The following is a 43,870-nucleotide window of genomic DNA, read 5'->3' as shown; positions in this document are numbered from 1 at the left end:
ACCATCGAGCAGTTCATTGAAATGGTCGACTCGTACATCCGCTGGTACAACGAGAAGCGGATCAAGATCTCCCTGGGGGCCCTCAGCCCGATCGAATACAGGGTGAGTCTTGGACTTGCGGCATAAAACCAGTCCAAGTTTTTATCCGCACCCCCGGTGGGTCAAGTTGAGATCGGCGCCGACAATCCAATTCCACGCAACTCAGCATCGACCGCTCAAACCGGTCACGTTGCCGAAATCGTCGGTCACCTTCGCCGAAATACGCAGCTGCACAAGAACGCCCGCACGACACCAGCCATTCGCGCTGAGATTGCCGCGAGCGGCAATCTCAGCGCGCACCAGTTGCGCCTGCGCTACGGCGTGAGCGAGGCCACGATCTACAAGTGGAAGTTGCGTGAGTCGGTGCAAGACCGCTCGCACACCGCCCACCGCTTGCAAACCACCCTCACACCGGCCCAGGAGCGCATCGCTGTAGAACTGCGCCGCACCTTGCTGCTGCGGGCCTTGCGGCGGACCGCGTCGACTTGACTGCCGAGCCTTGAAATGTCGCGCGTGAACGCGCCCAGCTTGTCAGTATCGAATCCGGTGGCGTGCTCGATGGCACAGCCCAGAGCGGGCTCCAGGATCGAACCGATCACTCCTTCCTTGCCATGCTGGGTCAGAAGTGCCATTTGCTGGTCTGCGTAGATCGATTTCATGAGGGTTCGTAAGGCAACGGTTGCCAGCCGCCGCACTGAAAGCTGGCCAGGCGCGCCTGATCGAAGCGCCAAAGATGCAGCCAGCCGTTGTAAACGAGATGCCGGACCACCGCATGTTTTTGCACAACCCGCTCGATCGCCTGCGCCGGCGCGTCGATGATCACCGTCAGCCGCAGCGGTTCATGCATCCAGCGAGTGCCATCATGCAGGGATTGTTTTGACAGGCCGATCCGCAGATCCCCTCCGTTGCCTTCGAATACACCGAGGTTTCCTCCGACCACGTTGTGCAGCACCTTGTTGCCGCTGCCCAAACGCTCAGAGTCGCAAGTGGACGCGTGGTATTGCCAGTTGATCCAGTGCGTGACGAGCATCGGCGCTGTCATCAGCAACTCCAGGACGCTGCCATCCGCATCATTGGCAGCGTCGTAGTCGTGCAGGAAACTGCGGCCATCGAGCGCGGCACCCAAGGTGCGCCAGCGCGGAGCGATCACAAACGACGCATTGTTTGCCAAACCCCACTCGGGCCGCGTCTGGGCGCCGTCGTTGGCGCGCCGGCGCAACGCAGTCAGCAGCTCGTAGTGAGGCATGCGAGGGTTCAGTCCAAGGCCGGTGGCCCGCTCGCGCCTGACTTGGTCACCCGCATGTGCAAATATTTTCTGCAACCGATGCCAACCATCTTCGGCTGACGCGGGCAGCAGGTCGAGATCAAAACCTTCGAACTCGTCGGTGGTGGTGTTGTGCAGAGCGGCCACGAACACGGTCTGCACCGGCACCGCGATGCCGCTGCTTTGGAGTCCCGCGCGGACGGCGAGGTCGTTAAGTAATTGCGCCAGTGCGCGTGCGTTGACCTCACCGGTCTGGCCGCAGCACGCGCCGCAGTCGAGTCCTGCTGTATGCGCGTTGTTGGTGGTGTGGCTGCCATGACCCACCAGCAGCACCAAGGGCGCCAGGTCGTGGTCGAGGCCCATGGCATGGAGCACGCCTGCGGCCAGCGCCACCCGGGCATCGACATCCAGTCCGGTCAGGCCAGGACGGCACATCGGCCGATACCTATTCGGAAGGCCCGCCAGGTCATCGCGCGGTCGCGCCTGCGTCGAAGGACTGAGCCAGCCGAACAGCTTGCCGACATACCCTAAACCCGCTGCCTCGACATAGCTGAACGCCGCACCCGGCCAGCGACTCGCGGCGAGCCACTGCCCGGTCCGGGCAAACCAGCGTTCACGCGCAGCGCGCGCGGCTATGGTCAACTTGCGCTCGTGCTCGTCCTCGTCGGGACGCGCACCTGATCCGGGAATGATGCTGTCCACCACTTCGACGGTAGGCTCCAGAAGGCCGGGCAATTGCGGCCGGCGCGCGTGCGTCGCCAGCGGGGTGTATGCGGCAGGCAGCCCAAAAAACCCCGCGAAGCCGATCGTTTGGATCGCAGGCCAGACCGCCTCGAGCGATCGCCGCATCGGTTCGCTGCGCACGTCGATGCAAAAGGCTGCCTGCACTTCGACTTTGACCGCCTGTGAACTTTGGGCTTCGGCCGCTGGGGGCCCGACACTGAGGAGCTTGCGCGACAGTTGCCGCTGATAACCGGCCTCCAAGGCGATCTGCCAGACCTCGTCGATCAGCAGCGCGTCATGGGCACTCTCCAGCATGGCTGACGCCTGACGCCACGCTGCCTGCAGCGTAGCAAATGCCTGATGTGCAGCAGCATCGTCCTTGCAGTCCAGCAGGATCGCCCCCCACGCCAGCCGGATCGCCAGCAGATCGCGCAGGTTCGGATCCGTCTTGCCATCTTGCAGGCGGGCCTGCCAGCCGAGATAGGCGCACCACGACGCCCATCCGTTGACAGTGAGAAGCACCGCCTCAAGGTAGTCCGCCCACACTGCTTCGGGCAAGCCGAGGCGCTGCAGCACCCATTGCTCTGCTTCGGCCCGAGTCGCGGGCAAGGCGCCGATCGACCGCCCCAGGTTGGGCAGGCCCATCAGTATGCCGATGCCGTGGTCGTGAGTCAGCGTGTCGCACCAAAAAGCGTAGAGGCCCTTCTTCCGAGAAGGCTGCCAGTCCGCCTGATGCTCGTCGAAAAAGGCGGCACAAGTCTGGCTGACCTGATGGGTGATGGCCTGCCGCCACGACAGACGCTTGTGGCTCAAGGGGTCGTTGTCCAGAAGATCGATGAGCAGCGGAAGCGGAGACACGGCTGCCTTCTCCGCCAGCGCCTGCTTGCACGCTTGGGGCGTCAGTCCAGCGGCCTGCGCCGAGGGCGAGGTCGCCAGAGCAAATGCCAAGTCGGCGGTGCCGATACGGCCCTCGCCCAACGCCTGCTCGATGTATTGACGAGTGGGCAGTACCTGAATACTTCCCAGCACGGCCATGCGGGCTGCAACACGTCGCACGGGTTGGCTCACGCGCTCCCAATGCGGGTTGACGGCGATGGCGCGATCCAGCGGCCATGCGGGAGCAATGGCCTTGCAGGCATGCTCGCAAGCTGCCTCGATGGAATGGTGATTGGCTTCGACGGACCTGCAGGAGGGACTGGTCCGGTCATAGAGGGGGTGCGAATTCGAGTTCATGGGGTGTTCCGGTTTCGGGGACTGCTGACGGGTCATGGGGTGCCGCTTTTGAACACATGTTCAGTTCGGTTAGATCCCGGGCTGCCACGCGGAGGGGTCCAGCGTGGCGGCCACAGTTGGAGGGCCAGCCGGGTGTAGAGCTCGTCCAGGTAAAAGCCTGCGTAGCTCCAGCGCCGAGCCAATGCCATTCCTTCGGGGCGCACCTGCAGCGCAACGAGGCACAGGTACATCGCTGCTAATCCTGCCAAAGCGAAAGTTCCGCCGGTGCCGTTCGGGACGTCGGTCGCACCCAGCGGAAGCCGGTGAGACATCAGCGCCAGCGCGGTGAGGCCTGCAACTATGCCGGCGCCCGCGAGAGTGTTGAGCATGGCCTGCCATGGCCGACTGGATGCGCCGGCGTGCGCGAGAGGTGACCACAGCACGGGCGCCCAGGCGAAGGCCATCACACCGGTCCACCACCATGGCCAGCCCCGGCCAGCAGCGACATGGATACTTGCCAGCTCCAACAGTCCCACCAAGGCCAAGGTCCCCAAGGGAGCTAGGAGCAAGCTCATGGAAGATGGCGCAGTATGTCCGCGCAGCATCTGCTGCTTGGCGCTATGCACCGCCGACGAAGCGGACAGGAACGCCTGGGCCTTGTAAAGAGAGTGACCGATGAGATGGAGTGCCGCGAAGGAGTAGAGACCGACGCCGCACTCCACCACCATGAAGCCCATTTGCGCCACGGTGGACCATGCCAGCCGAACCTTGATACTGACCCGAGTCAGCATCACCAGGCCTGCCAGCACGGCCGAACTCAAGCCTAAGACCACCAGAATCCAACGAGCCGCAGGTGCGGCTTCCAGCAGCGGTGCGAAGCTGATGAGCACATAACCGCCCAAATTCACGACTCCGGCGTGCAGCAGCGCGGAGACTGGGGTGGGGGCCTCCATGACCTGGATCAGCCAGCCGTGCACCGGCAGCAGCGCCGTGCGCAGGATGACCGCCAGCACCAGCGCCATTGCGCTGCACTGAAGCGCCGGTGAGGCGCCGGTGTGTGCCAGGTGCTGCCATAACGCAGGCAACGACCCACTCCCTACCTCCCACCATGCCAATGCCGCAGCCACGAGCAGCAGGCCGTCAGCCAAACGGTCAGCCAGACGTTTCTTGTGGGAGGCCAGCAGGGCAAAAGGGCGATCCGGGTAAAAACACAGCAGCCGTTCCAAGGCCACGCCAATGGCGGCCCAGGCTGCGATGAGCACCAGCCAGTGTTGCGCCAAGAGCAACAGATGGACGCACGCCAGCACGACGGCCAGCGCACTGACATAGCGTCGCTGCGCGGGCTCGCCCTGCAGGTAGCGTGCCGAGAAGGCGCCGATCACAGTTCCCAGACCTTGCACCAGCACTGCCACCCAGAGGCCCAGCGCGTTGGTGCCGATCCAGCCTTGAAAGGGATCTGACGCGATGCCGTGGCTGATCGAAGGCGTCAATGATGCCGGCAGGGCCCGAATGATCAAGCCCACCGCAAGGGTTGTCACGGCAGCGATCGACCCCGCCGTGGCCAGAGCGATGAATTGCCGCCAGTGATTCGCCACCGAACGATTGGGTGATCGCGCCAATAGCGCCGCGAAGGTCATCAACCCCAAGGGCGCCAAGCCAGTGGCAGTGAAGAAGAAGGAAAGCGGTGGCATGCGCGGCATTCATTGGAATAAGTGCCGTGGATAGTCGGTGCGCCGTGTCATTCTGTAAATTACAGTTATAAGAACGAATCAACAATCAAAACAGAACGATGAATCTGCTCCAACTCAACTTTCACCACCTTCACTATTTCTGGTGCGTGGCCAAACGTGGCCATCTCACCCGTGCAGCCGAGGATCTACATGTCTCGCAGTCGGCGTTGTCGGCGCAAATACGGCAGCTGGAAGAACGCCTTGGGGAGGCCCTATTCATTCGCGAGGCCCGGCGAATGAAGTTGACTGACGCCGGCCAGCTGGTACTTTCTTACGCCGACACGATCTTCGGCCTGGGGCGCGAAATGCTCGGGCGTTTGCAAGGACGGAATGAAGGGGTAACTCGGCTGCGCGTGGGCAGCGTGGCCACCATGTCGCGCAACTATCAGGAGAACTGGATTCGTCCGGTGCTCGATGATCCGCTCGTGGTGTTGACCCTGGAGTCTGGGGTGCTCGAGGGATTGCTCGAGCGGCTCGCGCAACATCAACTGGACGTGGTGCTCGCCAACGAGCCCGTGCTTGTGAGCATCGATCGGCCCTTGCATTGCCGCTTCCTCGGCTACCAGGCGATTTCGCTGGTCGGGCCGGCAAGCGGCTGGGCCCCAAACAGCCTGCGCATTCCACACGATCTCGACGGGCTGGACATCGCCTTGCCAGGTCCGCGCCATGCCTTGCGCGCGCAGTTCGATGCGCTCTGCGCTGCAGCGAACGTCACGCCCCGGTTACGCGCCGAAGTCGACGACATGGCAATGCTGCGCCTGATCGCGCGCGACAGCGGCTGGCTGGCATTGCTTCCCGAAGTTGTGGTGCAGGACGAGTTGCGCGCAGGCGAACTCGTCACCGTCGGGCAGTCAAGCGAATTGCGTGAAAACTTCTACGCCATCACGACACCGCATCGCCACCGCATAGACGTCCTTGAGCGGCTTCTTTCAGGTGGACGGCCCGATGACAAAATTTCGTCGAGCTTGGCTGAGTCTGGCGCCCCGGCATAGGCCATGGCAAAGCATTTTTCTCAAGGCACCCATAGATAACTGTACTTATTTATGGAATGTTTTTCGCGGAATTTTGCTGCTGCCAAAACCCCCGCATCGCCTTCATCCTCTCCTCACGCTCCATGCCCAGATACATCGACGTCGTCCCGATAGACACGTGCCCCAGATTGTTCTGCACTACCTGCAACGGCACTGCTTGATGCCCTTCCCTGCCCTGCAGCGCATGCGAGGCATGCGCATATCTCAACCAGTGCGAGCTGGCGTTCAACAGCTGTTTTGCATCTGCCTCAGCCAGACCTTTGCTCGCCGATGCCAAGAAAGTCTTGATCGCCCTGTAGAGCCCGGAGGCCGACCAAGAGGCCGGTTGTCTCGCATTGCTGTTGAAACGCGCGAGAACATGGATTCCTCTGTTGCTCGCGGCGCCGATCTGGCGCTCGAACCCATGCTTTGCCAGTTCGTCACCCAGCACCTTGACCAGCTTCGCTGGCACAGGCACCTGCCGGCTGCGCCCGCCCTTGCCAGTCACTGAGAGCAGCCAACCAGAGGCCGTCGCGCCGTCGTCGGTCCGGTATTCAACCTGCTCCAGGTCCTCGCACTTTGCGGCAGTGATCTCGGCCAGGCGCAAGCCGGTCGCGTACAGCCAGCGCATGCCGCGCCGAAGTCGCCGGTCGACATCGGTGTCGACATGCGTATGGAGCAACGCGTCGATGTGGTCTCACTGCGCAAACGTCAAAGTCCTTCTCGAGCCCAGCGGCCGCTGCGGCTCGGAAGGCAACGCCACAGCAGCAAACGGATTGCCGACGACATAGCCCTGGCTCACCCAAAAGCCGAACAGGCTTTTGAGAATGATCAGCGACTGCCGCAACGCCACCGTACCCAGTGGCCCTTAGAGCGGTCGCCACAGGGGCGACCAGCGCTGGCGATACCGCGGCCCGCACCAGCTCACCGGCGGTGCTGAAAGGAAGGACCGGTAAGCCGTCACATCTTCCACAGACAGCGAAGAGAGTGCAGTCTTGCGCTCGAGGATGGCCCACAGCAGCTGTTGAAGTCAGCAAACTTGGCTAGCCAGGTCAACAAACCTTGCTAGCCGCTCACCGAACCACGCTAGCGCAGGTGCGCTATTTCCCGTAGCGCAACTCACGTTCGTTACGACTGACCAGTTGCAACAGCTGCGTGAGGTTCCCGCACGCACGGATCCGGCTGCACGGCAATGTGGTGAAATCGTCCTTGCGCACCGGACATGCCGACAGCGTTTCGTCCAACCACTCCCACCGCCAGATCGGCGCGGCGACATCCGACGGGTTCAGAAACACACACCGCGCGCAATAGCAAAAGCGGGTTCGCTTGCTCGTCGATGGCAACGGTGCGTGGATCAACATGATCTGCTCCCTGCTGATGCGAGCGAGAGCGGCGAGCGCATCAGCTGCTTGATCCCCAAGAGCCGGCATGGTTAGCCACCCTCCCCGATCTTCAATGTTCAGATCAAGGCCGTGACGCTCGGCAAACTCCTTCACCGTCATCCGGTAACGGGCTGCCAAGCGCCCGATCCAGCCACCCAGTACCTCGGCCTCGAACGGCCGTGGTGCGACCGGCAAAGGACGACGCTCAGCCGTCAGCGTTGGCGACATGCTTCAAATGCTCCAGCGTGATGTGCTCGGTGCCGTCCGTGATCGCCAATGCGGCCGCTTCGTTGAGCAACCGCGAGATCTCCCCAGTCAGGCCGTCGCTCGCAGAGAGCACGAACTGAGCGATCGAGCGTTGCATTAGGTCCGAGGGCTTGCGCAGCGGCAGCACCGGCTCGAACGCTCCCAGCAGTCGCCGGAGGTCATCGCTCTCGCGCCACCGCGGGACCTCGAACGGCGTAAAACGGCTGATTATTTGAGGGTCGGTGGCCAGCGCCAGCGGCGCATCGGCGGTGCCGACCAGCACGATGCTGAACTTCAGGTCATTGGCGAGGAACTTCAGCAGGTTCAGGGAGGCACGCTGCTCTCGGTAGTTGCCGGCCAGCAGGTGATGCACTTCGTCGACAACCAGCATGCGCGGCGCCATCCGGCGCAGCAATTCGCGCGCCAAGCGTTCGAGCACCGACAGACTGGCGCTCGCGCTGTGCGGGGCCCCGAGTACAAACAGCAAGGCCGTATAAAAGCGGTGTTGATCGGGAGTGGCCGGCATCTGCATCACCACCACGTCACGGTGTTCAACGCCCTTGACGTCATCGAAGTGATCCGGATGCTCCCGTTGGAACTTGGCAACGATCAGCGTCTTGCCGATGTTCGAATCGCCATGCAGCACCATGCAGGGCATACGCTCCTTCGGCGGCGTTTCAAGCAGGTGCTCTAGTTTGAGCAGCGCCTTGCTTGCTCGAGAGTAGTCAATCCACCGGTCACGCCCGAGTGAATCGCCCCGGATTTGAACTGACCCCCAGAAGTTGGACGAACTTCAAAGGGTCTTATGGAGAAGTACAAAACGGATTTCAAGCTCCAGGTCGTCAATAGCTTTTTGGGCGGTGAAGGCGGCGCAAAGCTGTTGGCGCGGCGGTGGAACGTGCCCGAGGAGAAAATCCGTACCTGGGTGAGCCGTTGCCGACTGCATGGCATCGACGGCTTGCACCCTAAACGCAGCGCGTACAGTTCGGAATTCAAGCTGCAGGTTCTGTCACATCAGGACCGTGAACGACTGTCCAGCCGTCGGGTCGCCGCCATCTATGACATCCGCACTCCGAACCAGGTTGTGGTGTGGCGACGCGATATTGCTGAGGGCGACGCGCAAGCTCTGGGGAACACCATGCCAAAGCCAGATACGAAGCCAGAACGACGCTGCTCAGAGACACCGCCCGAGGCCATCCCCGATTCGGCGGACACCCTGCGCGAAGAGAACGAGCGACTGCGCGCCGAGGTCGCGTACTTAAAAAAAGTGCACGCCTTGATCCGGGCGAAGAGATCACTTGCGCCGACAAAGCGCGCTTGATCCTCGGATTGAGGCATCACCACAAATTGGCGGACCTGCTGCGGGCAGCAGGGCTTGCGCGCAGCACTTTCTACTACCAGTGCAACGCGATCCAGCGTATCGAGCCAAGCGGCTTGGAGGCAAAGGTTCGCGCCGTTTACGGTGAACATAAAGGCCGCTACGGCTACCGAAGAATCACGGCAGCGCTGCGCAATTCGCTGGGGGTGTCCGTCAACCACAAGTGCGTCCAGCGCCTCATGCAGGAGATGGGATTGCGCGCGCTGATTCGGGCGAGGAAGCGCTCTCGGTACGTCCCTGGGATCACCGACGTGCACGTGCCAAACGTCCTGAAACGAAATTTCTGCGCGAAGACTCCCAATGAGAAATGGGCAACCGACATCACCGAGTTCAACGTGAACGGGCAGAAGCTCTATCTATCGGCCTGCATGGACTTGTACAACGGCGAGATCATTGCGCACCGCATGGCCAGGCGCCCTGTCTTCGACTTGGTCTCCGGTACGTTGGATGTGGCACTTGCGCGGGCCAAACACGTCGCTGGACTGACCGTACATTCAGACCAAGGCTGGCATTACAAAATGCAGCCATACCGGGCGATGCTTGCGCATCGCGGGGTAACGCAAAGCATGAGCCGAAGAGGCAATTGCTTTGACAATGCTGTGATCGAAAGCTTCTTTGGCACCCTCAAGACGGAGTACTTCCACCTTGAAAAACTTGGCGACGTTGATGAGCTCGAAGCGGGCGTGAATGAATACATCCACTACTACAACCACGAGCGCATCAAGCTGCGATTGAAAGGGCTTAGCCCGGTTCAATACCGGTTGAGAAACACCGCCTGATCGGCGGGATCACAATGTCCAACTTCTGGGGGTCAGTTCAAAGCCGGGGCGATTCAGATCGATCACCACCGCCAGGAACAACCAGCCTTCGTCGGTGGCGATGTAGGTGATGTCGCCCACCCAGACCCGGTCGGGCCCGCTCACAGCGAACTCGCGGTTCAGCACGTTGGGCGAGATCGGCAGATCGTGGCGACTGTCGGTGGTGACCTTGAAGCGGCGCTTGCCCCTGGCGCGAATGCCGTGACGCTGCATGAGCTTTTGCACCCGCTGCTTGCCTACGCGGATGCCGCGCGCGAGCAACTCCTTCCAGATGCGCGGCCAGCCGTAGCCGCCGCGTGTCTCGGCATGAACGGCCTTGATGTGCACCAGCAGTGCGTCATCGCTCAGATGACGGCGCTGCGCACGAAGTGCTCGTGGTATCCCGCCAAACTGATTCGCAGCACCCGGCATTGCACCGAGATCGGCCACACGCGTCGGTGGCGTTGGACAAAGGCGTACTTCACCGCTGCGCTTTCGCGAAGTACGCCGTCGCTTTTTCCAGGATGTCGCGCTCCATCTTCACGCGCGCCAGCTCGGCTCGCAGCCGGCTGATCTCCATTTGCTCGGCGCTCACGGCCTTGCTGTCAGCTCCACTGAGCTTGCCTTCCCGCTTGGCCTTGACCCAGATGAACAGGGTCTGCTCGACCAGGCCCAAAGTGCGCGCCGCCGCCGCGATGCTCTGACCACCATCGACCAGCCGCACCGCCTCCTGCTTGAATTCGAGCGTGTAGCGCGCTCTCGTCGTCTTCGTCATCTGCGTTCTCCTTGTCTGAATTGAAACACTCAGCAAGGGGTACGTTTTTCGGGGGCAAGGTCAAACCCACGACAAACGGATTAAGAGTCGGCTCCCCCCTTTGTCTTGGGCTTTGCACGAGGACGCTTTGTTTCGCTGGCCTTCTTCGTGGCGGCCACGACCTCGCCGAGCAAGCCGCGAGTAAGTTGGTGTGCCGATTTTTCTTCGTGCAATGTCTGGTGCAAGTCGTCGAGCCGCTGCTGTAGCGCTTCGGCTTGAGATTGCGCCTGCGCCAACTGAGTTGACTGAAGACCAAATTGATGCCGCAGATCACGCTCCATTTGCTGCGCGGCTTGTTGCGTCTCCCGCAGCATTTGGCGGCCAGCCTCCAAAGTCTGCGCGGCAGCTTCCTCACTCTGGATTCGCTGTTGGCGTTCTCGTGCAAAGCTAGTCCCCATCTGCTTGGCCTCCTGCCGGGCCCGATCGACGTCCTCCAGCATGCGCCGCTCTTGTGCAGTGTGTCGATCGATCGCATCTCTCAGGTCCTGATCGCGCATCGCCTGTGCAGCTGCATGTTCCTGTCGCAGTCGATCAGTCGAAGCCTGCGCGGCGACCAGCAGCGCATTGAGCCTGGCGACCTCCCTGGCCCCGGCCTCGCGCTGCTTGAGCCCTTCAGATGCCAGTGCTGTGACCTGATGCTCCAGCGCCTCCCTCGCCTGCTGCGAAGACGCGAGGGCCTGATCCAGGCTGGCACGGGTCTGTGTAAAAGCCGTTTCGCGTTGGGCAAGCTCCACTTCCTTGAGATCAAGTTCCTTCGCCTTGGTCTTTAAATCATCTCGGGCCTCCGCCAGTGCGGCCTCCTGAGATTGCTCAGCCTCGCGCCGCGCGGTCTCCCAAAGCAACCGCATCGCATTGCGCACGCTCACCGGCACACCGTCCGCATCGTTGCCTGCCGGCGGCGCGGCTCCGCCAACAATCCTTTGGCTCAACGAGCTAAACCACCGCTCGAGCATCGGACTCACCGTGTTGGGCGAGCCTCGACCAATCTGGTGGCGCACCTTGTCAATCGTTGGGCGGATACCTTTTGAAAGCAGCACATCTGCCGCTCCCCAGACGTCGGCTTCCTGGATGCCCCTGCCCGACCGGATATCGCGAATTTCGCTCATGTCTTGACCCTCGTACTTTTAGAACCTGAACATCGGTTTTCGGCCATTTATTACCCTCGATAAGCGTCAGTTATCGTGATCTATCGATGTATGATGTACTAAATCATACATGCGACATAAAATTAAAGCCATGAAGCCGTCCACCACGAATCAGCCGCCGCTGGCAAGCCTGCTGGCGTTGTCGGAACGCCGGCCGGTGCTGGATCCCGCAGTGCTGACGGAAACGGCTGAACGGGCTGCGCATGCTTTGCTTCGGCAAGGCGAATCGGCGAACACACGGTTGTCCTATGGCTCGGCGATGCGCTACTGGGCCGCCTGGTATGCAGCGCGCTTTGGTGACTCGCTGAGCACGCCGGTGCCGGTGCCCGTGGTGATCCAGTTCATCGTCGACCATGCATCGAGGACCAACGAAGACGGCGGCACGCTGGTGAGTGAACTGCCGGCGGACGTGGATGCGGCGCTGGTCGCGGCGCGCTACAAGGCAAGACTCGGTGTACCGGCCCTGAATACGCTGTCGCACCGGCTTGCGGTGCTGTCCAAGGCGCACCAGCTGGCCAGGGTGGCGAATCCGTGTGCGGACGCGGTAGTGCGGGAGTTGTTAGCCCGGACACGTCGGGCTTACGCGCAGCGTGGCGTCCGGACCCACAAGCAGCGGGCACTGACCAAGGATCCGCTACAGCTGGTGCTGGCGACCTGCGATGACACCCTCAGGGGGAAACGCGATCGCGCCCTCCTCCTGTTTGCCTGGGCTTCTGGCGGACGGCGGCGTTCCGAGGTGGCATCGGCCGACATGGAGAACCTGGTGCGGGTAGATGCGACGTCCTATCTCTACACGCTGGGACACTCGAAGACGAACCAGACGGGAGAACTCCGGCCAGAGGATGTGAAGCCGCTGGTGGGGAGTGCTGCTGTGGCCATGACGGACTGGCTGGAGGCGAGTCGGATCACCGAGGGGAAGATCTTCAGAAGCATCCGCAAGGGCGGGCATCTTGCCGAGCCTCTGGTGCCTGCTGCGGTGCGGGACATTGTGAAGGCGCGGTGTCTGCTGGCGGGAGTTGAGGGGGATTTCAGCGCGCATTCGTTGCGGGCCGGGTTCGTGACGGAGGCCGGGCGTCAGAACATGTCGCTGCCCGAGACGATGGCCATGACGGGGCACCAGAGCGTCACCGTGGTGATGGGGTATTTCAGGGCAGAGAGTGCGCTGGGGAGCAAGGTCGGGCGGATGATGGATGGTGATGAAGCCCACTGACTTGAATTTGTCGAAGCCTCCGCTCCGAGTGCTACAGATTCGTTGCGGTTGAACGCCCGCTTCAAACGAGAATTTGAAGCCTTAAGTAAAACGTCCGATCAACAACTAGCTGATAGCCCAGCTGATCGAAGATGCAGTGCTTACTGCGCGAACACTCTCAACGGCTACAGCAGATTACCGCTTCGAAGTCGCCACAATTTAAAGCTTAGGCGCCCAAACTTGGGCGCCCGGTCTACTGAGGCCGCAGTGCGAATGACAGGCGCCTGGAGGCCAGGCCAGTTGCTGCAGGGCTTACCGCATCAAGACGGCCGCTTCATCACGCAACTAGTCGGCGTGCTCGCCACGTACGGCTCGAGTCGCTTGACGGGCGCGAAGGTGTAGCCGGTGTTTTCCACGCTATAGGGATTGGTCTTGTCGACCTTCTGCCACTTGGAGATGAACATCGCCTGCTGCATCTGGTGGTCGGACTTGCGCATCGTCGCCTCGCCCGCGAAGCTCTTGATGGTCATGCCTTCCATCGCCGCAGCCACTTTCGCGGGGTCGGTCGATCGGGTCTTGGCCATGGCATCGCTCAGCAGCACGATGCCGTTGTACGACGTGTACATGTAGTAATCGTCGTTGTACTTCTTCTTGAAGCCGGCCGAGAGAGCACCGAGTTCGCCGGTGTGGTTGTTGTGGTTCGGCGAGACGATATAGACCTCGCTGTCGCCGCCCGCAGCCAGCGCGGTGGGCGTGCCCGACACGTTGGCATCGTTGGTGTACATGCCGATCTTGAGACCGGCATCGTTCATAGCCTTGACCAGCAGCGTAAGGTCGCTGCCCCAGTTGCTGGTGACGATGGTGTCGGCGCCAGACATCTTGATCTTCGCCACGTAAGGCGCGAAATCCTTCACCGTGCCGATCGGGATCAACTCCTCGCCGACGATCTGGACGTCGGGCCGCTGGCGCGCGATGCCTTCCTTAAAAAAGCGCACGGTTTGCTGGCCATGCGAGTAGTTCTGGTTGATGAGAAAGACCTTCTTGATCTTCGGCTGGTCTTTCATGAAGGCGGTGATCGCTTCCATGCGCACGGTCGTGTCGGCGTCTAGACGGAAGTGCCAGTAGTTGCACTTCTCGTTGGTGAGCGACGGGTCCTTGGCCGAGTAGCTGAGGTACACGACCTCCTTGCCGGGGTTGCGCTCGTTGTGCTTGGCCACGGCCTCGCTGATGGCAAGTGCTGCGCCCGAGCCGTTGCCTTGCGTCACGTAGCGAAAGCCCTGGTCTATCGCTGCGCGCAGGGCGTTCACGCTTTCTTGAGGTGACCCCTTGTTGTCGAAACCGGCGACCTCGAACTTGACGCCGGCTGGGTTTTTGCCGCCGCTCATTTGTTCGGCGACGTACTGCCAGCTCTTGAGCTGGTTGGCGCCGACGTTGGCGAACGCGCCCGAGAGGGGGTCGATGAATGCAATGCGAACGGTTTCATCCTTCTGGGCAAAAGCAGAACCCGCGAGCAGCGCAGCGAGCGCGAAAGTCGTAACTGATTTCTTCATTTGGTTGTCTCCTTTTTTGGTTGCCGGGGAGTGTGATGAGCACTGTCAGCGCGTAACGATCACTTCGGCGACTTGCCTGCGACTTCGGCCGCGGCTTCCGCGTAGAGCTCTATCTTCGACAGCTTGCCGACGGCGGTTTTCGGCAGTTCGGCGCGCGCCTCCATCGCGAGCGGCAACTCGTGCTTGCCGAGGTAGTCCTTCAGAAAGTCGCGCAGTGCATCGAGCGTGAGCGGCTCGGTGCCCGGCCTGAACTTGATGAAAGCCTTGGGCGATTCGCCGCGGTAGGCGTCCGGCACGCCGATCACGCTTACTTCCTCGACCGACGGATGGCGGTAGATCGCTTCTTCGATGTTGCGTGGGTAGACATTGAAGCCGCTGCAGATGATCATGTCCTTGGTACGGTCGACCAGGTAGACAAAGCCGTCGTCCGACATGTAGCCCACATCGCCGGTCCGCATGAACCCGTCGGCGGTCATCACCTCGGCGGTGGCAACAGGATTGTTCCAGTAGCCTTTCATGACCTGCGGACCGCGGATGCAGATTTCGCCGCACTCGCCCAGCGGGAGATCGGTGAGCGTCGCGAGATCGATCACCTTGACCTCAGCACCCGGCACCGGCGCGCCGCAGGTCCCGGGCGCAGGCGAGCCGGCGCCGGTCGTAAGGGTACCGACCCCACAGATCTCGGTCATGCCCCAGCCTTCGAGCAGTCGGCAGCGCGCCATGCGTACGAAATTACTGAAGACCTCGCCAGCGATTGGCGCGCCGCCGGAGTTGCACCACTTGAGCGACGACAGGTCGGTGCGCTCGATGTCGGGGTGGCCGATGAAGCCGACGTACATCGTCGGCACGCCAAGGAAGACGGTGATTTTGCTTTCTTCGATTTCCCGCAACGCCGCCGCCAGGTCGAAGCGCTGGTGCACCACGAGCTCGGCGCCGATGGCAAAGCCGAAGATCATGTTCAACACCATCGAGTAGACGTGGAACATCGGCAGCACCACCAGGAATCGCTCGGCCCCGCGCCGCAGCGTTCCGGGGCCGATCAACATCTCTTCGATTTGCGACACTGCCATGCTGAGGTTCGAGTGCGTAAGCATCGCGCCCTTGGGGTGGCCGGTGGTGCCGCCCGTGTATTGCAGCACCGCAATGGCCGACAGGTCGGTGGCGGCAGGCAGAAATGGCGTGTCGCGCTGCGCGGACACATCGGAGAAACGCACGCGCCGGTGGTCCCAGGAAATGCCGCGGTCAGCCAATTTCGCGCCGACCTCGAATTCGCCCGCCGAACCGATGATCAGAGTCTTCAGGCGCGTGCTGTCGAGGTAGCCGTTTATCTTTAAGAAGAGCTCGGGCGTATCGAGCGTGACGATCACATCGGTGCGGCTGTCGTCGATCTTGTGTGCCAGCACCGCGGCCGCGTCGAGCGGCGAGTAGTTCACCACCACCGCGCCCGCCTTGAGGATGGCGAAGAAGGCTATGAAGTAATGCGGCGTATTGGGCAGATAGAGCCCGACATGCGTGCCGTGGTGCACGCCGATGCGGCGCAGGCCCTGCGCCATGCGGTCTGTCAGCGCGTCAAGCTCTGCATAGCTGAAGGTGCGGCCCTCGAAGCGCAGCGCGGCTTGGTCCGGCCACCGTGCGGCAGTATTGGTGAGCAGTTGCGGCACAGGCATCGCATGCAGCGGCGCGCTCCAGGTGGCACCGGGTGCGTAGACATGGGTCCAGGGATGGTCGCTGTTGAGCATCAAATTTCTCTTGGTCTCTGCACTAGGGTGGCTTGGGCAACGCGGAGTGGAGCATTAGCCATCGCACGGCGCAGTCAACCATGCGACTCGCAGCCGCCGGCCGTAAGCGATCGACGCATTGCCCAACCAGTCAGCGCGCCCGATACCTCTTCGTTCACGTACTCTGATGACAGGCTACTTTCTCTAGGGGAACCACGATCTTCGCGACCAAGCGGCACGCGTGCATCTGGCCCGGCGCAACGATGCCCGCGCGATCGCGTCATCTATGCGTTGACTACAGAGACATCCGGATCAGCCAAGAAAGCAAAAAACGCCATCGGACACTTGCGCCTGCGGCTAGAACTTTTTTTGACCGTCACTGCAACATCCGTCCCAGGGTTATTCAGCGGGCATCCTTCAACACCTGTGCCAGTGCAGATGGGAGCTGCGGTCCCCCGATTTTCTCAGGTCGAGTCTGCTGTCCGTGATCGGCTTAAGCTCCCTTCAACAGCCTCCGCAGAACCTTTCCAGTACCGGTCGCAGGCAGCGAATCGCGAAGCTCCAACTGCCGGGGCACCTTGTAGTGCGACATATTCGCGCGTGCCCACACAAGCAAAGTGGCGCAGTCAAACGGCTTGGCCGCGTCGCGGCTCGGCACGACGAATGCCTTGACCACCTCGCCCTTGTCCGCGTCCGGTACGCCGATGACCGCAACTTGTCCAACGTCAGGGTGCAGGATCAGGATCGACTCGACCTCCTCCGGAAACACGCTGAAGCCGGAGACCTTGATCATTTCCTTGATGCGCCCAATGAAGGTCAGGTAGCCCGCGTCGTCCATCTTGCCGATGTCGCCGGTGTGCACCCAGCCGTCGCGCAGCACCTCCGCGGTGGCCTCGGGCTTGTTCCAGTAGCCATGGAAAACGCCGCGGCTGCGCACCACAATTTCGCCGGTCTGGCCGTTCGGCACCGCTTGCCCGTCGAGGTCGATGATCTTCAGGTCCACGCCCTTGGCCGGCACGCCGTTAGTGCCCCAGCGCACGCCGTCGCGCGGCATCAGCACGTCGTTTGTGTGCGTCTCCGAGAGGCCGTAGCCCGCTTCGTAGACCAAGCAACCGTTGGCGAACTCGCTCCAATTGGCCGCCAGCTCTTCCGTCAGCTTGATGCCAAAACTCGTGCCCATCGTGGTCTGGAGCGACGACAGGTCGAACCGCTTCGCGTCGGGCTCGCTCATGGCGGCCACGAGCATCGGCGCCATCGCGTACCACCAGGTGACCTTGTGGCGGTCTATCGCCTGCAGCACCGCGAGCGCGTCCATGCGGTTGAGCAGCACCACAGTGGCGCCGGTGTAGGCGAGCATGGTGACGCCGCAGATCATGCCGGCGATGTGATAGATCGGCGCCACGGCGAGCATCACTTCCTCGTTGCGGATGCAGAACATCTCTTCGCCGACAGCCGTCTTGTACAACGCGTTCCGGTAACTCAGCATCGCGCCCTTGGGCATGCCGGTGGTGCCGGACGTGTACGTCATGAGTGCGACGTCGTCCATCGAGAGGTCGATCTTCGGCGCGGGCGCATCGGGCGCGGTGATGGTGGCGTGGAAATCGATTGTGCCTTCGGGCAGGGGGCGGCGCGCGGCGACGTCGTCGGGCACGCGGATCGTCGGCTCCGGCGGCAGTAGGTCGGCGTAGCGCACGCTGAAGACGTGCGGCACATCGACGCGGTCCCGCACCGATTGGACAATGGGCACCAAGTGATCGGCCACCACCAGCGCCTTGGCGCCGAGGTCGCCCACCTGGTAGGCGAATTCGTGCTCCTTGAACATCGGACTGCAGGGGCTCACGATCGCGCCGAGCTTCTGGATGCCGAAGTGCGCCACGTGGTACTGCGGACAGTTCTGCATGAAGAGCGCGACGCGGTCGCCCTTGCGTACGCCGCGCGCATGGAGATCATGCGCGAAGGCGTCGCTGAAGCGGTCGAGCTCGCCGTAGCTGATCTCGCGGCCGTACCAGACGATGGCGGCCTTGTCGGGATGGCGCCGCGCGTGCTCGCGCAGGTATTCGTGGAGTGGCTTTTCGCCCTGTAGGTAGTCGACGTCGTCGGTCATGTCTTAGAGGCCGAGCGCATGCTTGGCCATGATGTTTTTCTGAACCTCGGTGCTGCCGCCGTAGATGGTCATCGCGCGGCAGAAAAGATAGGTCGCCACCGGCCCGAGCGCATGCGCCGGGCCGAGCACGTCGGCCCGGCCCTGGTCGAACAGCGGACCCGGCTGGTAGCGCTGCGCATCGGCACCGCTCGCCTGCACCAGCAGCTCGGTGATGCGCTGCGCAATCTCGGTGCCGCGGATCTTGATGAACGACGACTTGCCGGCGCCAACGGTGGCGCCGGCATGCATGTCGGACAGCGTGCGCAGCAGGCCGATCTCCAGCGTCTTGAACTGGATCTCGACCGCGCTCATCGCCGCCGCGAAGGCCGGGTCTTCGATGAGCGGTCGGCCATGGCTCATGACCTCGCTCGCCACACTTCGCAGCTTCTGCAGTTCCTGCGTGATGAAGCGCAGATTGGCGTTCTCCACGCGCTCGTGCTCCAAGAGGAACTTGGCGTAGGTCCAGCCTCGGCCTTCTTCGCCGATCAGGTTCGCACGCGGCACCTTCACATTGTTGAAGAAGACCGCGTTAAGGTAGTGCCGTCCGTCCATCATGCGGATCGGCTGCACCTCGACGCCCGGGGTCTTCATGTCGATGAGCAGGAATGAAATGCCCTCTTGCTTCCGGTCTTCGCGGCTGGTCCGCACGAGGCCGAACATCCAGTCGGCATGGTGCGCGAAGGAGGTCCAGATCTTCTGGCCGTTGACCAGGTAATGGTCGCCGGCGTTCTCCGCTTGCGTCTGCAACGCCGCGAGGTCGGACCCGGCGCCGGGCTCCGAATAGCCCTGGCACCACCAGATCGACGAATCGCGGATCGCCGGCAAATGCTGCGCCTGCTGCTCGGGCGTGCCGAAGGTGTAGAGGACCGGCCCGACCATCGCAGGCCCGAAGACCTGCAGCTCCGGGCAGCGCATCTCGCCAGCGACGCGGTTGAAGATGATGGTCTGCATGGCCGACCACTCCTGACCACCGAACTTCCGGGGCCAGGCGCCGGTGAACCAGCCCTGCTTGCCGAGGATCTGCTGCCAGCGCATGAAGTCTTCGCGGCCCAGGTGCCTGTCCAGGCGCACCTTCTCGCGGATGTCGTCCGGCAGGTTGGCGGCGATGAAGGCGCGCACCTCGCCTTCAAAGCGCTGCTCTTCAGGGGAAAGGGTGAGTTCCATGGGGGCTCAAGCCTCGGCGTAGCGGCGCAGGTGCCAGTCGCGGTCGCCAAAGCTCACCCCGATCATCGACAGGCGCTTGAAGTAATGACCGACCGCGAGCTCCTCGGTGACGCCCATCGCGCCGTGCAGCTGCACGGCTTCCTGCCCGACGAGGCGCGCCGTGCGATCGATCTCGATCTTGGTTGCGGAGAGCGCCTTGCGGCGTGCGGCTGCGTCAGGCTCGGCCAGCATCAGCGCGCCGTAGAGCGCCATCGAGCGCGCTTCGTCGAGCGCGATGTACATGTCGACCATGCGGTGCTGCAACGCCTGGTTGGTGCCGATGGGCCGGCCGAACTGCTGGCGCGTCTTGAGGTATTCCAGCGTCATGTCGACCAGCGTCGCCATCGCGCCGACGGCTTCCGACGCGACGGCCGCGATCGCCTGGTCGATCACCCGTTCGAGCGGCGCGAGCGCCTGGCCTTCGGCGCCCAGGAGGCGTTGTGCGTCCGCCTTGACGCCGCTGAACGTCACGTCGGCGGCGCGTTGGCCGTCGTGCAGCGCATAAGGCGTCACGCTCACGCCGGGCGTCGCGGCATCGACGACGAATGCGGAGAGACCGTCGCGGTCATCGACGCTGCCGGCGGTGCGCGCGATCACCACGAAGGTGTCGGCCGTGCTGCCGCCGTAGACCAGCGACTTGTGCCCGTCGATGACCCAGCGCATGCCTTCGCGACGCGCAGTTGTCGCGCTGGTGCTGATCTCGTAGCGTGCGCCGGGCTCGCTGTGGGCCAATGCGAGCTTGCGCTGTCCAAGCATCATCGGCTGCAGCCATTCGGCTTTCTGGCCGGCGTTGCCCAGCGCGCTCAGCACGCCACCGGCCAGCACCACGTTGGCAAGATAAGGCTCCAGCAAGAGCCCGCGGCCGACGCCTTCCATCACGATGCCGGTGTCGGTTGCGTCGCCGCCGATGCCTCCTTCCGCTTCGCTGAACGGAATCGCGAGCCAGCCGAAGTCGGCGTATTGCCGCCAGCAGCTTTCGTCATGGCCGGTATCGCTGGTCACCAGCTTGCGGCGGCGGCTGAAGTCGTATTCCTCGCGCACGAAGCGCTCCACGCTTTCGCGCAACTGGTTCTGTTCGGGGGTGTATTGCAAATCCATGGCAAGGGGCCTGAAACTGAATTGAAAGAATGAGAAAACGTGTCAGAGCGCGAGGTAGCGCTGCTGGACATGGGGGTTGCGGTCGAAGGCGTCCCAGTCGCCTTCGAAGACGATGCGGCCGGTGTCGATCACATAGACGTAGTGTGTGCAGCGGCGGGCGAACCAGATGTTCTGCTCGCACAGCAGCAGCGCGACGTTCTTGTCGGAGCAGGTGCGCACCACGTCGTGCGCCATCTCTTCCACGATGATCGGCGCGAGCCCCTCGGTCGGTTCGTCGAGCAGCAGGAGCGACGGATTGGCCGCCATCGCGCGGGCAACCGCGAGCAACTGTTGCTGACCGCCGCTGAGCTGGCCGCCGTAGCGCTCCTGCAGCGGCGCGAGCATCGGGAACCGTGCAACGATGTCTGCGACCGGCACTGCGGGCCGATCGGCCGCGGCACCGTAGCGCGCCATCGCGATGTTCTCCGCCACCGTGATATGGCTAAAGATGCGCCGGTCTTCCGGCACCAGCGAGAGACCCAGGCGCGTGCGTTTGTGCGTCGGCAGGTCGCGCAGGTCCTGGCCGTTGAAGCGCACGATCCCGTGGACCCGAGGGCCTGCGTTCATCACGCTTTTCAGCAAGGTGGACTTGCCGGCGCCGTTGCGCCCCAGCAGCGCGACGCGTTGCCCGGTCTTCACCGAGAGCTGCAGGCCCAGCAGGATGTGGCTGTCGCCGTAATAGGCGTCGACTTCGCGGACTTCAAGCACCGACCATCTCCTTGCCGAGGTAAACCTCGCGCACCTTCGGATCGTTGCGCACTTCGTCGACAGTGCCCGTCGACACGACCTCGCCATAGTTCATGACCATGATGCGATCGGCCAGGCCGAACACCACGTCCATGTCGTGTTCGGTCATGACGACCGTGATGCCGCGCTCCTTGCGGGTACGCGACACGAGCTTCGCAATGTCCGAGCGGTCGCTTGGCGACATGCCTGCGGTCGGCTCGTCGAGCATCAGGATGCTTGGACGGCCGGCCAGCGCGATGACGAATTCGAGCCGCTTCTTGTCGCCGTGCGACAGGAAGCGCGCGGCGCCGTCGGCCAGCGCATCGAGCTTCACGTCTGCGAGCAGCGACATCGCCTCGTCGCGGATGTCGGCCGACGGGGCGCAGTTCCGCCACGACCCCACCGCCTCACCGGTGTGACGGCGGCGTGCTTCCACGGCGACGATCACGTTGTCCAGTACGGTGAAGTCGCGGAACACGCGCGCCACCTGAAAGGTGCGGCCGAAGCCCTGGCGCACGCGCTCGTAGGCTGGCATACGGGTCACGTCCCTGCCGTCGAAATGGATGCTGCCGCCGTTCGAGGCGACCTCGCCGGTCATGACCTTGAACATGGTCGTCTTGCCGGCGCCGTTGGGCCCGATGATCGCGAAGACCTCGCCGCGTGCAACCGACATGTTCACGCCGTGTAGCACCTGGATCGCGCCGTAGCTTTTCTTGACCGCGTCGACGCGCAGCAGGTCGGTGGTGGCGTTCATCGGGCCCCCCCGATCCCGAGTCCGCCTAACGGCGACGCGCTCTGTTTCGCGCCGGGTGGCAGGGGACGTCGACCCCAGATGCGCTCCTCGATGTGGCGCCAGACCCCGACCGCCCCGTTCGGCGCAAGCAGGATGATCGCCAGCAAGCCGGTGCCGACGATCAGTTCCGAGAGGCCCATCATGGTCCGCGTGGCGTAGGTGATCGCTGCGAACAGGCCGGCACCGACCACCGGCCCCCAGAATGAACTTACGCCGCCCAGAAGGGTGTTGAGCATCGGCTGTGCGGAGGCGAGCCAGTTGACCTCTTCCACCGTCACGATGCGCGACCACGGTGCATACATCGCGCCGGCGACCGCCGCCACCGCGCCCGAGATGACGAAGGCGGCCAAACGGTAGCGCGCGACGTTGGTGCCCATGAACGCGGCACGCTCCGAGTCCTGCCGGATCGTCTGCAAGGTGCGCCCGAAGCGACTGTGCAGCAGCCACCACAGGAAGCCGGTGATCAGCACCGTCGTCACGAGCAGGAACCAGTAGTACGCGTTGGAGCTCGTGAGGTCGATGCGAAACAGACCGAAGTCGAGCGCGGGCCGCGGAATGTCGGTGATGCCGTCTTCGCGCCCGAGGAAGGTCGAGAAACCGATCACGAGCCGCAACGCTTCGGCCAGCGCCACCGTGAGCACCGCGAGGAACACGCCCGTCATGCGGCGCAGCGCCAGCGCGCCTATGCCCCAGGCCGCCAGCGCACCGAAGAGCGCGGCACAGGCCAGCACACCGAGAAACGGCACGCCGGCAATGTGGCGCAACGCCAGCGCGGTGAGATAGGCGCCGATCGCGAAGAAGCCGGCATGGCCGAACGACACCAGGCCCGTATAGCCGAAGAGGATGTTCCAGGACAGGGCGAACACGATCTGGATCAACACCGTGCCGACGACGTAGAGCGGACCCGCGTTGACCCACAGCGGCAGCGAGGCGAGCAGCACGACCGTGGCCGTGCCCAGCAACTGCCAGGCCTGGCGTGAAATGCGCGGGCGATGCAGGCCGCCCGAGCCATGGCCTTCCCCGCCCAATTCGGCTTGCACCCCGACCGCCGGGAAGAGCCCGTTCGGCTTCCAGAGCAGGAAGCCCGCGAGCACCACGTAGATCGCGAGGCCCGGCACCGCCGGCAAGAGCACCGTGTTCAGGCTCTGCACGAGCCCGAGCACCAGCGATCCGATGAAGGCACCGCGGATGTTGCCGAGGCCGCCGATGATGACGGCGAAGAAGGCGTACATCAGATAGGAATCGCCCAGCCCGGTAGAAAGGCTCTGGTTGGGCAGCAGCATGCCGCCTGCGAGGCCGGCCAGGAAGAAGCTCGCCATCACGCTCAGCGCAATGCCGAACGACACGTTAAGCCCCAGGACGCCGGACATCCACGGGTCGGCGGCAAGTGCCTGCATCAGCTTGCCGAACCACAGGCGATGGATCGCCACCTCGAGGACGAGGTAAACCACGAGGCCGGCGCCGATCACGAAGAGCTGGTAGGCCGAGAAGAAGAGACCGAAAGGGTTGAGTGGCTGGTCGAGGCCGGGCGGCGGATTCACCGAGAAGAAGTCGACGCCCCAGATCAGCTTGGTCACGCCGGTGCACACCATCATCAGCGCGAAGGTCGCGATGAGCACATAGTGCGGATCGACGTTGCGCAGGCGCTTCAACACCAGCCGGTCGGTCACGAGCCCGAGCAGCGCGACCACCACGCCGCCCACCAGCGACGCGAAAAGAAACATGCCCAGCGACTGCACGTCGCGTCCCATCACCGAGTACGCCGTGTAGGCGCCGATCATGAAGAAGCCGCCCTGCGCCATGTTGAGCAGGCGCATGAGCCCGAAGATCAGCGTCAGGCCGGCGGCGACGACGAAGATCGCCATGCCGAATGCAGCGGCGTTGAACACCGCGAACATCAATTCATTGACCACGCTCAGCCCTCGTACTTCTTGCCCGGCGTCGGCGGCTCGACGATCTCGGTTTCGTTGATCAGCACGACCTCCTCCAGCCCGTAGCCCGGCGCTGCATCACGCGCGCCGATCTTGGCGAAGTACGCGGTGCCGATGCCCTGGTGGTCTTCCTTGCGGAGGCGATATGGGCCGGAGGCGGTGTCGAACTGCAGGCCTTCGAGGGCCGCAATGAGCGCTTCGGGGTCCGGCGATCCCGCTTTCTTCAACGCATTGAAGATGGCGAGCGCGGAGCGATGCGTGGCCTGCACGATGCCGGCGGGGTGCCTGTCGCCCGTCACCTTCACAATGTTCTCCATAAGCTTGGCGCTCTCCGGATATTTGCTCTTGAAGGGTTCGAGCTCCGGCGCCCAGAAGGTGGTACCCCAGAGGTTGCTGGGCGTGGACTTCTGCATTGCCTTGGCGATCAGGAGTTCGGTTCCGGCCTCGCCGATCACCTGGAACTTCTTGTCTAGGCCGACCGCCCGACCCTGTTGCAACAGGCTCACGCATGGTGCCGCGGTGAGGCCGATGAAGAGGCCCTCGGCGCCCGAATTCATCAGGTTGTTGATCTCGACCTTGTAGTCAGGCTTGTTGAGCGAGGCATAGATCGGCTCGATCACCTTGGTCGGCTTGCCGGTCTTGGCCGCCGCGCGCTCCACGCCGAACTTGAAGTAGCGCACGACGTCGCGTCCGTTCTCGCTGTCGGGCGCGATCACGGCCCAGCTCTTCACGTCGGAAAAGCGTGTGGCGAGGATGTTGCCGATACCGCCGTAGAGGATCAGCGCGTTCGAGGACGCACGAAAGAAATACTTGCTGAAGTTCTCGTGCGTGAGCGACATCGCCGTGGGCGCGGGCGCGACCACGACCGTCTTGAGTTCCGCCAGTATCGGCGCGATGGCCAGGCCCATCGGCGATTGCCCGGCACCGATCGACACGGTCACGCCCTCGCCTGCCAGCTCTCGCGCTGCGGCCACCGCACCGGCGCTGGTGAATTTGTCGTCACGCACCACCAGCTCGATCTGCCGGCCGAGTACGCCGCCGGATTCGTTCCATTGCAACTGAGCCGCCTTGATGCCGGACAGCCAGGCGGTCCCCACCTCGGCACCGATGCCGCTCATCGGCAGCATCACGCCCACTTTGATCGGGGCCGGCTGTGCGCGCACGATGTGCGTCGCGCCAAGACCCAATGCGGCCGATCCCGCAGCACCCTTCAGAAGATCGCGTCGTTTGAAGTTCATGGTCGTGTCCTCTTAGAGTTCGATCGGTTTGCCGGGGGACGGGGGTTCTGCGACTTCCGCCTCGCTGTAGGGAATCGCGTCGATGATTCCGTAGCCCGGGTCCGCGTCGCGCACGCCCACGTTCGCGATGTAGGCCGTTCCGAGGCCCTGGTGGTCTTCCTTGCGGATGTGGTACTTGCCGACCGCCGTGTCGAAATCGAGCCCCTCGAGGGCGGTGATGACCGCATCGGTCTCGGTGTCGCCCGCCTTCTGGATCGCGTTGAACAGCGCGAGCGCGCAGCGGTGGCTCGACTGCACGATGCTCGGCGGGCTCTTGTCGTTGGTGAGCTTCACATAGGCGTCGTAGAGCGGCCTGCTGAGCGCGTTGCGCTTGCCGGCTTCCGTGCCCGGCGCCCAGTAGCTGATGCTCCACAGATTGGCCGGCGTCGATTTCTGCATTGCCTTGGCTATCATCAATTCGGTGCCGGCATCACCGATGACCTTGAACTTTTTGTCCATGCCGACGGCACGGCCCTGCTGCAGGAGGCTGATGCACGGGGCGGCGGTCAGGCCGACAAAGAGGCCCTGCGACGGCGCATTCATCAGGCTGTTGATTTCGACCTTGTAGTCGGACTTGTTGAGGCTCGCGAACACCGGGTCGAGCACTTTGACCTTACGCCCGGCCTTGGCCGCGGCACGCTGCACGCCGACCGTGAAATAGCGCGCCATGTCGCGCCCGTTCTCGCTGTCGGGCACGATGCAAGACCAGGTCTCCACATCCTTGAACCGGCTCGTTAGCATGTTGCCGATGCCGGCGAATGCGATGTACGCGTTCCACGAGAGGCGGAAGAAGTTGCGTTGGAAGCCTTCGTGCGTAAGCGTCATCACCGTCGGACACGGTGCGACCATCACGGCCTTGAGCTCGGGAAGGAGCGGTGCGGTGGCGAGCGCCATCGGCGACTGCGAGCCACCGATGAGCAGGTTCACTCCGCTGCCCGCCAGGTCGCGCGCCGCAGCGACGGCGCCGGCACTGCTGAACTTGTCGTCGCGCGCGACGAGCTCGATTTGCCGCTTGAGCACCCCGCCCTTCTCGTTCCACTGCGCAACGCCGATCTTGGCACCGGCCAGCCAGGCGGCGCCGGCTTCGGCGCCGATGCCGCTCAACGGCAACATGACGCCGATACGGATCGGCGCGGTCTGCGCATAGGCGGAACGCACGCCAGGCAAGCCCATCACACCGGCCGCCGCGGTGGCTTGAAGAAAGGTGCGTCTTTTCATCGACATCGTCTCCTGGGGCGCATCGCTTTCGCAAGGCCTTATTTGTTATAACAGATTTGCGATATTGGGAGTCGGGGCTGCGCTTGTCATTGGCACAAACCCGCATGCGCGACGGCCAAGACGCGGTGGGCGATTCGGGCTCAGTGTCCGCAGCAGCGCAACATGACCGAGCGCAGCCAGCGATTGGCCGGGTCGTTGTCCGTGCTGGCATGCCAATAGAGGTACGCGTCCAGCGACGACAGCGGAGCCGGCATCGCCAGCACCTGGTTGCCAAACTGCTTGTTGGCCATGTGCGCATAGCTCTCCGGCATCGTCAGCACCAGGTCGGTTTGCGACACCGTGCGGCAGGCCGCGAAGTAGAACTGGCAACGCAACGCGATCTGCCGCTGCACGCCAAGCCGCCTGAGCTCGATGTCCTCGAAGCCCGGCCCCTGCCGGCGCGATGTCACCAACACGTGGCGCTGCGCCAGGTAGGTCTCGAGGTCGACTTCACCGCGAATCGCCGGATGGTCCTTGCGCGCGACCACGGCCAGCCCGTCGACGCTGATGCGCTTGACCTTCACCGCATCCGAGAGCGGCAGCAACACGTCCAGCGCCAGGTCGAGCGTGCCGGCGGCGAGCTCACTCTCCAGGCTGCCGCGATTGGCACGCACACTGGAGACTTCGATTTCGGGCGATTCGGTGGCGAGCGCGCGCATCAGCGGTGGCATCACGGTCGATTCCATGAAGTCGCGCAGACCAATGACGAAGCGCTTCTTGGCAGTCGCCGGCTCGAAGCTCTGCGTGTCGTTGAGCAACGAGCCGATCGACTGCAGCGAACCGCGCAGCGGATCGATCAACCGCTTGGTGAGCGGCGTCGGCACCATCTTGTGGCCTTGGCGTTCAAACAGCGGATCGTTGAAGAGGTCGCGAAGGCGCGCCAGCGCATGGCTGATCGCCGGCTGGGTGAGATGTAGTTTCTCGGCGGCCTTGGTGATGCCACCTTCCGTATAGATCGTGTCGAGCACGACCAGCAGGTTCAGATCGACTCGCGAGATATGCATGTGCTGTATCCAGATCCATTCCAAGCATTCATTGGCACAGCGGGCGCCGCCCTTACGCTTGGTGCATCGAACGCGCGCCATCATGCGCGATAACTTCTGCACGCGCATCCACCGAGGAGACAACCGCCATGGCCGAATCCCACCCGACTGTTTCCGCATGAGCGAGCGGTTCAGCGGCACCATCGAAGTCCAGGAACGCCAGCGCTTCGACGAAGCGGCGCTCGGGCGCTGGTTCACACAGCAGGTCGATGAAAGCGCGGCGCGATCGTTCCGCATCTCGCAATTCAAGGGCGGGCAATCCAACCCGACCTTCCTGGCAGAGACGGCGCTGGGCCGCTACGTGGTGAGGCGCAAACCGACCGGCGTGCTGCTGCCTTCGGCGCATGCGGTGGAGCGGGAGTTCCGCGTCATGAGGGCGCTGCGCGATACCGATGTGCCGGTCCCCGAAGTGCACGCGCTGTGCGAAGACCCTTCAGTCATCGGAACGACCTTCTACGTGATGGCCTTCGTCGACGGCCGCGTGCTCTGGGACCCACACCTACCCGGCGCAAGCGCCGATGAGCGCGCCGCGATCTGCGACGAGATGAACCGCGTGCTCGCTGCACTCCATGCCGTCGACCCGGAGGCAGCGGGTCTCGGCGACTACGGGCGCCCCGGCAATTACATGGGTCGGCAGGTCGACCGCTGGAGCAAGCAGTACCGGGCCAGCGAGACCGAGCCGATCGACGCGATGGAGCGATTGATCGAGTGGCTGCCGGCGCACCTGCCGCCCCAGGCGACGACGACCATCGTGCACGGTGACTATCGGCTCGACAACCTCGTGTTCGCGCACGATGCGCCGCGCGTGGTCGCCGTGCTCGACTGGGAACTGTCGACGCTCGGCGACCCGATGGCCGACTTCGCGTACCACTGCATGGCGTGGCACCTCGCGCCGCCGTTTCGCGGCCTGGCCGATCTCGATGCCGGCGCGGTGGCCGAGCTGGGCCTGCCGACAGAAGAGGCGTATGTCGCAGCGTATGCGCGACGGCGCCGGTTGCCGCCGGTCGACCCGATGCACTGGCGCGCATACATGGCATTCAACCTCTTTCGCGCCGCAGCGATCGCGCAGGGAATCATGGGGCGTGCCCTCGCAGGCAACGCGTCCAACGCCCATGCGCTCGAAGCCGGCCAGCAGGCGCGCGAACTGGCCGAGCTCGGTTGCGCACAGGTCGCGAAGTACTGAATTGCATGTGGCCAGCTATCGACAGGTCTGCCTTCCAGGGGGTTCGACTGGCAGTTCCGGATCTCGCTGCGGCCGTCGGTTTCGCCCGTCAAGTCCTGGGGCTGGGGCGCGCGTCGTCCGAAGCGGCGGACACGCAGGACATCGCTCGCTTTCGCCTCGGCGCGCACTGGCTCGCGTTCGAGCGGCAATCCGCCGAGATCCTGCCCACGCTGTCGTCGAACCATCTGGCAACGCTGCACTGGCGATGCAGCGACCTGCGACGCCAGCGCACCTTGCTTACGCAGCTCGGATTCGATTCGCAGGACGGGTCGGAGCTGGACCCCGTGCCGCCGGTCCGCGTCGTCGCTGCCGAAACTGGCGCGTGCGCATTGCAATGGGATGCCGAAGCGGCGCCCATCGGCGGCGACCTGCCCTCTTCGTCCGGCATCACCGGCGTCGTCCTGCACACGCGTGCGCCCGAACGCGTGGCAGCGCACTGGGCACAGATCTTCCAGGTGTCCGTCGAGCGTCACGCAACCGGCGTTCCGCGTCTGGTGCTCGACCGCCTCAGCGTGCAGTTCGTTTTCGCCGATGAGCGCGCGGGCGGAATCGGCCGCATCACGCTCGCGCTGGACGATGCGGGCGCCGTGCGCGACCGCGCGATCGCCAGTGGCACAACTGTCGACGGTAACGCGATCGCGATCGCCGGGCTGACGATCAGCCTGGCGAACGCGCCGGCCAGCGCCCGTTAGTCGAAGCTCTTGCCTTCAGACACTAGCTTTTGAATCAGCGGTGCCGGCTGCCAGAAGCTCGCGTCGTCGAGCGGGTTCTTGGCAAAACGCTTCATCGATTCCGACACGTTGAACAGGCCGACCTGGCTGGCGTAGTGCATCGGGCCACCGCGGAAGATCGGGAAGCCATAGCCGGTGAGGTAGACCATGTCGATGTCACCGGACTTGCTGGCGATGCCGTCCTCGAGAATGTGCGCACCTTCGTTGACCAGCGCATACACCAGACGCTGCACGATCTCGTCGTCCGTGATCTTGCGAGGTGTGATGCCTTCGTCCTTGCGGTGTTGCTCGATCATGTCCAGCACGAGCTTGCTCGGAATGGCATCGCGCTTGCCGGCCTGGTAGTCGTACCACCCTGCCCCGGTCTTCTGGCCGAAGCGACCGAGCTCGCACAGCTTGTCTGCGGTGCGGCTGTACTTCATGTCAGCGCGCTCGGTGGCGCGGCGCTTTCGGATCGCCCAGCCGATGTCGTTGCCGGCCAGGTCGCCCATGCGGAACGGACCCATGGCAAAGCCGAACTTCTCGACCGCCTTGTCGACCTGTTGCGGCGTCGCGCCTTCGTCGACGAGGAAGCCGGCCTGGCGGCTGTACTGCTCGATCATGCGGTTGCCGATGAAGCCGTCGCAGACGCCGGACACCACTGCGGTCTTCTTGATCTTCTTGGCGACGCCCATCACCGTAGCGAGTACGTCTTTGGCGGTGTCCTTACCGCGAACGACCTCGAGGAGCTTCATCACGTTGGCCGGGCTGAAGAAATGCATGCCGACCACGTCCTGCGGGCGCTTGGTGAAGGCTGCGATCTTGTCGACGTCGAGCGTGGAAGTGTTCGACGCGAGAATGGCGCCCGGCTTGGCTACGCGATCGAGTTCCTTGAACACCGCCTCTTTCACGCCGAGTTCTTCGAACACGGCTTCGATGATGAGGTCGCAGTCTTTCAGGTCGTCGTAGCTCAAGGTGGTGCTGAGCAGCGCCATGCGCTGGTCATACTTGTCCTGCTTGAGCTTGCCCTTCTTGACCTGCGATTCGTAGTTCTTCTTGATGGTGGCGATGCCGCGGTCGAGTGCGTCCTGCTTCATTTCGAGGATCTTGACCGGCACGCCCGCGTTCAAGAAGTTCATCGAGATGCCGCCGCCCATGGTGCCGGCACCGATGACGCCGACCGCCTTGATCTCGCGCCTGGGGGTGTCGTCGGGGACGTCGGGGATCTTGCTGGCGGCACGTTCGGCGAAGAATGCATGGCGAAGCGCAGCGCTCTCTTTCGTCCACACCAGTTCGGTCACGGCTTGGCGTTCATAGGCGAGCGCAGCGTCGAAGCCCATGCGCGTCGACTGCGCCACGCAGTCCAGGCAGCGCAGCGGTGCCGGATAGTTTTTCGAACTCGCCGCCACCATGTTGCGTGCGAACTGCAAGTACGCCTCCGGGGCCGGATGCTCGACGCGAAGGTCGCGCACGCGTGGCAGTGGCCTGCGTTCGGCGATGCCACGCGCGAAGGCCACGGCCTCGGCGACCACGTCGCGCTCCACGAATCTGTCGAACAGCTTCTGCCTGGGCAGCGCCGCGAGCACTTCGCTCATCACGGTGTCGCCGGTGACGATCATGTTGAGCGCTATCTCCAGGCCCAGCAGCCGCGGCAGCCGCTGCGTGCCGCTCGCACCGGGCAGGATGCCGATGCGCACTTCGGGCAACGACACCATCGTTCCGCGCTGAACCACGCGGTAGTGGCACCCCATCGCGAGCTCGAGCCCGCCACCCATCACGATGCTGTGGATCGCGGCGACGACGGGCTTGTCGCAGCGTTCGATCAGGTCGATCACGTCGATCAGGTCCGGTGCCATGGTGGCTTCCGGCAGGTTGAATTCGCGGATGTCGGCGCCGCCGCAGAACGCTCGGCCGTGGCCGGTGAGCACGATCGCCCTGACCGCCGGATCGTCGCTGGCGCGGACGATCGATTCCGCGATGAAGCGCCGGTTGCCGATGCCCAGGCTGTTGACGGGCGGGGTGTCCATGGTGACGACGGCGATGCCGTCCTGTACGTCGTAGCGCGCGGTCAAGGGTGTCCTTTCAGTGTGAATGCCGGGTCATGTTCGGCCAGCCGCCGTGCGAGCGCATCAACAACCCGCATGCGGCCGATGAAAAGGCTTCATGCCCACGCGCGTCGGACGCCGACGAGGCGAGGCACCATTGCCGCATCGTCACTTTTCGCCTCATTGCCATGCCCATGCTGACCCGAGACAACCTGCAGCAATCCGTCGGCCAACCGATCGGCACGTCGTCGTGGATGGAGGTGCCGCAGTCGCGCATCGATGCCTTCGCCGAGTGCACCGAAGACCGCCAGTGGATCCACATCGACGTCGAGCGCGCCAAGCGCGAGAGTCCGTTCCATGCGCCCATCGCTCATGGCTTCCTCACCCTGTCCCTGCTGCCGATCAGTTCCTACGAACTGCTGGGCGGCCTCAAGGCCACCAAGTCGGTCAACTACGGCCTCGACAAGCTGCGCTTCATGTCGCCGGTGCCCGCGGGCTCGCGCGTGCGCAACCACATCAGGCTGCTCGCGGCCGACCAGCGCGACGACGGCTGGACGCTGGTGAAAACCGAAAACTCCGTCGAGATCGAGGGCCAGGAAAAGCCGGCGCTGGTCGCCGTCTCGCTCGGCCTCTTCTCCTGGGACTGAGTGTCCGCAACCCCTTCGACGAAAGCACGAAACCACCCATGGAATTCGAATTCACCCCCAAGGTCCACGACCTGCGCAAGCGCCTCCTCGCCTTCATGGACGAGCACATCTACCCGAACGAAGAGCAACACGAACGCGAGGCGAAGAAGTCGGCACGCGATGCCGAAGGCGGCGGCAGCTACACCACGTTGCCGATGATGCAGGGCCTCAAGGACAAGGCGCGCGCGGCGGGCCTCTGGAACATGTTCCTGCCGAAATCAACGCATGTGCCCGACGGCCTTTCCAACCTCGAATACGCACCGCTGTGCGAGATCATGGGACGCCGCCTGTGGAGCGCCGAGGTCTTCAACTGCAGCGCGCCCGACACCGGCAACATGGAGGTGTTCGAGCGCTATGGCACGCCGGAGCACCAGGAACGCTGGCTCAAGCCGCTGCTCGCAGGCGAGATCCGCTCGTCGTTCGCAATGACCGAACCGGCCGTGGCTTCTTCCGACGCGACCAACATCGAATGCAGCATCCGGCGCGACGGCGACGACTACGTCATCAATGGCCGCAAGTGGTACATCACCGGCGCGATGAACGAGCGCTGCAAGGTGTTCATCTTGATGGGCAAGACCGACCCGGACAACGCCGACCGCCATCGCCAGCAATCGATGATCGTCGTGCCGCGCGACACCCCCGGCGTGACCGTCGTGCGAGACATGGCGCTCATGGGCGTGTACGACCCGCCGTACGGCCACCCGGAAGTGCGCTTCGACAACGTGCGCGTACCGGCATCGAGCATCCTGCTGGGCGAAGGCCGCGGCTTCGAGATTGCGCAAGGCCGCCTCGGCCCCGGACGCATCCACCACTGCATGCGCATGATCGGCATGGCCGAGGCTGCGCTTGAGCTGATGTGCCAGCGCGTCGTGTCGCGCGTCGCTTTCCATAAGCCGCTGTCGGAACAAGGCGTCTGGCGCGAGCGCATCGCCAAGGCCCGTATGCTCATCGACCAGACCCGCTGGATGGTGCTGCACGCCGCCTGGCGCATGGACACGGTCGGCAACAAGGTCGCCGCGAAGGAGATCGCGATGATCAAGGTGCTGGCACCGAACAACTGTGTGCAGGTGATCGACGACGCGATGCAGGCCTTCGGTGCCATGGGCCTGAGCCAGGACACCCTGCTCGTCTCGTTCTACGCCTACGCCCGGCATCTGCGCGTGGCCGACGGCCCGGACGAGGTGCACCGCAACGCGATCGCCAAGCACGAGCTTGCGAACTACCGCGCACCGGTGGCAGCCAGCACGCGCTGAGCGCGTAGCGCGACTCGGTCGGCCGATCAGTAGGCCGACAGCGACGGCAGCGAAGCCACCGGGTCGTGCAGCATGCGGCGCAGGAGCTTGCCGCTTTCTGAAGCCGGCAGGCCGCTGCGGAAGATCACTGTGCGCGGCACCTTGTAGTGCGACATGTTCTTCACGCACCACTCGATGATCTTCTGGTCGGAGCGGTCCCTCACCTGACCGGCGCGGTCGAAGTGCAGTCGGGCCGCCGCCTCCGACTTCAACACCACGTAGGCCTGCAGCGATTCGCCCCGGTCAGGGTCGGGCAGACCGACCACGGCGGCCTGGCGCACGTCCGGGTGCGTCGCGAGGATGGCCTCGACCTCTTCCGGAAAGACGCTGTAGCTCCACACCTTGATCATTTCCTTGGTACGGCCGAGGAACGTGAGGTAGCCCTCGTCGTCCAGGACGCCGACGTCGCCGGTGCGCACCCAGCCATCGACGAAGAGGGCTTGCGTCGCCTCGGGCCGCAGCCAGTACCCCTTGTAGGCGACAGGGCTGCGCAGCAGGATCTCGCCGCGCACGCCCACGGGGGTGTCGATTCCGGTGGCCGGATCGACGATGCGGAGCTCGACCCCCGGCACCGGCTTGCCATTGGTGCCCCACTTGATCGCGTCGGCCGGCATGAGTGTGTCGCAGGTGTGCGTTTCGCTGAGACCGTAGCCGGCTTCATACACCAGGCAGCCGTTGGCGAAGCGGCTCCACTGACCGGCCAGCTTCTCGGTCAGGCGGACGCCGAAGCTGGTGCCGACCGTCGTCTTGAGAGTTGAAAGATCGTAGGTGGCCGCACCATCGGCAGCCATGGCCGAGGGCAGCGAGGGCGCCATCGAATACCACCAGGTCACCTTGCAGCTCTCGATGGCCTGCAGAACCGCTGTGGCATCGAAACGCTGCAGCAGCACTACGGTGGCGCCGCAGTAGATCGGCAGCGCGAGCCCGGTCATCATCCCCGAGATATGGAACAAGGCGACGTCGGCCAGCATGACGTCGTCGGCTCCGAGGCGAAAGCCATCCGCACTGATCGCGGTCTTGTAGAGCGCGCAGTTGTAGCTGATCATCGCGCCCTTGGGAAGGCCCGTACTGCCCGAGGTATAGGCCATCAGGGCCACGTCGTCCATGGCGATGGTTTCAAGGGGCTGGAAGTCGCCGGCTTGCGCCAGCGCCTCGGTGAAGTCGATGACGCCCGCCGGCAATGGCGGCGCCGACTCGTGCGGCAGCCGCATCGAACTCGGCACGTCGATCGCCAGCACCCCGGGCAGCATGTCGCCGTAGCGCACCGCGTACACATGGTCGATGGTGGCCCTCGCCCGTGATGCGAGCACCACCTTGAGCAGCTCTTCGCCTGCGACGATCGCCCGCGCGTCGAGATCGGCCAGCTGATGCTCGAGCTCGTAGGTCTGCGCATGCGGATTGCACGGGCTGACGATCGCGCCGAGCTTCTGTGCGCCGAAATGGGCGATGAGGTAGTGCGGACAGTTCTCGAGAAACAGTACCACCACGTCGCCCTGCCCGATGCCGCGCTCGCGCAGGTTTTGCGCGAAGCGGTCGCTCAGGTCGTCGAGCTCGGCGTAGCTGATGCGCCGGCCGTACCAGACCACAGCCGTCTTGTCGGGCGTCTCGCGCGCGTGATGGCGCAGGTAGTCGTGCAGCGGCCTGTGGCCGTGGCGGTAATCGATCATCCTGGCTTGTCTCCGTATCGGTCGTGCCGGTGCGGGTTTGCCTTGGCAGTCGGCATCCCGCTTGTGTCCACGATGATGACGGCAAGCCCCGCCGACGGCAACCGGGGCGGATGAATATTGGGCATGCAGGTATATCGCCCTGCTGCATGGGGCGCGTGCCGCGCCGTGCTGGGAACGGGCGCTAGGCCGCGACCCGCGCCGTCTTGCGCGCCGGGGTCGCCGCGGCTGCGCCGCGTCCGCGCAGGTAGGCCAGAATCGGCGCGCTGGTGCGTTCGATCTCTTCTTCCACGCCACGACGCGCCACCTCGCCGTCATGCTTGCGCAGGCCGCGCAGCACGAGGTGATGAGGATGCTGCTTTCTCGGCTGGGCCAGCGCATGCGTCTGCAGCGCCCTCATGAGCGGGCCGCATTGCAGCCAGAGGCCTTCGACCATGCGCTGCAACACGGGCATTCGCGCCAACGCGTAGACCGCCATGTGAAAGCGCTCTGCCTCCAGCAACTCGCCGGCGGTGTCTCGCGCGTCGTGCCGAGCGGCCATGCGCTCATGAATCGCTTCGAGCCGGCGGATGTCGGCCGGCTCGGCATGCTTGGCGGCCAGCGCGGCGGCGCGGCCTTCGAGCATCAGACGCAGCGCACGGACTTCGGCGAACCGCTCCTCGCTCATGAGCGGCACACGCACTGAGTGATGGCCCACCTGCTCCAGCGCCTGCTCCGAGATCAACCGCGCCAGCGCTTCGCGCACCGGCGTCGGGCTGATGCCCATCTCGGCCGCGAGGTCGCGCAGCTTGAGCTTTTCACCCGGCGCGAAACGCCCGGCTTTGAGGTCGCGGCACAGGCGGTTGTAGGCCTGGCCGTTCAGGCTTTCGCGGGTGAGAGGAGTGTCGTCCATGGCATGGATGGACTGCGTGGCACAGCCCGGATTTGCTATTGTCTATATCGTATGGCCTTGTGAGGGTTTCTCAACGGCCAGTGAACGCCGGTGTGCGCTTTTCGAGAAAATGCGCCACGCCTTCGCGAAAATCGTCGCTCGTGAACGACGCCTGCATTTCTTCGTCGGCGCGCGTCCATGCCTCGTCGAGGTTCTGGAACAGGCTATCGTAGACCTGCCGCTTGATGACGCCGATCGAGCGCGGCGATGCGTGGAAGGTCAGCTCGCGCGCCGTCTGCTCCACGGCTGCCAGGAAGCCATCGGCCGGCAGCGCCTTGACGAGGCCGAGCGCCGCCGCCTCGTCCGTCACAAGCGTCCGCGCCGACATCAGGAGGTCGAGCGCATTCGTGAGCCCCACCAGGCGCGGCAGCATCCAGGAGGCGCCGTGTTCGGCGATGAGGCCGCGCTTGGCGAAGGCCGTGGTGAGCTTCTGTCCCTCGGCCATGTAGCGGAAATCGCAAAACAGGGCCATGCACAGGCCGATGCCGGCGATCGGCCCGTTGATGGCCGCGAACACGGGCTTGCGCACGCGCAGCAGATAGCTGAAGCGCCACGCATAGTTGCGCTCGATGCCCGCCGCCGTCGGCTTCAGCACGCTCGCATCGGCCGTGCCTTCGCCGCCCGAGGCCGCGCCGGCTTCGAGGATGTCCATGTCCGCACCCGCGCAGAAGCCGCGCCCGGCGCCCGTCACGACGATGGCGCGCACCGCGTCGTCGCCCTCGGCAGCCTCCACGGCCTGGCGAAATTCCGTTTCCATGCGCGCGGTCCACGCATTGAGCCGGTCCGGGCGGTTCAGCGTGATCGTGCAGACACGCTCGTTCGTTGCGACGGTGATGTCGTGGTAGCTCATCATTCGCCTCCGATGGTGGCGCCGCCGTCGATCACGATCGTCGTGCCCGTGATGAAGCGGCCGGCATCCGAGCCGAGCAGCAGCGCCGCGCCCGCAATGTCTTCCGGCTCGCCGATCATGTTCAGCGGACTCGACCTGAGTGCGCCTGCCAGCGTGTCGGGGTTGTCCCAGAGCGCCTTCGCAAAGTCCGTCTTGATGAGGCCGGGCGCGATGCAGTTGGCGCGAATACCCTGCTTGCCCCATTCCAGCGCGAGGCTGCGCGCCAGCGACATGTCGGCCGCCTTGGAGATGCCATAGGCGCCAAGCGTGCGCGAACCGGTCGTGCCGGCGATCGAGCTGATGATGACGATCGAGCCCTTGCCCTTTTCCACCATGCCCGGCGCCACGCGGTTCACCAGCCAGAGGTTGGAGCGGATGTTGACGTCCATCACTTTGCTGAAGGCTTCGTCGGTGATGCCCGAGAGCGGGCCGTAGTACGGGTTGACCGCCGCGTTGCATACCAGCACGTCGACCGGGCCGTAGGCCTTCTCGGTCTGGTCGACCAGCGACGCGATCTCTTCCTTGCGCGATATGTTGCAGGCGACCGCCATCGCTTCGAGCCCCTCGCTGCGCAGCTGCTCGACGACGGCCGCGCAGGCGTCGGCTTTGCGGCTGGTGATGACAACGTTTGCGCCGGCCCGTGCGTAGGCGACGGCGATCGCGCGGCCGATGCCACGCGACGAGCCGGTGACGATGGCGGTTCTACCTTTGAGGGAGAGGCTGTCCATTGGTGATTCCTTCAGCGATTGACGAACTTCGGTGCGCGCTTCTCGACGAAGGCGTGCGCCGCTTCCAGGTGGTCTTCGGTCATGCCGCAACGGATGTGGCGGATGGCTTCGTGGTCGAGTGCCTCGGCCAGCGTGGCGCCCTGCTCGGCCACGTTGAGGTTGGCCTTGATGTGGCCGAGCGTGATCGAGGGACCCGCCGCGAGTTGCACCGCCAGCGCGAGGCCTTCGGCGTCGAGCTCCGCATCCGGCACCACGCGCGTGACCAGTCCCATCGCCAGCGCCTCTTCGGCCTTGACGACGGGCGACAGCAACGCGAACGCGCGCGCCCGCGGCCCGAGCAGCTGGGTCAGGAACCATGTGCTGCCGAAATCGCCCGAGAGGCCGACCTTGACGAAGGCCGATGTGAGCTTGACGGTGTCGCTCGCGATGAGCAGGTCGCACGCCAGCGCGAGCGACAAGCCTGCGCCGGCCACCGCACCGCGCGCGACCGCGATGGTCGGCTTGGGCATCTCGCGCAGCAGTCGCGAACATTCCATGTGCTCGCGCAACTGCAGCGTGCGCGACTCGAGCGTGCGGTTCGCATCCTCGTCGTCGGCCATCGCCTTGACGTCACCGCCCGCGCAGAAGCCGCGTCCCGCACCGGACAGCAGCACGGCGCGCACCTTCGTGTCGACGGCTGCGCGGCGCAGTGCGTCGAGCAGCGCGTCCGTCATCGGGACCGTGAGCGCGTTCAGGCGCTCGGGCCGGTTCAGCGTCAGCGTCAGCACGCCGGACTCGAGATGTTCGATCAGTTCAGTTGTCAATGGTGTCTCCTGGGTGTTTGTTGCGATCAGATCGCGCCACAGGCCTTGAGCGTCTCGACCTGGCCGGCGGCGTAGCCGAGCCAGCCGGTCAGCACGTCGGCGTTGTGCTCGCCTACTCGCGGCAGCGGCTTGCGGATGGTGAGCGGCGTGTCGGAAAGATGGATCGTCACGCCTTGCATCGGCACAGACGTGCCGGCGAACGATATGTCGACGATGCCGTTGCGGTGGTGAAGTTGCTTGTTCCCGACCACTTCGTCGATGCGGGCGATCTTGGCGCACGGCACGCCCTCGGCCTCGAGCTTCGCGACCAGGTCGTCCGCCTCATTGGCGGCCATCCAGTCGGCCACGATGCCTTCGACCGCATCGCGGTGCTCGAGCCGGCTCGCCATCGTGGCGAAGCGCGGGTCGTCGATCAGCGTCGGGCGTTGCATGGCGCGCAGCACGCGCGGGAACATGTTGTCGTCGCCGCCCACGATGAGTACGTGGCGGCCGTCGCCGGTCGCGAAGGTATTGGATGGCGCAACGAAGCGATCGCGGCTGCCGACGCGCGTCATGGTCGTGCCGAACATCATTTGCTGCGGAATGGCAGTCATCAGCATCGAGGCGGCGCTCTCGAGCAGCGACACGTCGACCATCTGGCCCTTGCCGCTCGCGTGCCGCGCATGCAGCGCCGCGAGGATGCCCAGCGCCGCATACATGCCGGTCGTGTAGTCGCACATGAACGAGCCGATCATGGTCGGCGGGCCATCGATCTGGCCGGTGAGGTCCATGAGCCCGCTCATCGCTTGCGCGACACCGTCGAAGCACTGCTTTTCGGCGAGTGGCCCGTCCTGCCCGAAGCCCGAGATCCGCGCCATGACCAAGCGCGGATTGAGCTCGTGGATGGCGTCCCAGCCGAGGCCCATCTTTTCCATGGTGCCGGGGCGGAAGTTCTCCACCAGCACGTCGGCCTTCGTAATGAGTTCCTTCAACACAGCCAGACCGCTCTGGTTGCGCAGGTCGATCGCCAGGCTCTTCTTGTTGCGATTGACGATGAAGGTGTAGAGACTCTGCCCGTCGACGGCCGGCATCGCGCGACGGGCGTATTCGCCCTCGCCCGGCGGCTCGATCTTGACCACCTCGGCGCCCATGTCGCCGAGCATCATGGCGCAGTACGGTCCTGCGATGAAACGCGAAAGGTCCAGGACGCGCAGTCCCTCGAGCGATGTCATTGTTCCGGCCTTTGCCTCTTTGTTGGTGTCGTTTGTTATATCATATTCCAAATAGAGACTCTGAAAAACGAAGGAGACAAGGTGACCGAAACCTCACGCTATCTGCGACTGCGACAGATCTGTCTGGTGGCCCGTGAACTGGAACCGGTGGTCGATGACCTGTGCGCCGTGTTTGGCGTCAAGGTGTGCCACCGCGATCCCGAGGTGGGCCAGTTCGGCCTGCATAACGCCCTGATGCCCTTTGGCACCAGCTTCATCGAAGTGGTCGCGCCGACCCGGGACGGCACCACCGCCGGCCGCTACTTGGAGCGGCGGCAAGGCGACGGCGGCTACATGGTCATCCTCGACAGCGAGGAGCTGCCGCGCTGGCGCACGCACGTCGCGGAGATCGGGGTGCGCATCGCTGCGCCGCTCACGCTCGGCGACTACGAAGGCATGCAGCTGCATCCGCGCGACACCGGCGGCGCGTTGCTGGAGATCAACACCACGCTCGGTGGAGCCGACCTTGAGCAAGGCACGTATTGGCCAGCCGGACCGCACTGGCGCGACCACGTGTCGACCGAGCGCGCCGAAGGCATCGCCGGCGCCGTGCTTCAGAGCGCCGACCCTGCGGCCCTCGCGAGGCAATGGGGCCGCATCCTGCAGCGTCCGGTCGCACAGGCGGCCGACTGGGAGCTCGACGTCGACAACGCAACGCTGCGCTTCGTCAAGGCCACCGACGGGCGCGGCGAAGGCCTGACCGCCGTGAAGTTGCAGGTGCGCGACGCCGATGCCATTCGCCGTGCCGCGCAAGCGCGCGCCCTCCCTTCCGACGTCGACAGCGTGACCGTGTGCGGCGTGCGCTTCGAACTCGCATCCCGCACCCAACCGAACTGACACACACCATGGAACTGGATTTTTCCCCCGAGGAGCGCGCGTTTGCCGACGAGGTGCGCAGCTTCATTCAAGAGAACCTTCCGCGCGACATCTTCGAACGCGTGGAACACGACCTCCACATGCAGCGCAACGACTCGATGCGCTGGCAGCAGATCCTGGCGCAGAGGGGCTGGCACGCCTACACCTGGCCCGTATCGCAAGGCGGCCCGGGCTGGAGCGCCACGCAGCGCTTTATCTTCGAGGTGGTGAGCGGCGAGATGAACTGCCCGACCATCCAGCCCTTCGGTCCGCGCATGGTCGGCCCGGTGATCTACAACTTCGGCACCGAGGCGCAGAAAGCGCAGCACCTGCCCGGCATCCGCGACTCGACCGTATGGTGGTGCCAAGGCTACTCGGAGCCGCAGTCGGGTTCCGATCTCGCCTCGCTCGCCACGCGTGCGGAGGACCATGGCGACCACTACGTCGTGACCGGCCAGAAGATCTGGACCTCGTATGCGCACTTCGCCGACTGGATGTTCTGCCTCGTGCGCACCGGCCGCGAAGCTCGCCCGCAAAGCGGTATTTCCTTTCTGCTCATCGACATGAAGTCGCCCGGCATCGTGGTGCAGCCAATCCCGATGCTGGAAGGAACGCATTCCTTCAACGCGGTGTTTCTGACCGACGTGCAGGTGCCCAAGTCGGACCTCGTCGGCGAAGAAGGCCGCGGCTGGAACTACGCCAAGTTCCTGCTCGAACACGAGCGGGTCGAGAACTCGAACATCGGCTTCTCGACCTTCGCGATGCGCAGGCTGCACCGCATCGCGTCCGACGTGATGTGCCGCGGCAAGCCGCTTATCGAAGACCCACTGTTCAGCGCGAAGGTGTCGACAGTCAAGGCGCAACTCAAGGCGCTCGAGATGAACACGCTGCGAGCGCTGTCGAGCATGGGCAGCGGCAGCTCGCCGGGCGCGGGCATCGCGTCGTCGCTCAAGATACGGGGAACCGAAATCGGACAACGCATCACAGAACTGCTTTTCGAGGCGGCGGGGCCCGAGGGTCAGCAGCTCGACCCAGCGCTCATGCAGGGGGACGGTGACCTTACAGGTATCAACGCCAGCGTGCGCGGCGCGCCGGCCAATTACTTTTGGCGCCGGGCGATGTCGATCTACGGCGGCAGCAACGAGATCCAGCGAAACATCATCGCCAAACATGTGCTTGGCCTTTGAGCAATAACTTGGATCCGGCGCAGACGATCTGAACATCGATTCTTGTCGAGTTGCCCTTCAACTGCGCCTCCCGTTTTTGTTAGGGTGTACCCAGCGGTAAGAAGCAAATCTAACAAATTCGCTCAAACGAACGGACTACCAGGTCACATCGTGATGTGGCAGTTGTGCGACCGATTGCGTCGGTCCCTACTAAGGCATCGCACTCGCCGATGTTGCCCTTTAGGCTAAACGGATAGCTGCTGAATGCGCCGTTTGGCTGCAAGTACCGCCGTAGCTGCTCTTTGCCGCTTGGCTATGCGCAATTAACGGACTGGACGCGCCTTCCGCCTAGGGCGGGTGCGGCCGTAATCTCGCCGCTGCCTTGCTGCATGCGGGCTTGCCACGGACAAGGCGAACGACCCGAACGCGAAGTCACACATTTACCCTCGCGTTTGAAACGGAATTGAGTAACTTTTCTCTGCGATCGTGGACCATGCGTCCCGGACCAGTGAGGACGGCAACACGCTGGTTAATGAGCTGCCGGCGGACGTCGATGCGGCGCTGGTGGCGGCGCGCTACAAGGCGCGCCTGGGTGTACCGGCCCTTAATACGCTCACCCACCGGCTTGCGGTGTTGTCCAAAGCGCACCAGCTGGCCAAGGTGGCCAATCCCTGCGCAGATGCGGTGGTGCGGGAGCTGGTGGCTCGGACCCGTCGGGCGTACGCACAGCGTGGGGTGAGCACTCTGAAGCAACGAGCCCTAACCAAGGATCCGCTGCAGCTGGTGCTGGCGACCTGCGACGACACCCTGCGAGGCAAGAGCGATCGCGCCCTCCTCCTGTTCGCATGGTCCTCGGGTGGACGGCGGCGCTCGGAGGTGGCGGGCGCCGTGGTCGAGAACCTGGTGCGCGTGGATGCGGGGTCGTACCTGTACACGCTGGGGCATTCGAAGACCAACCAGACGGGGGAGCTTCGGCCGGAGGATGTGAAGCCGCTCGTCGGGAGTGCGGCGACGGCGATGCACGATTGGCTGAAGGCCAGCGGGATCAAGGAGGGGAAGATTTTTAGAAGCATCCGCAAAGGCGGCCATCTGGGAGAGCCGCTGGCGCCGGCGGCGGTGCGGGACATCGTGAAGGTGCGGTGTCTGCTGGCGGGGGTCGAGGGGGATTTCAGCGCACATTCGCTGAGAGCCGGGTTTGTGACGGAGGCCGGGCGTCAGAACATGTCATTGCCGGAGACCATGGCTATGACGGGGCACCAGAGCGTGACTGTTGTGATGGGGTATTTCAGGGCGGAGAGTGCGCTGGGGAGCAAGGTCGGGCGGATGATGGATGAGACATGAAGGTGGCATGACCCATCAGGGAAAATGCAGGTTCTGTCGCAATAACAGCGCCGGCACGAGCAAATGTGCGGCGCGCGTCTCGCTCAGAAAGCCAGCGAGTAGAACTTCGCTGCTGCGGACGAGGCTTGGCCATGAGGGCCGTCGAGCTGCCCCTTCTTGATCATGTGCATGGTCTCGATACCGGCGATGAGTGCTCGTGCGCAGCGAAAAGACTTGAAGCCGAGCATCGGCCGCACGATGCGTTTGACGGCCCGATGGTCTTGTTCGACGATGTTGTTGAGATACTTCGACTGGCGCATCTCGATGTCCGCACCGGAGTCGGCTCGAATGCTTTGGATGGCAGCCGTGTTGGCGCCGCTCTTGTCAATCGTGATCTTCTCGGGCACACCGTGCAGACCGACGGCTTGCTCAAAGAAGCTTCGTGCGGCTGCGTGGTTTCTGTTGGCACGAAGCAGGAAGTCGATGGTATTGCCATCGCGATCGACAGCTCGGTACAGATACTTCCATTGGCCGGCGACCTTGATGTAAGTCTCATCTATCCGCCAGCTCGTGCCAACAGGGCGTTTGTGCGGTCGGAACAC

35 protein-coding genes and 3 pseudogenes are annotated in these 43,870 nt (G+C 64.0%); 12 read left to right on the top strand and 26 right to left on the bottom strand.

The genetic code is table 11. The features are described 5' to 3' along the window. Both QN413_RS24040 and QN413_RS24035 read left to right on the top strand, forming a co-directional pair. Positions 1-126, top strand: a 126-nt coding sequence (locus QN413_RS24040; RefSeq protein ID WP_323499136.1) for an IS3 family transposase, incomplete at its 5' end; no start/stop codon positions are given. Between the two features lie 141 nt (positions 127-267). Next, positions 268-498: pseudogene (locus QN413_RS24035) on the top strand (IS481 family transposase); the annotation flags it as partial. Between the two features lie 196 nt (positions 499-694). Here QN413_RS24035 and QN413_RS24030 read toward each other — a convergent pair. Together QN413_RS24030 and QN413_RS24025 are read right to left on the bottom strand one after the other, a co-directional pair. Next, complete coding sequence (locus tag QN413_RS24030; RefSeq protein ID WP_323499132.1) at positions 695-3,259, bottom strand: DUF2309 domain-containing protein; 2,565 nt, start codon at positions 3,257-3,259, stop codon at positions 695-697. Between the two features lie 32 nt (positions 3,260-3,291). Next, on the bottom strand, positions 3,292-4,929 hold the full coding sequence (locus QN413_RS24025; protein ID WP_416352240.1) for an NADH-quinone oxidoreductase subunit L: 1,638 nt from the start codon (positions 4,927-4,929) through the stop codon (positions 3,292-3,294). Between the two features lie 98 nt (positions 4,930-5,027). Between QN413_RS24025 and QN413_RS24020 the strand changes: the two genes are divergently transcribed. Further along, the gene (locus QN413_RS24020) at positions 5,028-5,960 is read left to right on the top strand and encodes a LysR family transcriptional regulator (protein ID WP_323499128.1); all 933 of its coding nucleotides are present in this window, start codon (positions 5,028-5,030) and stop codon (positions 5,958-5,960) included. A 49-nt stretch (positions 5,961-6,009) separates the two neighbouring features. Here the strand turns inward: QN413_RS24020 and QN413_RS24015 are convergent, their stop codons facing one another. The 3 genes from QN413_RS24015 to QN413_RS24005 form a co-directional block, all read right to left on the bottom strand. Then, positions 6,010-6,660, bottom strand: coding sequence for a tyrosine-type recombinase/integrase (locus tag QN413_RS24015; protein WP_323499126.1), 651 nt, complete (start codon positions 6,658-6,660; stop codon positions 6,010-6,012). A 418-nt stretch (positions 6,661-7,078) separates the two neighbouring features. Beyond that, positions 7,079-7,588, bottom strand: coding sequence for a TniQ family protein (locus QN413_RS24010; RefSeq protein ID WP_323499125.1), 510 nt, complete (start codon positions 7,586-7,588; stop codon positions 7,079-7,081). After that, on the bottom strand, positions 7,566-8,369 hold the full coding sequence (locus tag QN413_RS24005) for a TniB family NTP-binding protein (protein ID WP_323499134.1): 804 nt from the start codon (positions 8,367-8,369) through the stop codon (positions 7,566-7,568). Before QN413_RS24005 ends, QN413_RS24010 begins: the two co-directional genes overlap by 23 nt. A gap of 42 nt (positions 8,370-8,411) precedes the next feature. On the opposite strand from QN413_RS24005, the gene QN413_RS24000 reads away from it, so the two are divergent. After that, positions 8,412-9,763 (top strand): IS3 family transposase gene (locus tag QN413_RS24000; RefSeq protein ID WP_323499124.1). Its coding sequence is split into 2 segments (ribosomal slippage): positions 8,412-8,873 and positions 8,876-9,763, totalling 1,350 coding nucleotides; the frame shifts between segments, so codons are not numbered across the junction. A 54-nt stretch (positions 9,764-9,817) separates the two neighbouring features. On the opposite strand, the pseudogene QN413_RS23995 reads toward QN413_RS24000, so the two are convergent. After that, positions 9,818-10,556 (bottom strand): annotated as a pseudogene (locus tag QN413_RS23995) (IS3 family transposase); the annotation flags it as partial. An 80-nt stretch (positions 10,557-10,636) separates the two neighbouring features. Further along, positions 10,637-11,701 carry a DNA-binding protein gene (locus QN413_RS23990; protein ID WP_323499123.1) on the bottom strand — a complete coding sequence of 355 codons (1,065 nt, stop codon included), beginning with the start codon at positions 11,699-11,701 and terminating at the stop codon, positions 10,637-10,639. A gap of 130 nt (positions 11,702-11,831) precedes the next feature. On the opposite strand from QN413_RS23990, the gene QN413_RS23985 reads away from it, so the two are divergent. Continuing rightward, positions 11,832-12,950: a site-specific integrase gene (locus QN413_RS23985; RefSeq protein WP_323499122.1), complete on the top strand. Its 1,119-nt coding sequence runs from the start codon at positions 11,832-11,834 to the stop codon at positions 12,948-12,950. A gap of 299 nt (positions 12,951-13,249) precedes the next feature. Here QN413_RS23985 and QN413_RS23980 read toward each other — a convergent pair whose 3' ends face one another. The 11 genes from QN413_RS23980 to QN413_RS23930 form a co-directional block, all read right to left on the bottom strand. Beyond that, complete coding sequence (locus QN413_RS23980) at positions 13,250-14,479, bottom strand: branched-chain amino acid ABC transporter substrate-binding protein (protein WP_323499121.1); 1,230 nt, start codon at positions 14,477-14,479, stop codon at positions 13,250-13,252. A gap of 59 nt (positions 14,480-14,538) precedes the next feature. Continuing rightward, positions 14,539-16,218, bottom strand: a complete 1,680-nt coding sequence (locus QN413_RS23975; protein ID WP_323499120.1) for a long-chain fatty acid--CoA ligase — start codon at positions 16,216-16,218, stop codon at positions 14,539-14,541. A gap of 472 nt (positions 16,219-16,690) precedes the next feature. Beyond that, positions 16,691-18,301 (bottom strand): AMP-binding protein, encoded by a 1,611-nt coding sequence (locus QN413_RS23970; protein WP_323499119.1) that lies wholly within the window; start codon positions 18,299-18,301, stop codon positions 16,691-16,693. 3 nt (positions 18,302-18,304) lie between these two features. Next, on the bottom strand, positions 18,305-19,504 hold the full coding sequence (locus QN413_RS23965; RefSeq protein WP_323499118.1) for an acyl-CoA dehydrogenase family protein: 1,200 nt from the start codon (positions 19,502-19,504) through the stop codon (positions 18,305-18,307). Positions 19,505-19,510: 6 nt separating this feature from the next. After that, a complete protein-coding gene (locus tag QN413_RS23960; protein WP_323499116.1) occupies positions 19,511-20,641 on the bottom strand; it encodes an acyl-CoA dehydrogenase in 1,131 nt (376 codons plus the stop codon). A gap of 42 nt (positions 20,642-20,683) precedes the next feature. Continuing rightward, entirely contained in the window at positions 20,684-21,388 is a 705-nt protein-coding gene (locus QN413_RS23955) for an ABC transporter ATP-binding protein (protein WP_323499115.1), read from the bottom strand. Beyond that, entirely contained in the window at positions 21,381-22,160 is a 780-nt protein-coding gene (locus tag QN413_RS23950) for an ABC transporter ATP-binding protein (RefSeq protein WP_323499114.1), read from the bottom strand. Before QN413_RS23950 ends, QN413_RS23955 begins: the two co-directional genes overlap by 8 nt. After that, positions 22,157-24,112, bottom strand: a complete 1,956-nt coding sequence (locus QN413_RS23945; RefSeq protein ID WP_323499113.1) for an ABC transporter permease — start codon at positions 24,110-24,112, stop codon at positions 22,157-22,159. The genes QN413_RS23950 and QN413_RS23945 overlap by 4 nt, the downstream gene beginning before the upstream one ends. Before the next feature lie 2 nt (positions 24,113-24,114). After that, a complete protein-coding gene (locus QN413_RS23940) occupies positions 24,115-25,368 on the bottom strand; it encodes an ABC transporter substrate-binding protein (protein ID WP_323499112.1) in 1,254 nt (417 codons plus the stop codon). Between the two features lie 12 nt (positions 25,369-25,380). Continuing rightward, the gene (locus QN413_RS23935; RefSeq protein ID WP_323499111.1) at positions 25,381-26,625 is read right to left on the bottom strand and encodes an ABC transporter substrate-binding protein; all 1,245 of its coding nucleotides are present in this window, start codon (positions 26,623-26,625) and stop codon (positions 25,381-25,383) included. 140 nt (positions 26,626-26,765) lie between these two features. Beyond that, the gene (locus tag QN413_RS23930; protein ID WP_323499110.1) at positions 26,766-27,668 is read right to left on the bottom strand and encodes a LysR family transcriptional regulator; all 903 of its coding nucleotides are present in this window, start codon (positions 27,666-27,668) and stop codon (positions 26,766-26,768) included. Positions 27,669-27,825: 157 nt separating this feature from the next. Between QN413_RS23930 and QN413_RS23925 the strand changes: the two genes are divergently transcribed. Continuing rightward, positions 27,826-28,890 (top strand): phosphotransferase, encoded by a 1,065-nt coding sequence (locus tag QN413_RS23925; RefSeq protein ID WP_323499109.1) that lies wholly within the window; start codon positions 27,826-27,828, stop codon positions 28,888-28,890. A gap of 5 nt (positions 28,891-28,895) precedes the next feature. Next, positions 28,896-29,621 (top strand): hypothetical protein, encoded by a 726-nt coding sequence (locus QN413_RS23920; protein WP_323499108.1) that lies wholly within the window; start codon positions 28,896-28,898, stop codon positions 29,619-29,621. Here the strand turns inward: QN413_RS23920 and QN413_RS23915 are convergent. Continuing rightward, positions 29,618-31,711 carry a 3-hydroxyacyl-CoA dehydrogenase NAD-binding domain-containing protein gene (locus QN413_RS23915; RefSeq protein ID WP_323499107.1) on the bottom strand — a complete coding sequence of 698 codons (2,094 nt, stop codon included), beginning with the start codon at positions 31,709-31,711 and terminating at the stop codon, positions 29,618-29,620. The genes QN413_RS23920 and QN413_RS23915 overlap by 4 nt on opposite strands. Before the next feature lie 29 nt (positions 31,712-31,740). On the opposite strand from QN413_RS23915, the gene QN413_RS23910 reads away from it, so the two are divergent. After that, positions 31,741-32,331 (top strand): MaoC family dehydratase, encoded by a 591-nt coding sequence (locus tag QN413_RS23910; protein WP_323499105.1) that lies wholly within the window; start codon positions 31,741-31,743, stop codon positions 32,329-32,331. A 38-nt stretch (positions 32,332-32,369) separates the two neighbouring features. Further along, on the top strand, positions 32,370-33,623 hold the full coding sequence (locus QN413_RS23905; RefSeq protein ID WP_323499104.1) for an acyl-CoA dehydrogenase family protein: 1,254 nt from the start codon (positions 32,370-32,372) through the stop codon (positions 33,621-33,623). Positions 33,624-33,649: 26 nt separating this feature from the next. On the opposite strand, the gene QN413_RS23900 is transcribed toward QN413_RS23905, so the two are convergent. From QN413_RS23900 to QN413_RS23875, 6 genes are all read right to left on the bottom strand, one after another. Further along, complete coding sequence (locus QN413_RS23900; RefSeq protein WP_323499103.1) at positions 33,650-35,329, bottom strand: AMP-binding protein; 1,680 nt, start codon at positions 35,327-35,329, stop codon at positions 33,650-33,652. Between the two features lie 181 nt (positions 35,330-35,510). Beyond that, positions 35,511-36,218, bottom strand: a complete 708-nt coding sequence (locus QN413_RS23895; protein ID WP_323499102.1) for a GntR family transcriptional regulator — start codon at positions 36,216-36,218, stop codon at positions 35,511-35,513. Between the two features lie 70 nt (positions 36,219-36,288). Then, positions 36,289-37,107: an enoyl-CoA hydratase gene (locus tag QN413_RS23890; protein WP_323499101.1), complete on the bottom strand. Its 819-nt coding sequence runs from the start codon at positions 37,105-37,107 to the stop codon at positions 36,289-36,291. After that, entirely contained in the window at positions 37,107-37,874 is a 768-nt protein-coding gene (locus QN413_RS23885) for an SDR family oxidoreductase (RefSeq protein ID WP_323499100.1), read from the bottom strand. The genes QN413_RS23890 and QN413_RS23885 overlap by 1 nt, the downstream gene beginning before the upstream one ends. Before the next feature lie 11 nt (positions 37,875-37,885). After that, positions 37,886-38,677, bottom strand: a complete 792-nt coding sequence (locus QN413_RS23880) for an enoyl-CoA hydratase (RefSeq protein ID WP_323499099.1) — start codon at positions 38,675-38,677, stop codon at positions 37,886-37,888. 26 nt (positions 38,678-38,703) lie between these two features. Next, positions 38,704-39,888, bottom strand: a complete 1,185-nt coding sequence (locus tag QN413_RS23875) for a CoA transferase (RefSeq protein ID WP_323499098.1) — start codon at positions 39,886-39,888, stop codon at positions 38,704-38,706. Positions 39,889-39,969: 81 nt separating this feature from the next. Between QN413_RS23875 and QN413_RS23870 the strand changes: the two genes are divergently transcribed. The 3 genes and pseudogenes from QN413_RS23870 to QN413_RS23860 all read left to right on the top strand — a co-directional run. Beyond that, positions 39,970-40,764, top strand: a complete 795-nt coding sequence (locus QN413_RS23870; RefSeq protein ID WP_323499097.1) for a VOC family protein — start codon at positions 39,970-39,972, stop codon at positions 40,762-40,764. 8 nt (positions 40,765-40,772) lie between these two features. Next, entirely contained in the window at positions 40,773-41,969 is a 1,197-nt protein-coding gene (locus tag QN413_RS23865) for an acyl-CoA dehydrogenase family protein (RefSeq protein WP_323499096.1), read from the top strand. A gap of 462 nt (positions 41,970-42,431) precedes the next feature. After that, positions 42,432-43,289 (top strand): annotated as a pseudogene (locus QN413_RS23860) (site-specific integrase); the annotation flags it as partial. Positions 43,290-43,372: 83 nt separating this feature from the next. Here QN413_RS23860 and QN413_RS23855 read toward each other — a convergent pair. Then, a partial coding sequence (locus QN413_RS23855; protein ID WP_323499095.1) for an IS6 family transposase occupies positions 43,373-43,870 on the bottom strand: 498 nt, incomplete at its 5' end.

The organism is Variovorax sp. LG9.2 (assembly GCF_035018885.1).
Classification (GTDB): Bacteria; Pseudomonadota; Gammaproteobacteria; order Burkholderiales; family Burkholderiaceae_C; genus Variovorax.
The sequence above is the reverse complement of the archived record's forward strand: the minus strand, read 5'-3'. Positions and strand labels throughout refer to the sequence as shown.

Bases quoted from the DNA above. Each gene is read 5' to 3' on its own strand.
- QN413_RS24010 (WP_323499125.1), bottom strand. From the start codon at position 7,588: ATGTCGCCAACGCTGACGGCTGAGCGTCGTCCTTTGCCGGTCGCACCA.
- QN413_RS23985 (WP_323499122.1), top strand. From the start codon at position 11,832: ATGAAGCCGTCCACCACGAATCAGCCGCCGCTGGCAAGCCTGCTGGCG.
- QN413_RS23895 (WP_323499102.1), bottom strand. From the start codon at position 36,218: ATGGACGACACTCCTCTCACCCGCGAAAGCCTGAACGGCCAGGCCTAC.
- QN413_RS23990 (WP_323499123.1), bottom strand. From the start codon at position 11,701: ATGAGCGAAATTCGCGATATCCGGTCGGGCAGGGGCATCCAGGAAGCC.
- QN413_RS23940 (WP_323499112.1), bottom strand. From the start codon at position 25,368: ATGAACTTCAAACGACGCGATCTTCTGAAGGGTGCTGCGGGATCGGCC.
- QN413_RS23890 (WP_323499101.1), bottom strand. From the start codon at position 37,107: ATGAGCTACCACGACATCACCGTCGCAACGAACGAGCGTGTCTGCACG.
- QN413_RS23865 (WP_323499096.1), top strand. From the start codon at position 40,773: ATGGAACTGGATTTTTCCCCCGAGGAGCGCGCGTTTGCCGACGAGGTG.
- QN413_RS23910 (WP_323499105.1), top strand. From the start codon at position 31,741: ATGTTCGGCCAGCCGCCGTGCGAGCGCATCAACAACCCGCATGCGGCC.
- QN413_RS23900 (WP_323499103.1), bottom strand. From the start codon at position 35,329: ATGATCGATTACCGCCACGGCCACAGGCCGCTGCACGACTACCTGCGC.
- QN413_RS23980 (WP_323499121.1), bottom strand. From the start codon at position 14,479: ATGAAGAAATCAGTTACGACTTTCGCGCTCGCTGCGCTGCTCGCGGGT.
- QN413_RS23950 (WP_323499114.1), bottom strand. From the start codon at position 22,160: ATGAACGCCACCACCGACCTGCTGCGCGTCGACGCGGTCAAGAAAAGC.
- QN413_RS23905 (WP_323499104.1), top strand. From the start codon at position 32,370: ATGGAATTCGAATTCACCCCCAAGGTCCACGACCTGCGCAAGCGCCTC.
- QN413_RS23935 (WP_323499111.1), bottom strand. From the start codon at position 26,625: ATGAAAAGACGCACCTTTCTTCAAGCCACCGCGGCGGCCGGTGTGATG.
- QN413_RS24025 (WP_416352240.1), bottom strand. From the start codon at position 4,929: ATGCCACCGCTTTCCTTCTTCTTCACTGCCACTGGCTTGGCGCCCTTG.
- QN413_RS23875 (WP_323499098.1), bottom strand. From the start codon at position 39,888: ATGACATCGCTCGAGGGACTGCGCGTCCTGGACCTTTCGCGTTTCATC.
- QN413_RS23885 (WP_323499100.1), bottom strand. From the start codon at position 37,874: ATGGACAGCCTCTCCCTCAAAGGTAGAACCGCCATCGTCACCGGCTCG.
- QN413_RS23970 (WP_323499119.1), bottom strand. From the start codon at position 18,301: ATGACCGACGACGTCGACTACCTACAGGGCGAAAAGCCACTCCACGAA.
- QN413_RS24020 (WP_323499128.1), top strand. From the start codon at position 5,028: ATGAATCTGCTCCAACTCAACTTTCACCACCTTCACTATTTCTGGTGC.
- QN413_RS23965 (WP_323499118.1), bottom strand. From the start codon at position 19,504: ATGGAACTCACCCTTTCCCCTGAAGAGCAGCGCTTTGAAGGCGAGGTG.
- QN413_RS24030 (WP_323499132.1), bottom strand. From the start codon at position 3,259: ATGAACTCGAATTCGCACCCCCTCTATGACCGGACCAGTCCCTCCTGC.
- QN413_RS23975 (WP_323499120.1), bottom strand. From the start codon at position 16,218: ATGCTCAACAGCGACCATCCCTGGACCCATGTCTACGCACCCGGTGCC.
- QN413_RS23930 (WP_323499110.1), bottom strand. From the start codon at position 27,668: ATGCATATCTCGCGAGTCGATCTGAACCTGCTGGTCGTGCTCGACACG.
- QN413_RS23925 (WP_323499109.1), top strand. From the start codon at position 27,826: ATGAGCGAGCGGTTCAGCGGCACCATCGAAGTCCAGGAACGCCAGCGC.
- QN413_RS23960 (WP_323499116.1), bottom strand. From the start codon at position 20,641: ATGGATTTGCAATACACCCCCGAACAGAACCAGTTGCGCGAAAGCGTG.
- QN413_RS23920 (WP_323499108.1), top strand. From the start codon at position 28,896: ATGTGGCCAGCTATCGACAGGTCTGCCTTCCAGGGGGTTCGACTGGCA.